The organism is Pseudoalteromonas shioyasakiensis (assembly GCF_022398475.1).
Lineage (GTDB): Bacteria > Pseudomonadota > Gammaproteobacteria > Enterobacterales > Alteromonadaceae > Pseudoalteromonas.
In genome coordinates, this window is record NZ_JAKEVM010000010.1 from 1 (window position 1) to 55423 (window position 55423).

The window sequence follows — 55423 nt, forward strand, 5'->3', positions numbered from 1 at the left end:
CGTTTTGGACCCACCTGACCCCATGCCGAACTCAGTAGTGAAACGAAACAGCGCCGATGATAGTGTAGCAGCTGCTATGTGAAAGTAGGTCATCGCCAGGATCCTATTAAAGAAAGCCCGATTCGAAAGAGTCGGGCTTTTTTGCGTCTGGGAGCTGTCAGCTTTCAGCCGTCAGACGTCATCTGAAGCACAGAGATATCAGAGGTTAGATGTCAGTTGAACTGTGTGGTTGTTTAGTACCGAGACTCCCTCAGCAACATCCCCGTAGGAGGCACTTCAGTGCCGAATTAATAAAGCAAAACATTCATGGCTAAAGCCATTCCTACAAGTACACTTTACCTAAAACCTAAAACCTAAAACCTAAAACCTAAAACCTAAAACCTAAAACCTAAAACCTAGAGCCTAGAGCCTAGAGCCTAGAGCCTAGAGCCTCCGGCAGAGGAAGACGCAGAACCAAACACCCACACCGCGCGGCTGATCGCTGACGGCTGAAAGCTGATAGCTCTGTGTTGGGTTTCGCTGCGCTCTACCCAACCTACGGCAGACCCTCAAACTTTACTCTTTCTAACTCGTATCTTTCCCCTTTCTTACTTACAACTTTACTCTCGCAAACTTGCTTCCCTAACCTTGTTATGCGATAAAGCGTTTTATATTTGTAATACAATTAAGGTGTGCTGTGTCTCGTAAGAAAACGACCAAGTCAAAAGGCTCTTCAGGTTTAAATCGTAAAAATAGTGAAGCATTTATTGCTAAGTTCTCTTCGCATCCAGATACACATCTATGCCCGTCGGGTTTAATGTATAAAGTGATTGATGATGTTGAAGGAGAACGCATATCAGAATTCGATACAGTGGTTATTAACCAACGTATTATGCTTGCTGATGGCAATGTGATTGCCGACAGTTATAAAGCCGGTATGCCCGAAGTGTTCGCTTTATCTGAAGCTATAGAAGGGTTAAGAGAAGGTTTATTATTAATGAATATCGGTTCTCGCTATGAATTTGTGATCCCTCCAGAGCTTGCTTGGGGTAAAAAAGGTAACGGTGGCAAGATTGGCGCAAATGCAGTGCTACATTTTGACGTTCGTTTAATGCGTCTAGCTTAACTCTCTTCGGATGAGTACTTTAGCATAAGTCGACAGGCTACTTAAAACGCGTTAACGTTCACTATTGGTTTACTGAGGAACATTATGGACGCATTTACTTCACGAGTTTACTTTCTTCGCCATGGTGAAATCGCTACGCCTGGAATTCTTTCTGGGCAAATCGATGTTGGTTTATCTGAGCAAGGCCTTGAACAAATGCGCCAAGCCTCTGCCGAGCTCATACATTTAAATGCCATATATAGTTCACCGCTAAAGCGTTGCTCAGTCCACGCTGATTATTTAGCAAATCAACACTCACTGCATGTACACTATTATAACGCGCTAAAAGAGTTTAATTTTGGTGATTGGGATGGCCAAGATTACCAACAGCTTTGGCAGCAAACGAGTAAGCCTCATATTGGTGATTTTTGGCAACACCCTTGGCAAGTAAAAGTGCCCAATGGTGAATCTATGGCTGATTTTTACGCTCGGGTAGAGGCATGGTGGCACACGTTTTTGCAATCATTGTGTGAATCTAAGCATGAACAGTCATTGGTAATAAGTCATGCAGGTGTGATTAAACAAATTCTCGCTATTGTATGTCAGATGCCAAAACAATCAGCCACGCATTTAAATGTTTTTCACCTTCCTTATGCGGGGCTTATTACACTCGATGTATATATAGATGAACAAGGACAAGCTTGGCCTAAAATTGTTTTTTAGCCATCTAGAGCGATATTCATTGAATTATTTACTTAGCCCGCCATAATACTCATATGCTATGGAATGGAGTGAAATTCTCCAGCTGTTCCCGCAACTGTAATCCATCTAAATAATGGTCAGCCAGATACTTAGCACTAACAATTAATCATCGAGCGGGTCAACTCACATCATTTTCTGGTACTTACCAGTGCTTTCTTGTGCGTTGCGATTACTCGCCAAGAGAGAATAAGCTTGCAACAAAATAGCCTTAGCGCTGCGCCATTAATATCAGTGTCTGATTTAAGTTGGGGTACTGCGAATAAAACGATACTTAAATCAATTAACCTTGAGTTAAAAGCAGGGCAGTTTATCGGTCTACTCGGCCCCAATGGGGCAGGTAAATCAAGCCTACTGCGTTGTCTTTATCGTTACTTGAAACCTCAGCAAGGGGTTGTGCTGCTGAGCGGTCAAGATATTTGGCAAATCAGTGCTGATGAATATGCAAAGCAGGTTGCAGTTGTTTTACAAGAGTCTCCATCGCAGTTTAATTTGTCTTTGTTCGATGTAGTGAGTTTAGGCTTAACACCTCATAAGCGGCTTTTCAGCGCCACGTCTGCCAATGATAAGCAGCGAATATATCAAGCGATAGAGCAGGTAGGTTTGTCTCATCATAGTGAGCAAGCATTTGATTCGCTCTCTGGTGGCGAAAAGCAAAGAGCTCTTATTGCACGCTCTATCGTACAACAACCTAAGTTGCTCATCATGGATGAGCCTACTAGTCACCTTGATGTTAAATACCAAATTCAAATAATGGAATTAGCAAAGTCCCTCGATGTGACAGTGCTTGCCTCTTTCCATGATTTAAATCTCGCAGCGAGTTTATGTGATGAATTATTGGTGATTGATGAAGGGCGTTTGGTTTGTCAGGGGCAACCAAAAGCGGTGCTTACTGAGCAGCTGTTGAGTGATGTATTTGGTGTCTGCGCAGCGGTATCTGCTCACCCGCAATCAAGCACTGATAAGTTTATTCCGCACATCACTTATTTTTATGGCTATCAGACACAGGAGCATCAAAATGACTGATGCAATGCGTTTAAGTATCTGTGTTGTCGTAGGGCTTATTAGTTGTTTTTTAGCATTGAGCTTTGGTGCTGCAAATACGCCACTGAGTGATGTTTTTAATGGCTTGTTTAGCCAAGGCAGCGATGAATTTGTGCAGCGTATTATTTGGCAGTTGCGTATGCCAAGAACGGTGCTGGCGTTTTTAGCAGGCTCAGGGCTTGCTCTGGCAGGACTAATTTTACAGACTGTAACCCGAAACCCGCTTGCTGACCCTTACTTGTTTGGTATTTCTTCTGGGGCTTCATTTGGTGTGGTGTGCTTTATAGCCCTAACCGGTGTGAGTTTTGGCTTTAGTATGTCAGTTGCAGCATTTGCCGGAAGCTTACTTTCAATGCTGTTACTTATTGCTATTTCAGGGCGTTGCCATGTTGGCCAAGTTGAAGCCATGTTACTCGCTGGTGTTGCTTTATCTTTCTTATTTAGCGCTATGACAAGTTTGCTGCTTTATTTTAGCGACCCTCAAGCTATAACCGCTATTTTGTTTTGGACGATGGGCAGTTTTTCTCGTGCACAGTGGGACACTCTTTGGCTACCGTTTACAGTAATTATTGCCTGTATGACGCTGATGATTGCATTTCGTCGTCAGCTTAATGCAATGCTGCTTGGTGATGAAAGTGCTGCAACCTTGGGGATTCATGTGCAACGCTTTCGGATCATGATGCTGCTGCTAAGTTCATTAATTACAGCTGTGCTTGTTGCTATGTGCGGTGGCGTTGGTTTTGTCGGCCTGATGATCCCACATATTGTGCGCTACTTTTCACCGCAAGGCAGCAGCCATAACTTAGTTATGACCTCCTTGGTCGGAGGTATTTTTATGGTGTGGGTAGATGTGTTATGCCGAACCCTATTGAATAACCAAGAACTACCTGTAGGTGTGATCACAGCCGCTATCGGTAGCGTGTTCTTTTTATTCTTACTTTATTTTCGTAAACAGAGTAGGTAGCTAATGTTTAATATCATGCCTATTAATCAGCGATTTTCAGCTGTAATTCAACAAAAAATAGACCTCAAAACAAAGCCGTTAGGAGCTTTGGGTCAGCTTGAAAGTTGTGCTAAACAATTAACGCTTATTTTTTCAAAGCAACTTGATAGTGAGCAGGCGTTAGTTGCCTTTAAACCGGTTATTTCAAATCCTTCTCTAGTTGTATTTGCAGGTGATCATGGTGTAGCAAGCCAAGGTGTGTCGATTGCTCCTAGCAGCGTTACATCTCAAATGGTGGCAAACTTTGCAGCAGGAGGCGCAGCGATTAATGTATTTTGTCGCCAGCTTGGCTGGCAGCTAGAAGTTGTTGACGCTGGAACACTCAGTACTTCACACAATAAAAGTGTGCATAACCAGCGTTTAGGTGAAATCACTGCACCACTGAATACTGAAATGGCCATGTCACTTAGCCAGGTTGAAAAAGGGTTTGCATTAGCCAAACAGCGAGTTCATTCACTCTATGAGCAAGGTTGTAATACCATCGCCTTTGGTGAGATGGGTATTGGCAATACCACAAGTGCTGCGGCATTAATGGCTGCCTTGTTGTCGTTACCTGCCAGCCAATGTGTTGGTAAAGGCACAGGTGTGAGTGATGAGGTTGTTGCTAAAAAAATCAAGGTTGTCGAGCAAGCCCTTCAATTACATAAAGCTCACTTTGATGACCCACTAATGACGCTCGCTGCATTAGGCGGTTTTGAAATTGTACAGATCACCGGTGCCATTTTAGCTGCTGCGGAGCTCGGCATGGCGGTGATCGTGGATGGCTTTATTTGTACCGCACCGGCGCTTGTTGCAACTCGCATTAATGCAAACGCTCGCGATTACATGTTATTTGCTCATGCCTCTAATGAGCAAGGGCATAAAGCAATGCTCAACGCCTTGCACGCATCACCTTTATTGCAGCTTAATTTAAGATTAGGAGAGGGCACCGGGGCTGCGCTTGCCTTACCTTTACTGCAAGCATCTTTGGCGTTTTACAATGACATGGCAAGTTTTGCCGATGCCAATGTTGAGCAAGTTGTCTGATATGAGCGCTGAACAACACACTTCTGACTCTACCCCAAGTCAGTTTCAACTATTTTTACTGGCGCTTAGTTTTTTAACGCGTATACCCGTTAAGTTAAACTTTGCAGTGTCTGATACGGCACTCAATCAGGCGAGTCGTTATTTTGCATTGGTCGGCGTGATTTTAGGTGTAGTTTTAGCGCTGAGTTTTTTACTGCTAAGTTGGTTATTCCCCGTAGCCATTTCAGTTGCCTTAGTTATGGCGTTTAGCTTGATAATCACAGGGGCATTTCATGAAGATGGCCTTGCTGATGTCTGGGATGGCTTTGGTGGTGGTTGGCACGTTGCAGATAAGCTGAGCATTATGAAAGACAGTCGCTTAGGTACCTATGGTGCTGCGGCGCTTGTGATGGCCTTATTAATTAAATACCAAACACTCGTTGCACTCAGCGAGGCAACCAGTACGCTGATTATTGCACTTGTTTTAGGGCAAAGCTTAAGTCGGGTTGTAGCAACAAGTTTAATTGCAGACATGGACTATGTAAGTCAAGACGCCACATCTAAAGTAAAGCCAATTGCGATGCATTTAAGCACGCAAAGTTATCAAATACTGCTAGCAACTGGCGGTTCGGTGTTAGCAGTAGCATGGTTGTTTTTTGGCTTCTCTCTAGGGCAATTATTAATCCTCGTCAGTGTGCTTATTGTTACTCGTTTACTATTAAAGCGCTGGTTTGAAAAACAGTTATCTGGCTATACCGGTGATTGCTTGGGAGCAGCCCAGCAAGTATCTGAGCTTGTTACCTACCTTTGCTTGGTGAGTTTATTATGAGCCAGCAACATACTTTAATTTTAGGTGGTGCTCGCAGCGGTAAAAGCCGTTTTGCTGAGCAGCTGGCAACAAATTCAAACAAGCCGCTTATCTACATTGCCACAGCCAATGCGGATGATGAAGAAATGACAGCCCGAATTAATAGGCATCAAGCTGAGCGGGCTAAGCATTGGCAACTTGTTGAAGAGCCTTTGTATTTGGCTAAAGCACTACAACAGCATAGCCAAGCTGAAAACTGTATTTTGGTGGATTGTTTAACGCTGTGGTTGAGTAATTGCCTATGCCAGCAGGGTGAAGCATTTTGGCTTGAGCAAAAAGCGGCCTTACTCGATGTGCTATTGCAATTGCCGGGTGAGGTGATTTTTGTCAGCAATGAAGTGGGTCATGGTATTGTGCCGCTGGGTGAATTAAGCCGTCAGTTTGTTGATCATTCAGGTTGGTTGCATCAAGCCTTAGCACAGCAAGTTGCACGTGTTGAGTTTGTGATTGCAGGTCTTGCACAAACCTTAAAAAGAGAACAATGATGAAAACAATAATGGTGCAAGGCACGACCTCAGATGCTGGTAAAAGTACTCTTGTAGCAGCACTTTGCCGGATCTTTGCTGAGCGAGGCATAAAGGTTGCGCCCTTTAAGCCACAAAATATGGCGTTAAATAGCGCTGTAACCGCAGATGGTGGCGAGATAGGTCGCGCACAAGCTATGCAAGCTGTAGCGGCAAAAGTCCCCGCAGAAGTCGATTTTAACCCTATCTTATTAAAACCTAACAGCGATACCGGAGCGCAGGTAATCGTTCATGGTAAAGCGCTGTCGAATATGGAAGCGGGCAGTTATCACGACTACAAAAAAGTGGCGATGGATGCAGTTCTTACTTCGCAGCAGCGCTTAAGTGAGCGTTTTGAATTACTGGTTGTTGAAGGTGCAGGGAGCCCTGCAGAAATTAACCTGCGCGAAAACGACATTGCCAATATGGGTTACGCTGAGGCGGTAGATTGCCCGGTGATCATTATTGCAGATATCGACAAAGGCGGTGTGTTTGCCCATTTAGTTGGAACGTTAGCCTTGTTGTCTGAGTCGGAGCAAGCGCGCGTTAAAGGCTTTGTGATTAATCGTTTTCGGGGCGATATTGCGTTATTGCAAGGTGGCCTTGATTGGTTAGAGCAATACACCAATAAGCCAGTGCTTGGGGTATTACCTTATTTACATGACTTAGCACTAGATGCTGAAGATGCCGTTGCTATAACTAATCAGGTCGATAAACCGCAATTACGCATAGCAGTGCTGCTACTTCCTCATATTAGTAATCACACAGACTTTGATGCACTGCGATTACAACCAGAAATCGATTTACAGTATGTACGTCATACTCAGACTATTCCAAGTGTTGATCTGATTATTATACCGGGCAGTAAAAATGTACTCAGCGATTTAGCGTTTTTAAAAAATGAAGGTTGGCATAAACAAATAACACGTCACCTGCGTTATGGCGGTAAAGTGCTTGGAGTATGCGGTGGGCTGCAGATGTTAGGTAACTACCTTGCGGATCCACATGCAGTGGAGTCTAATTTAGGCAGCGCAGTAGGGCTTGGGCTTGCTGACTTTGAAACGCAATTAGGGCAACAAAAAGTACTAAGCCAAGTCTCTGGCATACTTCATTTAAACAATAGCGATAAAGCAATATCTGGTTATGAAATTCACGCCGGAATCAGTCTAGGGCCAGCACTTGAAAAGCCATTTTTGAGCTTTAATGATCACCCAAGTGGATTCAAAGTAGATGGTTTTATTAGTGATGATAACCAAATAGCAGGTACTTACTTACATGGCTTGTTCGATACCCCTGAGGGCGTATCTGAGCTAATAACTTGGCTTGCAGCAAATAGCCAAATTAAGCCAATTGATATTAACTTAAACCGTGAACAGCAGTTAAGCCGTTTAGCTAGTGTAGTAGCAGAGAATCTCGATATTGAACAAATCATCAATATTTATGAGAACTTCAATTTAGAGAAATAAGGAACAACAATGAGCGAACAGAATCAAGATAAGCACCAACAACGCCAGCAAAAAGTAAAAGAAAAAGTCGACGAACGGATTGCTGCTGCACAAAAAGAGCAGGGTATTTTTCAGGTTATAACTGGCAACGGTAAGGGAAAATCGACTTCTGGGTTTGGTACTGTCGCACGTGCGGTGGGTCACGGAATGAAAGCAGCTGTGTGCCAGTTTATTAAAGGCACATGGGAGTGTGGTGAGCGCAACCTACTTGAAAAAGCAGGGGTTGAATTTGTTATTATGAACACCGGTTTTACTTGGGAAACACAAAATAAAGAGTCAGATACTGCTGCTGCGCAAGTGACATGGCAAGAAGCGAAAAGAATGCTGAAGGATGAGTCGATTAACCTCGTTATGCTAGACGAAATAACCTATATGATCACCTACGGCTATATTGATTTAGACGAAGTGCTAGAAGCAGTTAGCTCTCGTCCTGCTATGCAATCGGTGATTATTACAGGTCGTGGTGCGCACCGTAAACTGACCGACTTAGCTGATACAGTCAGTGAAGTCAGAAACGTAAAACACGCTTTTGATGCAGGAATAAAAGCGCAAAAAGGGTTCGATTTTTAATATGAAGGCCATCAAGTTAGCACTTTTAGGTTTTTTATTTTATTTACCTGCATTGGCTCAGGCTCATGAAATTAAAGAGCCGCAGCGTATCGTTGCCTTAGCACCGCACATCGTTGAAAACCTATTTGCGATTGGAGCAGGAGAGCGCATTGTCGGTACCGTTGACTATGCAGACTTTCCTCAGCAAGCGAATGATATCGAACGAGTAGGCGGCTATTACGGCATTAACATGGAAAAGCTGTTGTCGTTAAAACCAGACCTAGTTCTGGCTTGGAAAACGGGAAACAAAGCCGAAGATCTCGCTTACATTGAAAAATTAGGTATTCCGGTAGCGTACAGTAACCCAAATCAAGTTGATAATGTGGCTGATGAACTACGTAAACTAGGCACGCTTACGCATTTGCAAACCAAGGCAAACAAAGTAGCCAAAGAGTTTGAAACTAAACTCGATGCTATTCGTACAGCGCAAGAAGGCAAACCGAAAGTGTCGGTGTTTTATCAATTATGGCCTGAGCCAATGATGACAGTTGGCGGCAACACTTGGATCAACCAGCTATTAACTATTTGTCATGCAGATAATGTGTTTGCTAATAGCGATACCGACTACCCGCGCATTAGTATTGAAAATGTATTGGTTGCCAACCCAGAGGTAGTGATTATTCCAGATGAAAAATCGAAAAAGCCTCAGCCTAAAATTGATTGGCGACAATGGCCTGAATTGCCAGCGGTGCAACATAACCAGTTTATTAGTGTAAACGCAGACTTATTGCACCGTTTTACAACTCGTATGCTTGATGGTTTGACCGACATGTGTGGTAAAATAGACGTTTCTCGTCAGCAAATACAGGCTTCAAAATGAACGATTGGCAAACATTTCTAGATACTGAGCTTGCTAAGCCCTACATGCAAGAAACCTTGCAATATGTGGCCGATAGACGCGCAGCAGGCGTTACCGTTTATCCTAAAGACGAACAGGTATTCTCAGCTTTTGATGCCACACCTTTAAATGAAGTTAAGGTGGTTATTTTAGGGCAAGATCCTTACCACGGAGAAGGCCAAGCCCATGGTTTGTGCTTTTCGGTATTACCAGAGGTTAAAAAATTACCACCGTCTTTGAAGAATATGTACAAAGAGCTGGCAACTGATATCGATGGTTTTGAGATCCCTCATCATGGCTATTTGCAAAGCTGGGCTGAGCAAGGCGTGTTCTTACTAAACACGGTATTAACTGTTGAGCAAGGGCAAGCTCATTCTCATAAGCACCTTGGTTGGGAAAAATTTACTGATACAGTAATTGCGCTTATTAATCAGCACTGTGACGGTGTGGTGTTTGTGTTATGGGGCGCACATGCTCAGAAAAAAGGTAAACACATTGATACCTCGCGTCATCATGTGATCCAAGGCCCGCATCCATCACCGCTTTCTGCACATCGTGGCTTTTTTGGTTGCCAGCATTTTTCAAAGACAAACCAGCTACTTACTGATCAAAATAAAGCGCCAGTAAATTGGTCGTTGCCGCAAATGCAAAAGGCCCTTGCGGGCCTTTAATTAAAAGTCTAATTCATCAAGCTCAATGCTGTCTGTGAAATAGTCTAACTCCTGTAGTTCTTTGCGAAGTCTATGCTTGTCTTTCAAAGCTTCGATTTCGCGCCATTTTCTCTTTTTATTTTTTGTAGAGGTCTTTTTTGTTTTACTAGGACCTTCTAATATTTCTAAAATATCGTCTAGGCTATCCATGAACTTCTCCTATTGATTTTTTGAACCTCGGAAATACCTATACCACAGGCTGCTCAAAAATAGAATAAAAAAGTGACAATACTGTTACAGAAGTGTGATTGATAGATGAATAGATCAAAGGTTTAGTTATTTTAGAAACAAAAACGCCACCTAGCGGTGGCGTTTCAAAAAATGCTGTAATTTGAGTTACATTGCTTTAAAGCGTGCTTCTAATTCAAGCTGCGCTTGTGCAAAAGAGCGAATACCCTCAGCAAGTTTTTCTGTTGCCATAGCATCTTGGTTATGTAACCAACGGAACTGACTTTCAGTTAGAGGAGCTGGTTTTTCTTCAACAGTAAAGTCGCTCTCTAGTAGGTACTCTTGTGCATCCGTTAATTGGCCTAACTCCTCTAAAAGACCTGGGCTAATCGTTAACTTATCACAGCCAGTAAGTGCGATGATCTCGCCTGTGTTACGGAAGCTTGCGCCCATAACTACAGTTTTGTAATCATGGCGTTTGTAGAACTCGTAAATGCTACGTACTGATTGCACGCCTGGATCGTTTAGCGGATCAGTTGGTTTTTCCATACCATTAGCAACATGCCAATCCAGGATACGGCCAACGAATGGTGAAATTAAAAATACATTCGCATCGGCACATGCACGAGCTTGTGCTTCAGAGAATAACAGCGTTAAGTTACACTTAGTGCCTTCTTTTTCAAGCTGCTCAGCGGCTTTGATACCTTCCCACGTTGATGCAACTTTGATTAGGATTTTATCTTTGCTAACACCTTCTTTTTCGTAAAGGCTTAGTAAAGTGTGGGCTTTATCGATAGTCGCTTGGGTATCAAATGATAAACGTGCGTCTACTTCTGTTGAGATATAGCCCGGTACGATTTCGCTAATTTCTTTACCAATTAATACAGCAAAGTAATCACATGCTAACTCAAGTTGTTTAGCTGCATCTTGCTCGGTTTCTTTGGCATATTGCCACGCTTTATCTAAATAAGGCTTATACGCTTCAATTTCACTGGCTTTTAAAAGTAGAGATGGGTTTGTTGTTGCATCTTCTGGTTGGTGCTTTTTGATAGCTTCGATATCACCTGTATCTGCAACAATAGATGAATGCTGTTTAAGCCTTTGTAGTGCTGAAGTCATTTGCTTTCCTCATTCCAAGCAAGTTAAAAGAAAATCCATTATAGCGGCCTTTATGCTGCAACACTATGACAGTGTTTAATAGGTCAAATGTCCTTAATACAGAAAACTAGAACATTATGTATGAAAAGAACAGCGGATAAAGGCAGGACGAAACAAAACGTGCATTTTGATTCAATTAATGTTGAAATTGACATCAAACAAATTACAAGTCAATAGCTAAGTATGATCACTGTTATTTCACCTGCAAAAAATTTAGATTACGAAACACCAGCCACGACCGATAAATTCACTCAACCTGAATTACTCGAGCACAGCGAAGAGTTAATGTCAGTTTGCCGTGATTTAACACCAGCGCAAATTGGTAGCCTAATGAAAATCAGCGATAAACTAGCTGGTTTGAATGCGGCACGCTTCGCCGAGTGGTCACAGCCATTTACCCAAGACAATGCAAAACAAGCCGTGCTAGCCTTTAATGGTGATGTATACGGTGGCTTAGATGCGCAAACGCTAAACGATGCTGATCTTGATTACGCACAGTCGCACTTACGTATTTTGTCTGGCCTTTATGGTTTGCTTAAACCATTAGATTTAATGCAAGCTTACCGCCTTGAAATGGGCACTAAGTTAGAAAACCCGCGTGGTAAAAACTTATATGAGTTTTGGGGCAGTGTTATCGCCGAAAAGCTAAATACAGTGCTTGCTGAGCAAGATAGCAAATACTTGGTAAACCTTGCTTCGAATGAGTATTTTAAAGCGGTTGATAAAAAAGCATTAAACGCACAAATCATCACTCCACATTTTAAAGACTGTAAAAACGGTCAATATAAAGTGATTAGCTTTTATGCGAAAAAAGCTCGCGGCATGATGGCACGTTACATCATTGAAAATAAAATCACCCAATTAAGTGATTTAAAAGATTTCACTGTGGCAGGTTATTACTTTAGTAGCGATGCAACAACAAAAGAATTAGAGCCTGTTTTCTTACGAGAAGAGCAGAACTAATTTTTTAGTAAAATGAATTAGAAGAGCCGTGCTTAGCACGGCTTTTTTATGGTTTTAATACTCTAAATTAGAAATGGCGTTCATCTTGCTAAGTACTTTGTTGAGCAATTAATTCAACAAGGTACAAAAATGTTAAAAATTCCGACAGTAAGTGAAGCTGAAAAGCTAATAGAAGAAAAACTCGGTGGCTGGGTTGATATCATCATAAGCCATATTCCAAACTTTATTGTCGCAGTAATTATTACTATCGTGTTTTCATTGCTGGCGCGTATCGTTGGGTCAATGCTCAGAAAGCTATTACGCCGCTCGTTAGAGTCATCGCAAATAGCAGACTTAATGTCATCGATAGTAAAAGTCATCGTGTTATGCGTAGGCTTATTTGTAGCCCTTGATTTCTTGGGTCTTAGAGGCACTGTCACCTCATTACTTGCTGGTGCTGGTATCGTAGGTCTTGCAATTGGTTTTGCCTTTCAGGACATGACAGAGAACCTTATAGCGGGTATTGCCATGGGTATTCGCAAACCATTTAAAACAGGTGATGTAATCCGCACCGAAAGCGTGTTTGGTACCGTTAAGGCGATTAACCTTAGAAATACCCTCATTGAGAACTTTTATGGGCAACTTATCTTAGTGCCTAATAAGATTCTATTTAGAAATATACTCAGTAACTACAGTACCTTAGGTGTGCGTCGTATCGAAGTGCCTGTAGGTATTTCGTATGCTGACGATCCAGAACAAGCCGCTGAGGTGATTGTTAAAAAAATCAATGAGTTTGATTTTGTGATTAAACAAGAAGAAACCGCCGTTTACGCCGAAAGCTTTGGTGATAGCAGCGTTAACTTACTAGTTTGGTTTTGGATTAAATACCCCGGCGAAGCAGATTTCATGACCGTTCGCCACAAGGCTGTTGTGGCAGTTAGAAACGCTCTAAGCGAAGCTGACATGACCATCCCATTCCCAATCCGCACGTTAGATTTTGGCATCAAAGGCGGCGAGAAATTAAATGCCATGATAAGCGAAAAACAGCAAGATAAAGACGCTGAGGCACCGCAAACCGATGAGTAAAATTTACTGACTCATCGGCGTGATTTACACAGGGAAGTGTGTTTGAGGAGGGGGAGAGTTTATTTTTGACTAGATAAAGTGAATGGTTTTTGCCTCTAAAAACTTTTTGTCCAAATACAAGCTTGCTCTCACTTTTACTGTTTATTAGAAATGATTGGCGTTTTATTTGTTAGAAATTAACCCTCGCGCGAAATAAATTTCACGCCTACGGTGAGCTATTTTTGACTTAGTGCTTAAAATTTACGGTTTAAAGCTGGGTTCCCGTGTTGGGTTTCGCTACACTCAAACCAACCTACGGGCTTAAAGTTTTTGTCCTACAAAAAAGCGCAAGCAGTTTAACTGTTTGCGCTTTTTATTTATTTGTTATATCAAAGATTAGTGAAGGATACGTGCTCTGATTGTACCTTCAACAGCACTTAGTTCTTTAAGAGCTACTTCAGATTGGTCTGTATCTACATCAATTACTACGTAACCAATTGATTCGTCAGTTTGTAAGTACTGGGCTGCGATATTAATGCCGTGCTGTGCAAACGCTTGGTTAATTTGCGTTAGAACACCTGGGCGGTTGTGGTGCACGTGTAATAAGCGGCTGCGGTTTGCAAGCTCAGGCAGTGATACTTCAGGGAAGTTAACTGCTGTAATGGTTGAACCATTATCTGAGTACTTAGCAAGTTTGCCCGCAACTTCAATACCGATATTTTCTTGTGCTTCTTGTGTTGAACCACCAATATGTGGAGTCAGAATTACGTTATCGAACTCGCGCAGCGGTGATACGAACTCTTCATCATTTGATTTTGGTTCTACAGGGAACACGTCGATTGCAGCGCCGCTCAGCTTTTTATCTCGAAGTGATTCTGCTAATGCATCGATATCAACAACAGTGCCGCGAGAAGCATTGATCAAGATAGCGCCTTGCTTCATTACTTCAAGCTCAGCCATACCAATTAGGTTCTTCGTTTGCGGTGTTTCTGGTACGTGTAAGCTAATAACGTCAGCACGTTGTAGTAACTGAGTTAGGTTATGAACTTGTGTTGCATTACCCAGCGTTAGCTTGTCTTCGATATCGTAAAACTCAACGTTCATACCGATATTTTCAGCCATGATACCTAGCTGTGTACCAATGTGGCCGTAACCAATAATACCTAACGTTTTACCACGTGCTTCAAATGAGCCGTTGGCAGATTTTAACCAACCACCGCGGTGTGCTAGGGCATTACGCTCTGGAATACCACGAAGTAATAATAAGATTTCACCAAGTACTAATTCTGCTACAGAGCGTGTGTTTGAGAATGGTGCGTTAAATACCGCAATACCACGTTCACGCGCACCTTGTAGATCGACTTGGTTAGTACCGATACAGAAGCAGCCGATTGCGACTAGCTTTTCAGCTGATTCTAATACCGCTTCATTAATATGAGTGCGAGAACGAAGGCCTACAAAGTGCACATCTTTAATGCGCTCAATGAGCTCGTCTTCAGGTAAGGATGTTTTTACGTAATCAATATTGCTGTAGCCATTACGCTTAAGCGTTTCTACAGCACTTTGGTGCACGCCTTCCAGCAAGAGAATTTTAATTTTGTCTTTTGCTAACGATACCTTACTCATATCCTCATTCCTATTTACTTTATTTGCGGCCCATTTTTGGTGCCGATGATGACTTTATCTGCGCCGCGATGGGCAAATAAGCCGTTTGTTACTACACCAACAATCTGGTTGATTGTTAGTTCTAATTCTTTGGCGTTGCTGATATCTAAATTGTGCACGTCTAAAATGACGTTTCCGTTATCTGTTACAACACCTTCGCGGTAAACAGGGTCACCGCCTAGTTTTACTAGTTCACGAGCTACATAGCTGCGTGCCATTGGGATCACTTCAACCGGCAGTGGAAATGCGCCTAATGTTGTAACTTCTTTAGATTCATCAACAATACAAACAAATTGTTTTGCTACCGCTGAAACGATTTTCTCGCGTGTCAGGGCTGCACCACCGCCTTTGATCATCTCATTGTGTGGGTTGATTTCGTCTGCGCCATCAACATACACATCTAGGCTTGATACATCGTTTAGTTCGAATACTTCAATCCCCAGTGCTTTTAACTTTTCAGTTGAAGCCTCAGAGCTTGAAACCGCACCAGTAATGGTGTCTTTTACTGTATCAAGTGCATCAATAAAGTGATTCACTGTAGAGCCTGTACCTACACCAACAATGGTATTTTCGTTTACAAACTCTAGGGCTGCCCAGGCAGCGGCTTTTTTTAATTCATCTTGCGTCATAATTATGTGCTCAGTTAGCTGTCAGAGAGGGCCTATAGTATACAAACAGTTTGCTTACCATTGGTAGATTTTCTCTGGGGTTATAATGTGTTTTAACGGTACATCCCACGATTCAATTGGCAATGCTGAAACATGCTGACATTGATGGGCAAGGCCTATCAAAATCGGTTTTTGCCAGTTTTCTTGGTAATACCGAGCCAACGTTTTGTCATAAAACCCACCGCCCATTCCTAAACGGTTACCTTGATCATCAAATGCCACTAATGGCATAAGTAAAATATCAAGCTTGTCTAAAGGGCATATTTGACTGCAATTTAACTTGGGCTCCAAGATACCATAGCGGTTTGCAGTCATGGGTGAATTTTCTTCATACCTCTGAAAGTATAAAGTTGTGCCATTGAAGGGGTGGATAATAGGCAGATATAAATGCTGCTCTTGCATCCATAATTCATTAATTAACAATGAAGTGTCTAATTCGCCATCATTGCTGAAATAAATGCCAATATGGGCGTTTTTAGGTGTTTTTAGCGATTTTAAGTGTTGAGTAAAATTCACTTTTAGCGCAATTGCTGCATTTTTTTGTTGTTCAACAGTCAGTGAATTGCGCTTTTTTCGAATAGATTGTCTGATTTCTGCTCGTGTGTTGCTCATGTCAATATTAGTGTTAACTTTCTAAAAAGGAGAAAAGTTCAGGGAAAAGCTCCACTACACCCAAAATGATCAATAACACAATGACCATTGCAATAAGCGAATAGAGTAGGGTATTTGAGCGTTTTTTAACAGGCTCTGTTAATTCGTCTTCAAGTAGCAAGTCATCTTCTTGCCAGCTATCGTCGCTATCAGCAACGCTGTTATTTTCAAGCTCAGGTAAACGCTGCTCTAAGTCATCAAGTTTTTCTTCTAGCCGAATAAGACTACTGGTGATGTAATCGAGGGCATCAAAAATACGTTCTTCACGCTCTTTGGCCTGTGCAGCTGTATTGTCTGATTGGCTGCTGGTGGCTGCTTGGTTAATCGGTTGGAGCTTGGCTTTAATGCCAACACTGGCGAGTAACTTTGCTTGTTTTAGTGCTTTATCTTGCTCGCTTGGTGCAAATAATGGCTTATGCTCAAACAGGGTCGCAACTTTGTCTTTTGTTGTTTTTAGTTTTGCAGCTAGTTGTTCTGTTGCTTGTACTTGGTCGACACCGGCTTCAAGCCCTGCAAACATTACGCGAAATTTTTCTGCCATTTGCTGATTATCCAAATCCTTAAATCAATGACTTGAGTATATACCCAAAAAGATTAGTGGAAAAACAAAAGCCCGTATAAAACGGGCTTTTTCTATTATGGTTTTGCAAATACGCTGTTTAGTATTTTGCTGCTTTGCCTTCGGCTGGTAGTGATTTCAGGATGAAATCACGTAAGTCATTATTTGATGACTCTAAATCTGCATGACGTAAATACATCATGTGACCACTGCGATAGCCTTTAAAGCTTAAACGATCTTTCATTTTGCCACTTGGATCTAACTGCCACATTGTGTATTTAGCATCAAAGTAGTTTGTTGCACCGTCGTAGTAGCCAGATTGAATCATCACGTTTAAGTATGGGTTTTGTGCCATTGCTAAACGTAAGTTTTCACCTGTGTTGTTGCCTGAGCGATCCCAAGGGTGAACATTACCAAATAGGTTATATTTGATATCGGTTTTGTAGTTAAGCTCTTCACGTAGGTAATAGTTAATCGCTGGCGTGAATGAGTGTAACCATGAAGTAAGCTCAGCCCAGTAATCAGGTGACTCACCTGCATCACGTTTGTCGATACCTAGGTAACGAGAATCTAAACGGCCCACAGTTTGGCCGCGCTCGCGTAATAGCTCTTTCCAGAAGAAGTTATTTGGAATATCAAGGTTATTTTGCTCAACAAACTTTTCAGATAAACCTGCGTATTTTGCTGCTTGCTTAATGATTGCACGTTTTTCATCAGCAGGTAAGAAACCACCTTTAGCAATTGCAGGTAAGAACTTATTAACGGTGAACTGTTCAACTTCAGGTAATAACTCGTCTAAGTCTTTTGCTTGTAAGTCTGCGCTAAGGGCTTTGTGGTACCAAGCGGTTGCTGCAAAGTAAGGTAGGCGGTTAGCAGCTTCTACAGGGCCTTCACGTTTAATACCAATTTCAGTTGGTGATACTAGAATAACGCCGTTGATATACATCCATTGGCGATTTTGTAATTCGTGAGCAAGACCAGAAACACGAGTCGTACCATAGCTCTCACCAATTAAGAACTTAGGTGAACGCCAGCGCTCGTTGCGAGAAACAAAGGTGTTTAACCATTCAGCTAAGTATTTGATGTCAGCGTTAACACCAAAGAACATTTTTTGTTGGTCTGACTTACTTGGCAACTCACCTTTTTCGTTTTCAAGAACGCGCGAGTAACCGGTGTTAACTGGGTTGATATAAACAATATCAGCCACGTCTAAAATTGAGTAAGGGTTATCTTTTACGCCATAAGGTTGAACAGGGTAACCTTCGTCATCAATTTTTAATACACGTGGTCCAGTATAGGCAAGGTGCATCCATACTGACGCAGAACCTGGGCCACCATTAAACGAAAAGACTAAAGGACGTTTTGTTCTATCGTCTACTTTATCGCGGGTATAATAAGTATATTGCAGCGTTGCAACGGCATCGCCTTGCTCATTCCAAACCGGTTGTGTACCTGTGGTTGCGGTATATGAAAAACGCTCACCATTAATGCGGGCTTTGTGCTCTGTTACCACTTTGCTGTCAACGTCAATACGACGTCCGTTATCAGCAAAGCTTGGAGTACTGAAGGTCAGTGTTAGTGCTGTCACTGACAAGCCAATAAAACTAACTAGTTTCATGTTGATTCCTTATTATTCGAATTGCAGCTATTAAAAAGTAAAGCAAACTCGATGACAAACTAATGAGACTAGTGACCAATATTAGCTGTTAAACAGAAAAATAACTGAAAATGCTGAGCTGGTTACAAAAAAGTGCATTTTTTTAGCAAAGATATTTTGCTTAATTATTTAGCTAGATTAAAAAATGGCGTATATTTAGCGTTTTTATAATCTGTGTACACGTGCTTAAGAAAGAGAAGTTGCAATGCAAAGAGTATTAGTAGTTGAAGACAGTAAAGTAGTACAGCAAGTGTTACGTCACCTCGCTGCTCACTATTTAGATGTGGCTGTCGACTTTGCGTGGTCTTTAAAAGAGGGCGTCTCTTTAATTTCCGAGCACGATTACACCTTGGCTTTAGTCGATTTAACGCTACCTGATGCGATGAATGGCGAAGTAGCTAAATACACCTTATCAAAAAACATCCCGACCGTTGTTCTAACATCAAAAATTGATGAATACATTCGCCAGCAAATGTTAGAGCTTGGTGTGGTTGATTACGTGGTTAAAGATAACCGCGACTCATACCATTATGCGATCAAACTTGTTGCACAATTACTTAGAAACGATGGTAGCAAAGCGCTGGTGGCTGATGACTCAGTACTAAGTCGCACTTTGATGAAGCAAATGCTCGAAAAGCAGTTGTTTGATGTACGCGATGCTCAAGATGGTGAACAAGCACTACAAATGCTTAAAGACGATCCTGAAATCAAGCTGCTTCTTACGGACTATGCAATGCCAACAATGGATGGTTTTGAGCTCGTTAAAGCGGTGCGTAATTTCCGCGGCCGTGATGATTTAGCTATTATCGGTTTATCAGGTGCCGGTAAGCATGGTTTATCGGCGCGTTTTATTAAATACGGCGCTAACGACTTTTTAACTAAGCCGTTTATGAATGAAGAGTTTCATTGCCGTGTTATGCAAACCATGGAGCAGCTTGCTTTAATAGCCGATATAAAAGAAAGCGCATACCGCGACCATTTAACTGGCTTGTATAATCGTCGTTATTTTTATCAATACGCAGAAAAACTGCTTAAAAATGTTGAGCAAGAAAACGTATTGGCTTTGCTTGATATCGACTTTTTTAAAAATGTGAACGACCAGTTTGGTCACGAGGCGGGTGATCAGGCGCTAAAACAAGTGTCTTCATTTTTAAAGACTAAGTTTGATGACTTTACTATTGCGAGAATTGGTGGCGAAGAATTTGCCGTGGTACTGCATAATATGGACTTAGCTAAGGCCGAATCGAGACTCAATACCTTTAGAGAGCAGTTAGCAAGCCATGCCTTTTCAATTAACGGTGAGCCTTACTCATTAACCATGAGTATTGGTATGACTCAATTCCAAAAAGTATCGCTTACAGCTGCGATGCGCATTGCTGACAAGGCCTTATATCAAGCCAAACAGCAAGATCGGAACTGCTTAGTTAAACTATAGTTGTGCTAATTGCACCAGCGCTGGTTAATTGTTAAAAAAATGCACCAATAGGGTGCATTTTTTTTGTGCAAAAACCAATTTTTATTTTTAAGTTATTGAAAATAAGCAATAAAAAATAGTGGCACAAAGGTTGGATTGTATAAGCCAACAGGATAACAATAAGCGTCCGAAGGGGGCCACTATGAAAATGATTAGTGCAATAATAAAGCCATTCAAACTTGATGATGTACGTGAAGCATTGGCTGATTTAGGCATTGAGGGGATGACAGTTGTCGACGTTAAAGGCTTTGGCCGTCAACGTGGTCATACTGAGCTATATCGTGGAGCTGAATACCAAGTCGATTTTATTCCAAAAATCAAACTTGAAATTGCAACTCGTAGCGAAAATTGTCAACGCGTTGTTGAAACCATCACAAAAATTGCTTCAACAGGCAAAATTGGTGACGGCAAAATTTTTGTTTACGACTTAGACCAAATCGTTCGTATCCGTACGGGCGAACTTGATGAAGAAGCAATTTAAGGGGGAATTATGGAAAACACTATCGTAGAGTTGAAGTTCTCACTCGACACTTTTTACTTTTTAATGTCGGGTGTTTTAGTAATGTGGATGGCGGCTGGTTTCGCTATGCTTGAAGCAGGTTTAGTTCGTGCAAAAAATACAACAGAAATCCTAACTAAAAACGTTGCACTATTTTCTATTGCCTGCACTATGTTCTTATTAGTGGGTTACAACATCATGTATGTTGATAACGCAGAAGGTGGTTTCATCCCTTCATTTGGCGCATTAATCGGCACTCAAGCTGCTGATGCGGATCACTCTTTAGAGTCTGATTTCTTCTTCCAAGTTGTGTTCGTAGCAACAGCTATGTCAATCGTATCTGGTGCGGTTGCTGAGCGTATGAAGTTATGGGCATTCTTAATTTTCACTGTTGTTTTAACTGGTTTCATCTACCCAATCGAAGGTTACTGGACTTGGGGCGCAGGTTTCTTATCTGAAATGGGCTTTGTTGACTTCGCTGGTTCTGCAATCGTTCACGGTGCAGGTGCTGCGGCAGCGCTAGCTGGTGTACTTTTCCTAGGTGCTCGTAAGGGGAAATACGGTAAAAACGGTGAAATCTACCCAATTCCTGGTTCTAACTTACCGTTAGCAACTCTAGGTACATTAATCCTTTGGATGGGTTGGTTCGGCTTTAACGGTGGTTCACAGCTACTTGTTTCTGACGCTGAAAACGCAACAGCGGTTGGTAAAATCTTCTTAAACACTAACGCAGCAGCAGCGTGTGGCGCAATTGCAGCACTATTCGTATGTAAAGTGTTATGGGGTAAAGCTGATTTAACTATGGTTCTTAATGGTGCACTAGCAGGTCTAGTAACGATTACTGCAGAGCCTGCATCTCCAACGCCATTACTTGCTTGTTTACTTGGTCTATTAGGTGGTTCACTGGTTGTATTTAGCATCGTTGCTCTTGATAAAGCGAAAATCGATGACCCTGTAGGTGCTATCTCTGTACACGGTGTGTGTGGTGCACTAGGTATCATGTTAGTACCACTTTCAAATTCTGATGCAACCTTTGTTAATCAATTAATTGGCTTAGTATGTATCTTAGGATTTGTGTTCATCGCGTCATCAATCGTATGGGCAATCCTGAAAAATACCATGGGTATCCGTGTTACCGAAGAAGAAGAACTAAACGGTATGGATCAACATGATTGTGGTATTGATGCTTACCCTGAGTTTGTATCAGTTCGCAGTAACTAATCTTGGTGCGTGCAAATAGCACGCCCATAACAATATCATTGTGTGTTCAAAACAAAGCTCTACTTAGGTAGGGCTTTTTTGCGTTTAAATAAGTCTTTTCTGATAGGCGAAATCGCTATTTTTTGACTATGCTTAATGTTCATTTCTAACAAGGAAAAACGATGGATAACAAACTCTTGCTTATAATTATTTCGCTATTTTTACCGCCTGTTGCGGTATTCTTAAAAGCGGGCGCAGGTAAAGACTTAGTGATTAACATTATTCTATGCTTTATCTTCTTTATACCTGCTGTGATCCACTCACTCTGGTTGTGTACACGCTAAACGAGTTTAAGTGACTGTTAATTTTACAGGTGTTAATATTGCGCTGTTCAAGGCGTAATCCTGTAAAATTAACTGACCAATAGCGAACTCAATGGCTGATAAAAAAACTCCTGCAAAAAAATCGTCTAGTAAACCGAAGGCGACATCAAAAAAAACTACCGCTAAGCGCTCACGCGCACCTCAAGGGCCAGCTAAAGCTAGTGTATTAAGAAAACTTTGGTCAATTTTTTGGAAGCTTTCACTTGCTGTGATTGTTGCCATGGTGCTGTATCTAATTTATTTAGATGCAAAAATTACTCGCCAATTTGAAGGCAATAAATGGCAGTTACCTGCACAAGTGTATGCTCGTGCAATGAGCTTTTATCCTGGGCAGTATTTGTCTCAGCAAGAGGTTATTTGGGAGTTAAACCGTTTAAATTACTCATCTGTAAACAAGCTAAGCCGAACTGGCCAGTATGTTAAATCAGCTAACAGTATTAAAGTGTACCGCCGTGAATTTGAATTTTATGATGGCCTTGAAGATTCACAAGTGATTGAGCTGCGTTTTTCAGGGCAGAAATTAGCAACTATCAAAGATAAATTTGGCCGACGTTTAAACAACGCTCGATTAGAGCCAGTTCAAATAGCCCGCATTGGTAATGATTCAAAGCAAGACCGCGAGTTTGTGCCGCTAGATAAATTTCCGCCGATGCTAAAAGACACTTTACTAGTGGTTGAAGATCGTAATTTTTATCAACACCATGGCGTATCTGTGTGGTCAATTATGCGCGCTTTATACAGCAATATTAAAGCCGGACGTACAGTGCAAGGGGGCAGTACCTTAACCCAGCAATTAGCAAAGAATATATACCTTACCCGTGAGCGCTCACTGGTGCGTAAGTTCAATGAAGCGCTTATCGCTCTGATATTAGATTACCGCTACAGCAAAGATGACATTTTAGAAGCTTACCTCAATGAAGTGTATTTAGGTCAGTCTTACAATCAAGGCGTTCATGGTATGGGCCTTGCCGCTGAGTTTTATTTCTCAAAGCCTGTGGATGAGCTTGAATACGACCAAATTGCGCTTTTAGTGGCTATGGTGAAAGGTCCATCGTATTACAACCCACGTCGTTATAGTGAGCGCGCAATGGAGCGCCGCGATCTAGTACTGCGCTTAATGGTTGAAAATAAATTGATTGATACCCGTGAATATCGCGCGGCATTAAAGCGCCCAATTGATATTGCACCAATGAAAGACAGTCTGCAAAAGTCGTATCCGGGTTACTTAGAATTAGTTAATCGAGAATTAAAGCGCCTGCTACCTGATCAGCAAGTGTTAGATGCCGGGGTGCGTGTATTCACCTATTTTGACTTACAAAAGCAAACGGCCATGGAAGAGTCGATTGAGGCAAGTTTACCTTATCTAGAAAGACGCCCTAAAACAGAAGAGCTTGAAGCGGCGATGATCTCTGTTAATGTTGAAAAGGGTGGGGTGTCGGCGTTGGTAGCAGGTCGTGACGTACGTTATTTTGGTTTTAACCGTGTGCTTGATACCAAGCGTAATATTGGCTCACTCGTTAAGCCTGCCGTTTATTTAACGGCATTTGAAAGTGGTCAGTTTAATGTTGCTACGTTGGTGGATGACTCACCGCTGCAAGTGACTAATGAGCAGGGGAAAGTATGGCAACCAGAGAACTTCGACAAGCAGTTTCGCGGCCCTATGCCACTATACAAAGCATTTAGTAACAGTATAAATATTCCTGCGGTTAACACGGGCCTTGATGTTGGGGTTGATAAAGTAGCTGATACCTTGAAGCGTTTAGGTGTAGAAGGGCGAATTGATCAATATCCATCATTGTTATTAGGCGCTCTTGAGCTTTCAAGCTTTGAGGTAGCGCAGCTTTATACAACCCTTGCTGCTGATGGTCAGTACCGCGAATTAACGTCTATTTCAGCACTGACAGACTCAGTAGGTAAGGTGCTTTATAAACATGATGTCAGCTCACAAAAACGTTTTGATGATGCATCAATCTACATGACTAAGTATGCAATGAAGCGCGTGACTAAAGATGGCACGGCTAAACGCCTAAATGCTCATTTCCCATCAATTCAGCTTGCTGGTAAAACAGGCACCAGTAATGACTTACGCGATAGTTGGTTTGCAGGTTTTGACCAAAACACCGTGACTGTTGCATGGATTGGTCGCGACGATAACAAGAGCACAGGTTTAACAGGAAGTGTTGGCGCACTAGAAGCTTACATTCGTTACCTTAAGCCACTCAACCCTGAAGCCATAGCGGATACTCGCCCTGCTTCTATTCGTTGGGCCTTTATTAACGAAGAGACTGGTCTGCAAGCGCCTCCGGGTTGCGGCAAAGTAGTGCAGCTACCTATACGTGCCAGTGAGTTTGAGCCTAGACCAACTTGCGTTAGAGATTAATAACACCAACTCGCATTAATACTTAAATAAACGAATTGGCAAAGAATAAAAAAAGCCCCAGCATTGAAAAATGCTGGGGCTTTTTATTAACTTGCTTAACGCTTATTAAAGCTTCGCGAATGCGCGCTCTGCGGCAGCAATGGTGTCGTTGATCTCTTTTTCAGAGTGCTCAGCGCACACAAAGCCTGCTTCAAACGCCGAAGGAGCTAGGTAAACACCTTCTTCTAGCATTAAGTGGAAGAACTTCTTGAAGCGCTCTAAATCACACTCAGTCGCTTGTTGGTAGCTAGTTACTTTTTCTTTATCAGTAAAGAAGAAGCCGTACATACCACCTGCGTAGTTTGTTGTAAGTGCAATGCCTGCTTTTTTCGCAGCGGCTTCAAAGCCTTCACAAATTGCTTTGCTCTTTGCTTCAAGTTCATCGTGCAGGCCTTCAGCACTTAATAGCTCTAAAGACTTTAAGCCAGCAGCCATGGCAATTGGGTTACCTGATAATGTACCTGCTTGATAAACTGGGCCAACAGGTGCGATGTAATCCATGATTTCTTTCTTACCACCAAATGCACCCACTGGCATACCGCCACCGATCACTTTACCTAAACACGTTAGGTCTGGCTTGATGTTGTAGTAAGCTTGTGCGCCGCCTAAAGCAACACGGAAACCTGTCATTACTTCATCAAAAATAAGCACAGATTTGTATTCATCACACACCTCACGTAAACCTTCTAAGAAGCCAGGTACAGGTGGAATACAGTTCATGTTGCCAGCAACTGGTTCAACGATGATACAAGCGATTTCGTCAGCGTATTTTGCGAAAATTGCTTTTACTTCATCAAGGTTGTTAAACGACACAGTTAATGTGTGCTTAGCAAAGTCTTCAGGAATACCCGGTGAGTTTGGTACACCCATAGTCAGTGCGCCTGAGCCTGCTTTTACTAGTAGTGAGTCAGCATGACCGTGGTAACAGCCTTCAAACTTTAAGATTTTGTCACGGCCAGTGAAACCACGTGCTAAGCGAATTGCACTCATTGTTGCTTCAGTACCTGAGCTTACCATACGTACTTTTTCGATTGATGGTACTAGCTCTTTTACTTTTTCGGCCATTAAGATTTCAGTTTCGGTTGGTGCACCATAACTTAAGCCATTTTCAACGGCTTCTAATACCGCTTGCTTAATAGCTGGGTGGTTATGACCCATGATCATTGGTCCCCATGAACCAACGTAATCGATATAACGGTTACCATCAGCATCAAAGGTAAAAGGGCCTTCAGCTTTAGTGATGAATAAAGGAGTACCGCCAACGCCATTGAAGGCACGAACTGGTGAGTTAACACCGCCTGGGATTGATTCTTGCGCGCGATTAAAAAGATCTTGGCTAATTGTCATGAATAGTCCTATTGGGTTGTCACGTTAAATGAGTTGGTTTGCAAGGGCTCAAAGAGCCCAAACGAAGTAGCTTAGCTATTACGTTTACGGCTAAACCAAGGCACGTCGACTTCATATTGCTCAACTTTGTCGGCAACATCTAAGGTTAGAGCAAACAACGCCATGCGAATTAACACGCCATTTTGCACTTGGCGGAAAATCGCTAGGTTGTCGTTGCTATTTAAATCGTTATCTAGCTCGTTTGCTTCTAAACGGCTATCACGAGGAAGTGGGTGCATCAGTACTGAGTTAGGCTTACAGTGTGCGTTGTAAATTGCCTGACTGATACGGAAACCACCACGGTATTTGTTAGCTTCTTCTTGTGAAGGAAAGCGCTCTTCTTGGATACGGGTTTGATAAACAATATCGGCGGCCAAGTTGCCTTCCATTTTATCTACTACTTGAATTTTATGACCTGCGTTATCAACAGCATCTAAAATGTAGTCTGGCATTTGTAAGCCATCAGGTGCCACCATAGAGAATTTAACGTCTTTATAATGACAAAGTAATTTAGATAAAGAGTGCACAGTACGGCCGTATTTTAAATCACCTACTAGGGCAATATGCATACCGTCGATACTTTGGTTGAAACGACCTAGCTCACGTTCAATCGTTAGTAAGTCTAGTAAGGCTTGTGTTGGGTGCTCATTCGGGCCGTCACCGCCATTAATCACTGGCACGTCACACCCGGTGGCAAACTCGGCAACAGAGCCTGCGTCAGGGTGGCGCATTGCGACTGCATCTGCATACGCTGAGATCACGCGTGCGGTATCATACAAAGATTCACCTTTTGCAAGCGCTGAGCTTTGCATGCCCGTTGTTTCACGAACTAAACCACCTAGTAAGTTAAATGCAGTACCAAAACTTACGCGAGTACGCGTGCTTGGTTCAAAGAACAAGTTCGCTAAAATTGCGCCCTCTAAAACATTGGTGCGCTTTTGCTTTTTAGCATAAGGCTCCATTTTCTTAGCAACTGCAAAAATACGTTCAATACAATCTCGATCAAGCTGATTGACCGACAGGATATTTTCACCTTGGAAACTTAGCATGGGGTTTGTTCCTAATCACATTTATAGGGCGCTGGCACTCGGTATGGGAGGCCGCATAAATTTGCGCAGTACTATAGCAAATTTTTAGCGTTCACAGCAGCAAATTATAAGTTAGGTTTAATAATTGCCAGTGCCACTATAGCTAAAAGGATGAGTACCGGAACTTCATTAAAAATACGGTAAAAGCGATCGCTACGTGTATTGCGATCATGCTTAAAGTCAGCCAGTAATTTAAAGCAATAGCCGTGGTAGATATAGAGAATAATCACTAACACCAGTTTGTAGTGCAGCCACATGCTGTATCTAAACCAGTCTCGACCATATTCAAAAATGGTCAGTACGCCAAATACCAATGTTAAAACAGCAAACGGTGTCACAAAAAACAGTAAGCGGCGTTCCATTACTTTCAGCATTGAGTTACAGGCTTTTTCTTCACTCATTGCGTGGTAAACAAAAAGACGTGGCAGGTAAAAAATACCGGCAAACCAAGCAATCATAAAGAATACGTGGAAGGTTTTATAAACTAATAGCGCAGTCATTTAAGCATCCATTTTAATTGTTATAACAAACTGTTGCGAATGGTAAGGATATGTCTGATTTGGTCCCAACGCAAAAGGCCCATAATCTGTTGGTTATCAAGCAGGTTGTAAATATATACCGCACCGCTGCGTTTATCTTTTAATAAGTCAAAAGCATCGGCTAATGTTGCTTGGCTACTAAGGCCGGCAAGGCTGACATATTTGATATTACTTTCTTGGTCAGACATCAGGCTTAAATCATATTCTGCAAGACGATAGCCATTCTCTTCATCATGAACAATCAGCGGGGTTTGGCTATCAAGGGCATCGAGCGACTCTTTAATTTGTTGTTTGTCGTCACTGTAAAGCAGCTTGAATTGCTCATCCATTTCATCCATCACACCTACTTTTTGTAATGCTTCGGTAGCTGGTGATATTTGATATTCAAGCCCTTGGAAATCAAGTTGTTGCATGAAAATAGAGCGGTTACCAAAAAACTGCAACGCCGTGACATAAGCCGTTGAGATCACCAACATGGCTGGCACAATGATCTCGGGGCTTGAGGTCAATTCCATAACCGTAGTGAGAGCTGCCAGTGGTGCGTGTAATGTTGCTGCCAATAACCCTGCCATGCCAAGCATGCTATAGGTACCTGTGATATCAACACCCGGACTAATAAACTGCGCGAAAAAGGCCATTAAGGTGCCCATTAATACCCCAAGTCCAATAACAGGGCCGATGATCCCACCTGGAATACCTAAACCAATGGCAAATAAGGTGGCGAGTAATTTAGCAATCAAGATGGTAGTTAAAAACTGCACATCATCTGGTGATTCAATAGCAATAGTGATAGCACTCATACCAGAGCCCATTGCATGAGGAACCATATAAGCAATTAAACCAGCTATTAATCCTGCTAGTAATAGACGAGGGAACATACTTAGTGGTTTGAAGGTACGGATTATAAGCATCAAGTTTTGGTTAAATGCATAAGCAACAGCGCCAAGTGCCATACCAAAAATGATTAAAAATGGGTAATGCCAACCACTCAATGGGTTCATGGTGATAAGTGCAAGCTCTGAAGCGTCACCAAAGACAAATTGAGTGGCTAATGCGCCGGTAACCGCTGCGAGCATAATGGGCACGAAAATATGCACCTTATACTCCCTCAGTACCACCTCCATGACAAAGATAACGGCTGCAAGTGGGGTGTTAAATGAAGCAGCAATACCAGCTGCAACACCACAACCGGTGAGGGTACGCATTGCATTGTGCGGAAGGTGTAGTTTATCGGCCAGTAAACTGGCACCCGTTGCACCCATATGTACTGAGGGGCCTTCTCGACCGACCGAAAAGCCACTAATAAGGGCTAATGCACCGCCGACAAATTGGTTTACCGTGTTGTAAAGCGGCATATGGCCATAATGTTTTTTAATACGGTGAATTACAAATGGAATGCCAAGACGATAATGCTTAAAGCCTGTTAGGGCGGCGAATAAGGCAATTAGTAAGGCTGCACCAACTGGCAGTATCATCCGCTCATAGGTTGGTAAAGTGGTGAAGTCATCAGGCTTATCTAAAAATAAGCTTTGAAAAAACATGATTGTGAGGCGAAAAAGTATGATCAACACTGCCGCAATTAACCCTGCACTTACACCAAGTAAGCACAATTGCACAGATGTTTTAGGCTTTGCTAGGCGACGTCTTAGTCTCTCAAGCCACATGCATATTTCCTCACAGCACTTTTGAGCCGCAGTTTAGCAAATCAAATTAACTAAGTCGTTGGGATTTTATAATTTTATCTGCATTTTGGGTAAATCTAGCTAATCTTTGCTGTCGTTATTAATTCGCTGCGTTAATTCAGGTAAGCGAGCTGTAATGGCTTTTGATATTTCATCTACCAACGGGGCATGTTTTTTATGAATAACCGTGTTGATAGCCATTTGCCTTAGTACAATTACAGAAAAATCTTTTTTAAAGGTAGTTATATCGTTATTGAGCGCAGGATAAAGTGCATAATCGACACGACCTTTTTTTAGCATAGTAAGCGTATGGCTCAAGTCTTCGTTATGAATGATCTCGGCTTTAATATCAAACTCATTAAGAATTTCGATATCACCAATCGAGCTCATAATTCGGTTGTTTGGGTTGTATAAATTATCTCTATCGCATGGCAGCGCTTTTCGACATAGAAGCACTAAGTTAATAACGCCAAGGCTAGGTTCTACGACAATAATATTCTCGAATTTACGCATATTACTTTGTGAGCGCACAATATCGCCGTCAACGATGCCTGCATTTAATAACAATACGCCTCTTCGAGATGGTGTTGCTTGCATCTGGACTTTGATATTTAAATCATTATAAACATCACTCATTAACGCTTTAAATGGTGCTACACGCGGAATATCTATATAGGTTAACAACAGCTTTTTTGGCCGAGAGTAATTTGTTGCAGAGGGCTTTGCGTCAGTAAATAAATCATTGAGTAAGGCTATTTTAGCTTTGTTTTCAGCGTCATTGCGTATGCCAATCACTAATGGGGAGTCGGTAAACTGAGTTACTATTTTTGGCTCAGATAGGTTTTGTTGCTCAGCAAAATAGTTAAGCACTTTTGGTGCAGTAATCGCAAAATTAATCTGCTTAGTTTGCAATAAGTGAAATAGTTCTTCATCGTTTGCTGTTTGCACTATGCTGTCAGCATAGGATTGAATTACTTTTTCGACCACACCCGGGTAAATATAAGGCTCAACAACGCCAACTTTGTGCTCATTAAAAAGCTGTTCAAGGTTTTCAAAATCTTGTGGATTAGACTGAGTGGTAATGACAGCTAGTTGAGAATTTAAAATAGTGGCTGAAGCAACAAAGCCGGGCATCATTTCAGATGGCCAAGCAGGGTAATAACCCAGGTAGCCGGTTAACTGGGCTTTTTTTATTGCATTTTGCCAAGGTAAATATTCAACTTCTAGGTTTATCGATTTTTTGGCAAGCGTGTCTCTTAATAGTGCAATAGCATCACCGCCATTTTCCATTTTACTACTTGCATACGGCGGGGCTTCTAAAGAGGTGATTTCCCATGTTTCTTGGTACGTGCTATCAGCAGCTGCAAGCGAGCTAAAAACAAGTACCATAAAATAATAAAAGCGAGAAAGCATGGAAAAAGAATCATTATTAATTGTTCAATAAGTATACGTCTAAATTAGACTTTTTAGCATTATTAATTTGCTTATTTGCAGTTCATAACATTACAACTAAAGCAGTGATGTTTTTGGTCATACATACGCTTATCGGCCATGCTAAGTAATTCGTCAAATGATTGCGCATCGTCAGGATATAATGCAAAGCCAACACTCGCCTCAACGAGCAAGTCACCATACTCTGATTTTATCGGCGCCTTAATCGCACAGATCAATCGTGATAGTGCACGGTTTATTTGTACTTGGTTTTCTATGTCGGTAACAATAACTACAAACTCATCACCACCAATGCGTGCAGCACAATCGGTTTTGCGAGCAGTATCTTGTAAGCGTTTAGCAACTTCTACCAGTACTTTATCTCCCACTGCATGGCCATGGGTGTCGTTAATCGGCTTAAACTTATCAAGATCAAAATACAGACAACCTACCTTAGAGCCTGTGCGCTCAACACGGGCAAATTCTTGCTTGATGAATCGCTCAAGCGCACTACGATTTGCTAAACCAGTAAGGTAGTCTGTTTGTGCTAATTGCCTAATTTTCTTCTCTGCCATGACGCGTTTCGTGATATCGAAGTTAACGCCAATCATGCGGTTGCCGTATATTCTTCCATCTGCATTGATATAGCGTGTTTTGCCAGAGGGTAGAACAATCTGAAACTCTGCGTGAAACTCTTCGCCATTTAAAATTGCGAGTTTTAGCTTGTTAGTCACGTCTTCATATTCATCTGGATGCAAGCTATTTGCCCATGCTGAATAGTCTCCTTTGAATTCTGATTTTGGAATTTCAAATAAGGTATGCATCCAGTCATCCCAAATCAGTTCATTAGTGTCAAAATTCCACTCCCATATACCAATATGAGCAGCATCTGCAGCCATAGACATGCGTTGGTGTAAGCTTTCAAGCTCGGTTTTTGCTTGTTTTAATTCAGTAACATCTTCAGAAACGTCCAATAAATATTGCGCTTTACCATTACTGTCTTTAATTGTGAGTTTCCGTGTTCTTAAATAATGAGTATTGTCATCAATAGTAACCGGCTTTTCCTCTATAGTTAGAGTGTCATCACTTTTCAATACATCCCGATCGGTTTGCACGAAACTGACTGCTTGTTCATTACTGAAAATATCAAAGTCATTTAAACCGATTAGTTGGTCTTTATTTTTACCAAGTAGTTGCTCACCCGCTTTATTTACATGGCTAAATGTAAGATGCTCAGCTTCTTTTACAAACAACATGATGGGTAAATTATCGAAAATAGTTTGTGTAAAGGCTTCTTGGTTTCGAATATCAGAGAGATCTTTTATTGTCGCCACATAAGGACCTGACTCTTTTTTACCAATTGAGCTGATTGTTAATGTAATGGGAAATCGTTTTTTATTGGCTCGTTGTCCTTTTAAGAGCCGACTGCTACTTTTACCCGCCGTTTTTTTACTGAGCTGTGAATCTCTGAGGATTTCATCAAGTTCTAACGATCTTTCGGGGATCAGGGTACGAATATGTTTGCCTATTAAATCATGCGGCTGATAGCCAAAAACTTGGTTAACAGCCGGGTTTGCAAATTCAATTTTTCCTTCATTATTAAAGCTAATTACCACATCTTGTACGGTATTAAGTACTGCTTTTAGTTTTGCTGATAATAAGCTCCTTGCTCTGAGCTCAACAGCACCCAATACAAACAGACTTAATGCCACCAGAATAAAAATAATAAGTTGTGCTAACGTCGAGTAGTCGTGGGTTGTAACATAGGTGGTGTATTCAGTTTCAAAAACAGACATCGAAATCATGCCGATGTAATGCATTCCCGAAATTGCACTGCCCATTATCAAAGCCACCACCAAGTTCATCCGTGTTTGATGAACCCCTTTAGCAAGTCGAAAATCATTAATTTTTAATGCGATACCTGACAGTACAATAGCGACGATAATAGATAAAGAGAACAACCAAGGCTCATAAGCCATTTTTGCAGGCATCACCATCGCCATCATGCCAACAAAATGCATCGAGCCAATCCCAGCACCCATTAGCACACTTCTAAATAGTAGCCCTTTGTCGGTTTGTAGTGCTGGTGATAGTACGATGTAACTGGCAAACACACTTGGCAAAATTGATATCAAGGTAATGCTAATGTTGTATTCAATAGGGATGGGCAAGTTGTAGGCAAGCATACCCACAAAGTGCATACCCCAAATACCTATACCTAAAAAACACGAAGCCATGATGGTCCATATCTGACTTTCATTCTTTAGATAAGAGTGTTTGATACGAGCTGATAATAAAAAAGAGATATACGAAGCAAATACGGCTGTGAGGATTGAAGCAAAAGCAAGGAGTAAATCGTATTCAGCTGGAATGACTTGCGCACTGCTTAAATTATCAGTTATAAAATGCAGCTTGAAATGCTCTATCACAATTATCTTCCCTCAGTGCAAACTCATGCCAGCCCAAATGTAGTACAAATTAACTTTAGTCCAAGTCGAATGGCTTAGCCAGTTGCCCTCACCATAATTGAGATGCTCTTCTGGTGATACTTGATTAAAACACTCGGGTATTAGATAATTGCGGCCAATATAGGTTTTGAGGGTTTTGGTATGTCAGATGAGTTGCCAATCAAGTTCAGCGATGCAGCAGCTGTTCGTGTTAAACAGTTAATCGAAGAAGAAGAGAATCCAGATCTTAAACTACGTGTTTATGTAACAGGTGGTGGTTGCTCAGGTTTCCAATATGGTTTTACTTTTGATGAAAAAGCTAACCCTGGCGATTTAGAAATTGTTAAAAATGGTGTAACGCTTGTTATCGACCCTATGAGTATTCAGTATTTGGTCGATGGTACCGTTGACTATACTGAAGGGCTTGAAGGCGCACGCTTTTTTGTTAATAACCCGAATGCAACAACAACCTGTGGTTGCGGAGCCAGCTTCAGCGTTTAACGAATTATTTAAAAAAGCCACTTTATGTGGCTTTTTTATTGCTTTAATTTCTCATAATATCTTGCCTCTGCTAAATTTTACGCATTATTAGAAGGAATTTTGCGTTGCCAAATATAACTACAACAATAGAAAAGAAACCCTATATTTTAGCTATCGCCATTGTTTTGGTGATTGTACTGTGGATGCTGTCTGGGGATAGCAAAGCAGATCAAAAAGCACAGCAAAGTGATGAGCAAGTTCAAGAGCGCTTGCCTAAAGTGCAAGTGATGCCGTTGGTCGCTAAGAATATTAATAAAAACCTAACTTTTTATGGAAAGTCAGAGCCTGACAAAATCGCGAACATTAGCGCTAGGCAAGCAGGGCAAGTACTCGAAATTTTGGTTGAAGAAGGTCAGTTTGTAAAACAAGATCAGGTTATTTTACGTCTCGATAAATCTGATTTAGCCGCCCAAATCACATCAGCAGAAGCCTTAGTTGCCCAGTATCAAACTGAATACGAAGGCGCGCTTAAACTTAATCAGCAAGGTTTACAAAACAAAGTATTGACCATGCAAGCACAAGCTATGTTGCAACAAGCAAAAGCAACTTTGGTAAGCCTTGAATTAAAGCTAGAGCGCACTGAAGTACGTGCTGCTTTTGATGGCGTTATCAACAAACGTTTAGTCGAAATTGGTGATTATGTTGGCATAGGCGACCCTATTTTGCAGCTCGCTGATTTAGACCCGTTAATTGTCAGAGCCGATGCGACTCAAAAAGAAGTGCAAGGCTTAGAAGTTGGGCAAACTACCTTTGCTCATGTGTTAAATGACAAAACCTATCCGGGTCGAATTCGTTATATTGCCTCTGTTGCTGATGACAGCACTAATACATTTCGCATCGAAGCGGCGTTTGAAAACCCAGGTATGAAATATAAAGCAGGTTTTTCGACTCAGCTTAATATTGAGTTGCCAACTGAGCCTGCCATGTTATTAAGCCCGGCTTTTATGGCCCTAGATGAACAAGGTAATATCGGCGTAAAAGTCGTGAATGACGACAATATTGTAGAGTTTAAGTCAGTAAATCTAGCTAAAAGCACCGAGCAGGGCGTTTGGCTTTGGGGTTTAGGTGAGCAAGCGAATGTTATTACCCTTGGTCAAGGTTTTGTGCGTGCCGGTGACAAAGTTGAGCCTGTGTTTACTGAAGCAACGAGCAACTAAGTATGAAAAACTTAATTGAAGCGTCGTTGACTCACACGCGTACGGTTTTATCTATTTTCATCTTGTTGCTGATCTCGGGGTGGGTGACATATCAAACCATCCCTAAAGAAGCGAATCCTGATGTCACTATTCCTTTTATTTATGTGTCGATTATTCATGACGGTATTTCCCCTGAAGATGCTGAGCGGCTATTAGTTAGGCCAATGGAGATTGAGCTACGCTCGATTGAAGGCGTAAAAGAAATGTCAGCGGTGGCAAGTGAAGGACATGCCTCTGTGACCCTTGAGTTTATTGCGGGTATGGATCCCAAAGAAGCCTTAGCTGATGTACGAGATAAAGTTAGTTTAGCTAAGGCAAAACTGCCTTCTGAATCAGAAGAACCAGAAGTTCATGAAATCTTGATGGAAGATCAGCAGCCAACCATTACATTAACCTTGTCAGGCGATGCGCCAGAGCGAGGTTTACTAACCCTGGCCCGTAATCTAAAAGATGAACTAGAAAGCATTTCTAGTGTATTAGAAGTTGATGTAGGTGGTGACCGCGAGGATATGGTCGAAATTGAGGTCGATCCATTGGCGATGATTTCTTATGGCCTTGAACCGAATGACATTATTCAACTGCTATCAAATAACAACCGCTTAGTTGCTGCTGGCACCCTTGATACTGGTAAAGGCCGCTTTGCTGTAAAAATCCCATCGGTATTTGAGACGATTCAGGATGTGATGGAGCAACCTGTGAAAGTTGTTGGCGATAGGGTGGTGCGTTTTATGGACGTAGCAAAAATTCGCCGAGCATATAAAGATCCAACCTCAATCGCACGTATTAATGGCCGCCACGCGGTTTCGCTGGAAGTAAAAAAACGTGCTGGCGAAAATATTATTGATACGGTCGATCAAGTTAAAAAAGTGGTGAATGAGGCCAAGGAAATTTGGCCTGAGCATATACGAGTGGATTACACCGGCGACATGTCAAAAGACGTGAAAATGATGCTCTCTGATCTGCAAAATAATGTGCTGTCTGCTGTATTGTTGGTAGTTATTGTGATTGTGGCGGTACTTGGCGCGCGCACCGCCTTCTTAGTAGGTATTGCCATTCCTGGTTCATTCTTAACCGGGATTTTAGTGATCTCTGTATTTGGTTTAACGGTGAATATCGTGGTGCTTTTTGCACTCATCATGGCTGTCGGTATGCTGGTGGACGGTGCTATCGTTGTCAGTGAGTTTGCTGACAGAGCGATGAGTGAAGGCAAACCACGCAAGGCTGCTTATAAACTAGCTGCTGAGCGAATGGCGTGGCCAATCATCGCTTCTACGGCAACGACATTAGCTGCCTTTGCACCGCTAATATTTTGGCCGGGAATGATGGGCGAGTTTATGAAATACTTGCCGATTACGCTTATTGCCACCTTGACTGCGTCATTACTTATGGCATTGGTTTTTGTGCCAACCATCGGTGGATTAATAGGAAAATCAAGGCCGCTTTCTGAGCAGCAAAAACATGATTTAGAGTTAGCTGAGTCTGGTGACTTAACACAAATTAAAGGGATGCTTGGGCGTTATATTCGAGTGCTTGATTATGCAACAGAGCGTCCTTGGTGGAGCCTTGCTGCTGCAATCGTGTTTTCTATTTTGGTGTTCTTTGCATTTGCTGTTTCTAAGTTAGGGGTTGAGTTCTTTCCTGATGTTGAGCCAAATGGCGTCAATATCAAAGTACGCTCTTACAGTGACTTATCTATTTTTGAAAAAGACGTGATCATGAAAGACATTGAGTCACGCATTTTAAAAGTGGAAGGTATTAAAACCTTGTATGCCCGTACTGGCGGTAAAGATCAGGTAGGCACGTTTAGAATGAATCTAAAAGACTGGGATGAGCGCCCACCTGCAGAAGATATAATCAGTCAAGTTAACGAAATCACGGCAAGTTATGCTGGTGTCGAAATTGAACTTCGTAAAGATGAAAACGGCCCCGGTGGTGGCAAAGCGCTGAGTATTGAACTCAGCTCTCGATTTGTTGATGTGCTTAACAGTGAAGCAAAACGAGTAAGACAAGCTATCGAAAATGATGGCGCGTTTCGAAATGTTGATGACAGTGCTTCAAAACCGGGCATTGAGTGGCAACTTAAATTGAATCGTTCGGATGCGGCTCGTTTTGGTGCGGATGCCAGTATGCTAGGGGCGAATGTTCAGCTTATTACTAATGGTTTAAAACTAGGGGAATACCGCCCCGATGATGTTGATGACGAGATTGATATTCGCGTACGCTTTCCTCATGACAAGCGAGATTTAGGACGTCTTGAAACGTTGCGTGTAAAAACTATGCACGGGCAAGTGCCAATTAGTCACTTTGTTGAGCGCCAAGCAGCCCCTAAGGTCGATACAATTCGCCGTGTTGATTCTCAGCGCGTTGTTACCGTTAATGCAGACATGAAACCGGGTGAACAACTTGCTAAAGCGTTGCCACGCTTACAAGCGCAACTAGAGGAGCAAGGGTTAGATCCGCGCGTGAAAATTAAAGTGCGTGGTGAAACCGAAGATCAAGATGAATCAGAAGCCTTCCTTGAGCAGGCTTTTGTGGTTGCCCTGTTTGTGATGGGGATCATTCTGGTAACGCAATTTAATAGCTTTTATCAGGCATTTTTGATTTTAAGTGCTGTACTGTTTTCAACTGTGGGTGTGTTCTTAGGTTTAACCGTATTACAGCAACCGTTTGGTATCGTGATGTCAGGCATCGGGGTTATCTCGCTTGCAGGTATTGTAGTTAATAACAATATTGTATTGATTGATACCTATAATGTTTTACGTAGCCAAGGTCTTGCTGCAAAAGATGCGATTTTACGAACCGGTGCTCAGCGTTTAAGGCCAGTACTGTTAACGACTGTGACCACCATTTTGGGATTAATGCCGATGGTACTGCAAGTGAATATTGACTTATTTAACCGCCATATTGATTTTGGTGCGCCATCTACTCAGTGGTGGGTGCAATTGGCCACGGCTGTTGCGGGTGGTTTAACATTTGCCACAGTATTGACACTGGTACTTACGCCTTGCTTGTTAATGCTACGAGATCGTCGTCGGTAATCGGTAAATTCGTTACTGATTAATTAAAAATGAGTGACCCTAGTGTTGGGTCACTTTAATCATCAGTAAAAAGAAGCCTAAAACTAACGCAGAGGCGATTGAAATATACACAAACCCTTTTTTACCTTGCTTAATTGGTACACGATTGTGTTTTAAAAACAGGTACCATGCGACACACAGTACAATTGGCAACAAAAATAATATACGAAACATTTCCTAGCCTTTTTCAGTATTTACATACACTTTAAGCATAAATATGCAGAATTTAAAGTGATACTTTCATCTTGTTACACTTCCAATTGATCAATTTTTTGGTACAGTAAACCAGTTAACTATAGAGCACATGCTTTAATTTTAGCTACACTTAGTCTTGTATACTAAAAAGGTCCATTCCTAAAAGGTGGACATTTGTATAATTAATCATTCAAAGTGAAAATTATTAGTATATAATGTGTCCAAGAGTGAGACGGGCAAATTTCACTCTTAAATTATTAACTTGAATCATCTAGTAGGAGATGTATTTTATGATGGGTAAAACAGTTTCTTCTGAAGAAAACTCGAAACTAACAAAATGGCTTAAAACTAAACGCCACGAGAAAGGTCACACAATGCGTAGCCTTGCACAGGTTTTAGGTACGCCACACTCTTTCATTGGTAAAATTGAAAACCAAGAACGTCGTTTAGATGTTATTGAATTCATGCGTTATTGCGACGCTTTAGAAGTTGACCCATACGAAGGTCTTAATCTGCTAAAAGACGCTTAATTATTCATTACTAAAAGCGAAACGCCGCTTTTAAAGTAATATAAATAGTGCAAGGAAGCGCTATTTAAAGTCTCTCCCTTGCATCATCCTCTCTTTAATCACATACGTATCAGATTTGTTAATTGTTTTGGTGATAGTTGTTTTCTAACGCATAAAGCTTATGACGAATTAAGAATAAAAATACCAGTGATGGGATCACCATCAATGCAGTTAGCACAAAGAACATCGCCCAGTTTCCACCTAACCAGTCATCAATAACCACGCCGCTGTAGCTCGACAGTAAAGTTCTGCCTAAATTACCCAATGAAGCAAGTAGTGCATAGTGGGTCGCACTAAATGCTCTGTCGCATAACATTGATATAAACGCCACCATGGCTACCAGTGACCAAGCTTGGGTAAAACCATCAATAATAATAGCAAATGCATACAGACTCAGTTTGGGGCCTGCAATAGCGATCCAGGCAAAAGCTAAGTTTGAAGCTGCCATCGCAATACCGCTAATAAACAAGCCTTTTACAATGCCATAGCGTTGATTGAATAAGCTTCCTAAAAAAGTAAAAGCGATGGTGAGCACTGCAGTGCCCACTTTTGAGAAGGTCGCTATGTCACTATTTGAAAAGCCGACTTCTTTATAAAACACGATAGACATTCGCCCTAAAAAGGCTTCACCGATTTTAAATAAGAAAATAAAGGCCAATAATGCCAATGCTGTTTTTACGCCATTACGGGCAAAGAAGGTTCTGAAAGGATCAAAAACGGTTACAGCAAGCCATGCAATCACTTTAGCAAAGCGAGTCTGCGTACTACCAGCTAGCTTTTGTTGATAGGTTTGTTCAAGCTCAGCTTGAACAGCATCACGGTTTGATTCGGGTTCTTTTGCCCACAATACGCTGCTCATTAATAGCAGCATTACCACAGATAAGAAAAAGTAAACTTGTGGCCAATCAATTGAAGGGATGTCGGCCATATAAAATGGCAGGGCGCCTAATAGGGCGTAACCGCTCCACCAACCTGAAGTGGCCATTGCAGCTGCTGCGGTGGCTTTGTGGCTTTCGTTTTCGGCTAAAGTGTCGATACGAAATGCATCAATAGCAATATCTTGAGTCGCAGAAGCGATAGCAATAACTAAACACAGCGCGGCAGCAAACCAGAGGTTGGCCTTGATATCGAGCCCAGCAAGTGAAAAGGTGCCAATAAAAATCACTGACTGGCAAAGTAAAATCCAGCTACGGCGCTGGCCTAGCCAGTTAAATAAAACAGGTAACTTTACACGGTCAACGAGCGGTGACCATAAAAAGTTAATGCTATACGCACCAAACACTATGCCAAATAACCCGATCATACTGCGGCTTAAGCCTTCGTCTTTTAGCCAAGCCGACATGACAGAGCCAATCAATACCCAAGGAAAGCCACTGCTGATACCAAAGATGAATATATTGATTAAACGTTTATCTTTGAAGTACGAGAAATACTCTGAAATAGAAAGGGGTTTTGTCATAGTGTTGCCAGTTTAAGGGGCGTGCGCCCCTATTTATTATTGATTAGCGTCAAGCACTTTTACGTTTAAGATAACAACAGGATCTTTGGGTACAAAGCTGTAACCGATTTTTTCGTTAAAAGCGGTTTCGACACGCATGATTTTGTCTAGTGTGTCATAGCCATCCATGACCATACCGAATACGGCAAAGCCCCAGTCGCGACCAGGATTAAGATGATCGTTATCGTCCATATTAAAGAAAAACTGACGAGTACCTGAGTGAGGTTTACGGTCTTGATATGCCATTGCGATGCTATACATATCGTTTTTTAACCCGTTGCCACTTTCATTAAAAATAGGGTCACCTTCGTACAGACCATCATAGTCTTTATCGTAACCACCGCCTTGAATAACAAAATCACGTTCGTTGTCTTCATCACGTTCTACACGGTGAAACACACTACCTTGATAGCTACCGTCGGCAACGTAAGTTAGAAAGTTATTTACGGTTATTGGTGCGCGTGAACGATCCATTTCGACCACAATACTGCCAAGCGTAGTGACAATTTCTACGCGTGGAAACATATTATCTTTTTGAATAAATTTACCCTCAGTCGCTGCGAATGAACTGTGAGCAAAAAACAATATAAAACTAAGTAATAAAATACGCTTCATAGTTAACCTTCTAAATAGGCGATTAATTCTGGGTCAGATACAATGCGGGTAATTATTTGCTCAGTCAACTTATTAAGCTGACCTTCTACTTTTGCACGGTCATGGCTGAGTGGCCCTTCTAGGTTTGCATTACCACGGTATATCTTGCTGAAAGTGCTTGAGTTTCTGATTACTCTTAAGCCTAATTCAATAGTTGCGTCACTTGTGTGAGTCATCATCTTTTCAGTAACAACTGCTTGTAGCTTATGAATATCTAATTCAAAGCGTGTTGTTGCCAAGTTTGAGATACTCGCCCCATTACGGCTTAACGCACTGTCTAGAGCGCTTTTCACTGAATCAGTAATACCTGGGCTGGCAAGGGTTTTAGTTTTATCTGATTCAATAATTTTTAGGGTCACGTTGTCGCCGCGTAAATCAATTACGCTAGTACTAACGCTAGTACTAAGGTTTGAAATTTTGCCGCCTTGATAAACGGGGTTTAAAATTAATTGATTGGGTTGGTTGCTACATGCCGCAAGCGCAAGCACCGCACATAAAGGAAGTATTTTTTTCATTTAGTTAGCTCCATTAATTATTCTTTGTTGCACTTAGTACGACAAACTTTTTGTTAGACCCTAACAACTTACAATTGCCGAACATGCGTTTTAACTTTTCATGATAGTCTAGATGACGATTACCAATAATTCTTAATTCACCACCGTGCTTTAATGTGTGTTTTGCCTGTTTGAACATTTGCCAAGCAATATGATCAGTAACCGCTTGCGCTTGGTGGAATGGCGGATTACATAAAACGAGGTCAACACTGTTAGGTTGAAAATCGGTTAAGCAATCGTTTTGGACAAACTCACACTGCTCTAATTGCTCGGGTAGATTGTGAGCGACGTTTAATTTAGCTGATTCAACGGCCATAAACGACTCATCAACGAAGGTCACATGGGCTTTAGGGCAACGCTTTAAGGTCATTAAGCCAACAACACCATTACCACAGCCTAAATCAATGATGCTGCGAGCTTTACTTGTTTGTGGCAAATAGTTAAAGAAAAAGCGCGCGCCAATGTCTAATGAGTCTCGAGAAAATACATTGGCATGATTTTGAATTTCAAACTCACTTCCTTCAAGTGGCCAGTTAACAGGGAAGGGGGCAACTTTATTAAGACCACTGGTTTTACTGATAATTAAGCGGGACTTTTTAACCGCTAAGCTGGTTGATGTTTCACCGATATACTGACTAAAAGCCTTTATAGTTGAGTTGTGAATGTCTTTCGTTTTTCCAGCTGCAATAACATCAATGTCGGCAGGTAAAGCTGCACTGATTGCGGCAAGTTGATGCTGAAGATAGCCTAAATTGCGTGGCACTTTTAATATCACTAAATCAACCTGATTAGGTAATGCTGCTAATGAGTCCAGTTGCGTTAAAGAATCTGTTGATAACTCATTAGCTTGTAAATTATAGCGGGTAGCTTGATGACCAATATACGAGTCGTTAACTGAATAAACTGTTAACGTATTAAAGGCACAGGCTAAAGCGCCAAAACTGTCATTGAGTATCAGGATTGAATTTGCATCTGGATAGTGCTCTTGTACATAATTGACAAGGTACTCATCGCCTGAGTCCCACGCTTGAAGACTGCGATTCTTTTGATCTAACGGAAAGCGTTCTAGGGTATAGGTGTTATCACCGAGCTGTGCTTGGGTGGTCATCATGATTTTACGAATGTATTAATGTATAGGTAAATTCTAACATGCAACAGCCAAACGCCAACCCTAATCATTTACCTGATGGGTTTTCTTACCAAGCTAATGCATTGAGTGCACAAAAAAGCCTCGAATTATTTTACTTTCTTCAGCAGCAGCTAAATTGGCAACAACCAACTATAAAAGTGTACGGAAAAAGCCATGTGATCCCACGTTTGCAATGCTTTATTGCTGATCAGAATGTAAGTTATGGCTACTCGGGTTCACAGTTAATCGTTGAGCCATGGCCGGAGGTGCTTGATGCTATGCGTGTACGCTTAACAAGAACTTTGCAGATACCATTCAATGCGCTTTTAGTTAATTTGTATCGAGATGGTCATGATTGTATGGGTTGGCATAGTGACGATGAGAAAGAACTTGGGGAGCAACCGACAATCGCTTCTGTATCACTAGGGGCCGAACGGATATTTAAAATAAAGCACAAACATAATAATGAACAACATAGCATTGTGCTGCAAAGTGGTAGCTGTTTAATCATGAATGGTTTTAGCCAGCGCGATTACCAGCATAGCTTGCCAAAACAGCAAAGACTCAAACACCCTCGAATTAACCTTACCTTTCGTTCAATCATATAAAATCATTGGCAAAATGACTCATGCCCTTGATATAGTAGCTGCCAATTATTTTCTTATTAAAGGTCTATGACACATGTCAATGCAACAACAAATAGAGCAAAAGCTTGCTGCGGGTATCGAATGTAAACACCTGAATGTTGTCAATGAAAGCCATATGCATAGCCGTGGAACTGAATCGCATTTCAAAGTGGTGGTTGTGAGTGAAGAATTTGCGGGTAAACGTTTACTTGCCCGTCACCGTCAAATTAATGAGCTATTAAAAGATGAATTAGCAAACCATATTCATGCATTAGCAATTCACACATTTACTCCAGAAGAGTTCAGTGAACAACATGGACAGGCACCTGAATCACCAAAATGCTTAGGTGGCTCAAAGTTCGACTAAATTAGCAGGACAGCCACCTAAAGTTAGAAGGACAGTCACTCAAAGTTAGAAGGACAGTCATTCTAAGTTAGAAGGACAGTCACTCTAAACTGCTTGTCAATTGGGGTTTTAAGCTCGAAAGATTTAAGTGGGTCTGAAAAGTTTTACTGATCAGACCTGTATTTTAACTATTAGCCTTTAAACTAGCGCTAATTTTTATTGTGATAGATATAGGATGATCAATGGTCATTAAGCCGAAAATTCGTGGATTTATCTGCACTAACGCGCATCCAGTAGGGTGTGCTGAGCACGTACAAGAACAAATTAATTATGTGAAAGCGCAAGGACCACTGAGCAATGCACCTAAGAATGTATTAGTGATTGGTGCGTCTACAGGTTACGGCCTAGCATCACGTATCACAGCTGCATTTGGTGGCGGTGCCAAAACGTTAGGTATTTTCTTTGAAAAAGAAGGTAGCGAACGCAAAACGGGTTCTGCAGGTTGGTACAACACAGCAGCATTCCAAACAGCTGCTGAAGAAGCAGGTTTATGGTCTAAAAATATCAATGGCGATGCGTTTTCTAACGAAATCAAGCAAAAAGCAATTGATACTATCAAAGCTGATCTAGGTAAAATTGATTTAGTTATCTATAGCCTTGCGTCACCTCGTCGTACTGATCCAAATACGGGTGAGACTTACTCATCAACACTTAAGCCTATTGGCTCAGATATCACTACGAAGAACCTAAACACTTCAAAGCGTGTGATTGATGAAGTAACCGTTGAAGCAGCAAGCCAAGAAGACATCGACAATACAATTAAAGTAATGGGCGGTGAAGATTGGGAAATGTGGATTGACGCATTAAAAGAAGCGGATGTGCTAGCAGATAACTTCAAAACAACCGCTTACACATATATCGGTAAAGAATTAACGTGGCCAATTTACGGTCATGCGACAATTGGTAAAGCGAAAGAAGATCTTGACCGTGCAACACAAGCAATCAAAGAGTCTACAAAAGGCTTAAATGGCGAAGCGTATGTTTCCTCATTAAATGCGGTTGTGACACAAGCAAGCTCGGCAATTCCAATTATGCCTTTATATATCTCTGCTTTATTCAAAGTAATGAAAGCAGACGGTACTTACGAAGGTACCATTGAGCAAATTCATTCACTATTTACTGAAAACCTTTACGGTGAAACACCACGTTTTGACGAAGGTGGTCATTTATTCCAAAACTACAAAGAGTTAGAAGATGATGTTCAAGCTCGTGTACAACATGTTTGGGATACAGTGGATACAGATACAATTGACGAATTAACGGACTACGTGGGTTACCACAATGAATTTTTACGTTTATTCGGCTTTGGTATCGACAGCGTAGATTACGAGCAAGATGTGAATCCTGATGTTGCGATTTCACAATTAATCGATTAATTGCTAAACAAACTTGATTTTGTAAAGTCGCTTTTTTAAGCGACTTTTTTGTTTCTGGATGAAAATAAAACATCATCAATAGCACTTTGGTCTATATTGAATTTTATTCAAAAGGTTTTTGTAGTCTAAATAACCGTATCTGTCGTATAAATTTCATATTTGCTCTCGCATAGTCACCCTGATTGATGTTAAAATTCGGGCAATATATGTGAGGAGTTTACTGCGTTGCTTGTTTGGGGTGTTAAACAGGCTATTCTTTGATACTTAGAGTTTAACTTGAGCATATCAAATGGCGACGTGGTTGGTACGATTTTTCAGTTTCTTTCCGTTAATGTAATGCAAGTGCGTATGATCAACATAAAAAAAGGTCTGGATTTACCGATAGAGGGCGCACCTCAGCAAGTTATTCACGATGGTTCTGCCGTCAAACGTGTAGCTGTGCTAGGTGAAGAATATATTGGTATGCGTCCAACCATGCATGTTCGCGTGGATGACCAAGTCAAAAAAGGCCAGGTACTTTTTGAAGACAAAAAGAACCCAGGCGTCTTATTTACTGCACCAGCTTCTGGGGTAGTTAAAGAAATCAATCGTGGTGCTAAACGTGTGCTGCAATCTGTTGTTATTGAAGTTAATGGCAGTGAGCAAATCACCTTTGACTCTTTCAAGGCCGACGAGCTTTCGGGCTTAGACCGTGAAAAAGTTAAAGAAGTACTAGTTCAGTCAGGTCAATGGACAGCACTACGTGCTCGCCCATTCAGCAGAGTAGCTGCTTTGGATGCAAATCCTAGCTCTATCTTTGTAACGGCTATCGACACTAACCCGCTAGCTGCAGATCCTGCAGTAATCATTGCTGAGAACACTCAAGCATTTGAAGCTGGTTTAGCTGTGGTATCTCGTTTAACTGACGGCAAAGTATTTGTTTGTAAACAAGCTGGTAGCCAAGTGCCTAGTTCATCAATCCCTCAAGTAGAAGTACATGAGTTTGGTGGCAAGCATCCGGCAGGTCTTGTTGGTACACACATTCATAACTTAGACCCAGTTTCTGCAAGCAAGCAGGTTTGGCACTTAGGTTACCAAGACGTAATCGCGTTTGGTAATTTATTCCTAACAGGTGAAATCTTCACAGACCGTGTTGTTTCTCTTGCTGGTCCACGTGTTAAAAACCCACGCTTAGTGAAAACTCAGCTAGGTGCATCTTTAGATGATTTAGTTGCTGGTGAATTAGAAGACGGTGATAACCGTGTAATTTCTGGTTCTGTATTATCAGGCGCTATCTCTCAAGGTCCACACGCGTTCTTAGGTCGTTACCATGTTCAAGTATCTGTATTACTTGAAGGTCGCGAAAAAGAGCTATTCGGTTGGATCGCACCAGGTGCTAACAAGTTCTCAGTAACACGTACCTTCTTATCTCACCTTGCTCCTAGCCGTCTATTTAACATGACGACTTCAACAGGTGGTTCGAAGCGTGCCATGGTTCCAATTGGTAGCTATGAGCGTGTTATGCCTTTAGACATCCTACCTACACTATTATTACGTGATTTAATCGCACGTGATCTTGATGGTGCTATTTCGTTAGGTGCGCTAGAGCTTGATGAAGAAGATTTAGCATTATGTACCTTCGTTTGTCCAGGTAAATACGAGTACGGTTCAATCCTACGCGATTGCTTGACTACGATCGAGAAGGAAGGCTAGAGAGATGGGTTTAAAGAAATTTCTAGAAGATATTGAGCCGCATTTTGAACCGGGTGGTAAACACGAAAAATGGTATGCGCTTTACGAAGCTGCAGCGACTATTTTCTACACGCCAGGTTATGTAAATAAAGGCAAAACACACGTTCGCGATAACATCGACCTAAAACGTATGATGATTTTAGTGTGGATGGCGACGTTCCCTGCAATGTTCTTTGGTATGTTCAACATCGGTCATCAGGCCGCTGGTGCTTTAGCGCAAGGTTTTGAACTAGCAAACACATGGCAAGTTGGTCTGTTCCAATTATTCGGTGGTGAATTAACTGCTGACTCTGGTTGGGGCGCGAAAATGTTTTACGGTGCCTGCTTCTTCCTACCAATATACGCAGTAACGTTTGCTGTGGGTGGTTTCTGGGAAGTACTATTTGCTTCAGTGCGTAAGCACGAAGTAAATGAAGGTTTCTTCGTAACATCTGTATTATTCGCACTAATCCTGCCTGCGACGATTCCTTTATGGCAAGTTGCACTAGGTATTACGTTTGGTGTTGTAATCGCTAAAGAAATCTTTGGTGGTACAGGTCGTAACTTCCTTAACCCTGCTCTTGCCGGTCGTGCGTTCTTATTCTTCGCATACCCAGCGCAAATTTCAGGTGACACAGTATGGACAGCAGTAGATTCATTCTCTGGTGCAACTATGCTTGGCCAAGCTGTTGTTGGTTCACTTGATTACAGCAACATGGAGCTATGGTGGAATGCGTTCTACGGTTTCATTCAAGGTTCTATGGGTGAGACGTCAACACTAGCACTATTAATCGGTGGTTTATTCCTAATTTACGTGCGTATCGCTTCATGGCGTATCGTACTAGGTGTATTCCTAGGTATGGTTGCAACGGCATTCTTACTAAATACAATTGGTTCAGAAACCAACGCTGTATTTGCTATGCCTTGGCACTGGCACTTAGTTCTTGGTGGTTTTGCATTTGGTATGTTCTTCATGGCAACAGACCCAGTATCTGCATCATTCACAGACAAAGGTAAGTTCGCTTACGGTGCGTTAATCGGCTTTATGGTTGTAATGATCCGTGTTGTTAACCCGGCATTCCCAGAAGGTATGATGCTAGCAATCTTATTTGCTAACTTATTTGCACCATTATTCGATCACTTTGTAGTGCAAGCTAATATCAAGCGGAGGTTGGCACGTAATGTCTAGTAATAACGAATCAATCGGCAAAACGCTAACCGTTGTTGTTGCACTATGTTTAGTGTGTGCAATCATCGTATCGTTTGCTTCAGTTCAGCTTCGTCCTTTACAGCAAGCTAACAAAACACAAGATATTCAACGCAATATCTTAGCGGCTGCAGGCATTGAAGTATCAGGTACTGTGTCAGATACCTTTAACTCAAAAATTGAAGCACGTGTTGTAGACATGAACACAGGTGAGTTTGTTGAAGGTGCTGATCCTAACTCATTTGACTTCGAGAAAACAAAATTCGACCAAGCTCGTAGCTTTGCGTTGAAAGCAGAAGGAATTAAAGACATCGCTGGTATTCAGCGTATGACAAAAAATTCACCTGTATATATTTCGAAGAAACCTGATGGTTCTACAGACGCAATCATTCTACCAATCCAAGGTTATGGCCTTTGGGGTGTAATGTACGGCTTCTTAGCGCTTGAAAGCGATGGTGAAACAGTTAAAAACATCAACTTCTTCAAGCACAACGAAACGCCAGGTCTAGGTGGTGAAATCCAAAATCCACAATGGACTGCTAAATGGCAAGGTAAAGAGTTACCAATCAATATCATGAAGAGCGGTGCGAAGAACGAACATCAAATCGATGGTCTTTCTGGTGCAACATTAACTTCAAACGGTGTTGATCACACAGTTGACTTCTGGACTGGCGAGCATGGCTTTGGTCCATTCCTTGCGAAAGTACGTGAAGGAGCGTTGAAATAATGGCTGATACTAAAGAAATGAAGTCGGTCCTATTTGGCCCGGTATTCGCAAATAACCCGATCGCATTACAAGTACTAGGTATTTGTTCTGCGCTAGCGGTAACATCAAGCTTAAAAAATGCACTAATCATGTCAATCGCATTGACACTAGTAACTGCGTTTTCTAGCTTGTTTATTTCGTCAATTCGTAACCACATCCCATCATCTGTGCGTATCATCGTGCAAATGACGATCATCGCATCACTTGTAATCGTTGTTGACCAAGTACTGCAAGCATTCTCTTATGCAACTGCTAAAGAGCTTTCAGTATTCGTTGGTCTAATCATTACAAACTGTATCGTAATGGGTCGTGCTGAAGCATACGCAATGAAGTCACCACCGTTAATGTCTTTCTTAGATGGTATCGGTAACGGTTTAGGTTACTCAGTAGTACTACTAACTGTTGGTTTCATCCGTGAGTTATTCGGTAAAGGTTCACTATTCGGTGTTGATATTATTCCATTAGTTCAAAATGGTGGCTGGTATCAACCAATGGGTCTATTGATTTTACCACCGAGTGCATTCTTCATTATTGGTTTATTCATCTGGGTACTTCGTACCTTCAAGAAAGACCAAGTAGAAGCAAAAGCGTAAGGGGCGAGCAGTGGAACATTATATTAGTTTATTTGTAAAAGCGGTTTTCATTGAAAACTTAGCTTTAGCCTTCTTCCTAGGTATGTGTACTTTCCTTGCTGTATCAAAGAAAGTAACAACGTCAATCGGCCTAGGTGTGGCAGTTATCGTGGTACTAGGTATCTCAGTACCTGTAAATAACTTGGTTTATCACGCTGTTCTTGCACCTGGTGCATTAGAGTGGCTTGGCTACCCAGAAGCAGACCTTAGCTTCTTACGTTTCTTGACTTTCATCGGTGTTATTGCAGCACTTGTACAAATTCTTGAAATGGCATTAGATAAGTTCTTCCCTGCACTTTACAACGCGTTAGGTATCTTCTTACCACTGATCACAGTTAACTGTGCGATCTTCGGTGCGGTATCTTTCATGGTTGAGCGTAACTATAACTTCGGCGAGTCTGTTGTTTATGGTATCGGTTCAGGTGTGGGCTGGGCACTAGCAATTACTTTACTTGCTGGTATCCGTGAAAAAATGAAGTACTCAGACGTTCCTGATGGCTTACGTGGTTTAGGTATTACTTTCATCACTGTTGGTCTTATGGGTCTTGGCTTTATGTCATTCTCTGGTATTTCACTTTAATAGGTAGCGAGGATAAATCATGAGTGAGATTTTCTTAGGCGTTGGTGTTTTCATCGCTATCGTTGTTATTTTAGTTTTAGTTATCATTGGTGCTAAATCTAAATTAGTAGCAAGCGGCGATATCATCATCGGAATTAATGGCGACCCAGAAAAAGCTATTAAAACATCTGCAGGTAGCAAGCTATTAGGCGCGCTAGCTGATTCAGGTATCTTCGTTTCATCTGCATGTGGTGGCGGTGGCTCTTGTGGTCAGTGTCGTGTACACATCAAAGAAGGTGGCGGCGATATCTTACCAACAGAACTTGATCACATCTCTAAAGGTGAAGCTCGTGAAGGCTGCCGTTTAGCGTGTCAGGTAAATGTTAAGAACGACATGGAAATTGAACTTGAAGAGTCAATTTTCGGTGTTAAGAAGTGGGACTGTACCGTTATCTCTAACGATAACAAGGCAACGTTCATCAAGGAACTTAAGTTACAAATTCCTGATGGCGAGTCAGTACCTTTCCGTGCCGGTGGTTATATTCAAATTGAAGCACCAGCTCACCACGTTAAGTACGCTGATTTCGATATTCCAGAAGAGTATCGTGGCGACTGGAACCACTTCGGTTTCTTCGATCTGGAGTCTAAAGTAGACGACGAAACAATTCGTGCATACTCAATGGCTAACTACCCAGAAGAAGAAGGCATCATCATGCTTAACGTGCGTATCGCTACGCCGCCGCCAAGAGACCTAAGCCTTCCATGTGGTAAAATGTCTTCGTACATTTGGTCATTAAAAGAAGGTGATAAAGTGACTATTTCTGGCCCATTCGGTGAGTTCTTCGCGAAAGACACTGATGCAGAAATGGTATTCGTAGGTGGTGGTGCAGGTATGGCACCAATGCGTTCACATATCTTTGACCAACTTAAGCGTTTAAAATCTAAGCGTAAGATGAGTTTCTGGTATGGTGCGCGTTCTAAGCGTGAAATGTTCTACGTAGAAGATTTCGACGGCTTAGCAGCAGAAAACGATAACTTTGTATGGCACACAGCACTGTCTGATCCACAACCAGAAGATAACTGGGAAGGTTACACAGGCTTCATCCATAACGTACTTTATGAAAACTACTTGAAAGATCATGAAGCGCCAGAAGATTGTGAGTTCTACATGTGTGGTCCTCCAATGATGAACGCGGCTGTTATCAACATGCTTAAAGATCTTGGTGTAGAAGACGAAAACATCTTATTAGATGACTTCGGTGGCTAACACCATACACAAAACAATAAGTTTTGGTTAGAATACAGGCCTCGTAACACTCAGTGTTACGAGGCTTTTTTATTTCTATACCTAACCCTGTGGTATCTAAAAGGTGAATGCTATGAATAGAGTGTTTTATCGCCAAGGCTTGATGGCCTTTTTTCTATTAACTATGACTTTACTCATGGCTGGCTGCAGCCAAGCTGATAAGGCTGAAGAGCTTTATTTTGAAGGTAAGACAATGGGCACCACTTATCATATTAAGGTGTTTGCAGAGTCTTCAAAGGTTGCAGGTGTTGATTTACATCCTGAAATTAAGCAAGTGCTTAAAGGTGTAAATCAATCTATGTCAACTTACATTCCCGATTCAGAAATTAACCAGTTCAACCAGTTACCAGCAGGGCAGGTAATGCCAATAAGCGCTGATTTTAGAAACGTGGTCGCTGAATCAATTCGCCTTGGCGAATCAACAAAAACGTTAGATGTGACTATGGGGCCACTTATTGACTTGTGGGGCTTTGGTCCAGATAAAAAGCCGACTAAACGCCCAAGCGATGAAGCTTTGGCTGCAATGGTTGCCAAAATTGGTGTTGATAAGCTTGAACTTACAGATGCTGGCCTGATGAAAACAATTGATGGTTTAGAGCTGTCGTTTTCTGCTACAGCAAAAGGCTATGGTATTGATAAAGTCGCAGAAGTGATTGAAAGCCATGGTTTCACTAATTATATGGTTGAGATTGGTGGTGAGCTTCGTGTGTCGGGTATTAAGCCAAATAATATTACTTGGAAAATAGCTATTGAACAGCCTGATGCTGAACCAGGCGTGCGTAAAGTACATAAAGTAATTGAGCCGGGTACTAATGGTATTGCGACATCGGGCGATTACCGAATTTTTTACGAAATGGATGGTGTAACCTATAGCCACTTAATTGACCCTGTAACAGGCATGCCGAGCCGTCATGATTTGGTATCAGTTACTGTTTTACACCCATCAGCGATGACTGCAGATGGCTTAGCGACGGCAATCACTGTGATGGGCATGGAAAAGGCGCAGAAATACGCCGAAGAGCACGATTTGCCAGTGTATTTAATTGGTAAGTCAGACAATGGCTTAGTAACTTATTCAAGCCCTGCATTTAAACCATATTTGTAGCAGGGCAAGAAGCAGTGCATACCCAAGCCATCTCAAGATGCAGAATTCAGCGTTTCACAGGTGTTTAATATCAAGGCGTTACTTTGCAACAATGGCAGTCCCTTTTAAGAAGTAACAACGATGAGACTAAGCGCCTGTGAAGCGCCCAAAGGGTTGGTTTAAAAGCGATTTATACTGCGTTATTGATTTTAACAATAGAACCACTATTGCTTGCAATCAATGCCTTGCCTAAATCGCTTTTAATTCCAACTGAAACTCGCACCTTGAGGTGGTTTGGGTATATAATACATGCAGCCTAATTAGTTGGGCTCGATTTAATTGCTGACGATAGGGGCAAAGCAATGTCACTTTTTCTTCTTACATTTGGTCTACTTATTTTAATTGTGGCAGCGATGGCTGTCGGCATGATTGTGCAAAAGAAATCTATGGCCAGTAGTTGTGGTGGCTTAGGCGCAGTTGGTATCGACAAAGCCTGCGACTGTGACGACCCATGTGACAAGCGTAAAAAGCGCATGGCAAAAGAACAAGCTTGGAAAGAGAATCAAATTCTTTAACCACAGAAAAAGCGCCCAAAGGCGCTTTTTTAATACTTAAATTTTACAAGGACAGTCACTGTATTTTTATATAGACAGTCACTTTTATCTGTTAACTTACTCTTGCAGCAAAGAAGATTTTGTCTAAACTTTAGTTACAGCTAATGCATTTCAAATTATCAGTTCAAGGAGTGAACGATGGCTTTAGCAAGGAAGCGGCAAATCTGTTTGTCGAACACTAAGTATTATCACTGCGTATCCCGTTGCGTTAGACGCGCTTACCTTTGTGGAGAAGACGCACTCACTGGTAAATCATATGAACACCGCCGAGGATGGGTTGAAGAGCGCCTGCTTTTTCTTGCAAAGGTATTTTGTATTGATGTGTGTGCTTACGCAGTGATGAGCAATCATACGCATCTTGTTCTTCATGTTGATGATAAAAAAGCAAATAGGTTATCGGATAAAGCCATTCTTTTACGCTGGTTTAAGCTCAGTAAAATGACGCCTTTAGGTCAAAAGTTCCTTCATGGTCAGCCTTTGAGTGACGGCCAACAAGTCTTCTTAAAGAAAGAGGTTGCAGAATACAGAGCGCGTCTTTCGAGCATTAGTTGGTTTATGCGAATGCTTAATGAATATATAGCTAGACGTGCAAATAAAGAAGACGAGTGTACAGGTCACTTTTGGGAAGGGCGATTTAAGAGCCAAGCATTGCTTGATGAGTCAGCACTTTTAGCATGTATGGCCTATGTTGATTTAAACCCTGTTCGTGCTAAAGCTGAGAGCACGCCGGAGCAATCGGACTATACCAGCTTTAAAAAGCGATGCCAGAGCGCGAAGGAGTCAAAGCAACCTAAATTACTAGCTCGTTTTATTGGTGGCATGAGTAAGTATAAATCAAAGGGTATACCTTTTGAGTTAAAGTCATACTTGTTACTGGTAGAGAAAACTGGGCGTTGTATCAGCGCGGATAAGCCTGGATATATAGAGCATCATTTACCTCCTATTCTTGAAAGGCTGAATTTCGAACCGGAAAAATGGTTAACACTAACAACTCAATTTGAAAACTTATTTCGTGGAGCTGCAGGTCGAGTGGGGGCTATCGAAAGTTATTGCAGTAAAACTGCTCGTAAGCGACGAAGTAACCTAACAAGTTGTAAGTTATTACTTTCTAGTTAACCTTAAATTTCTCTAGACTTTTATTTTTTGCAAACTCTTGCAGCTAACTTGCGCTTTCAATTCTCATAAAGCTAAATCTTTACCTTGGTTTTTATTATTAGATTAAGCTAATAGGCTAGCTCGACTACACAACTATTATTTTAGGTTACAAATTTAAGGTATTTGGAGATTTAACAGGCACTTTTAAGAGTGCCTGTCCTTTTAAATCGTGTTTAATCTAAATTAATTAGCTCAGCTCCTAAAACTGCGTACTTATTTTTGCCATTTGCTTGTAAGAAAAAGGCGGCAGGTGCATTAAGTGAAGGTATTGATGTAAATACACTTTTGCATGCGTAAACTGGCCAATTTGTGGCGTTTTCTAGCATATTAATATCGCCAGAAAAGCAACTATACCCTTGTATTAAAAGCTCTTTATATTTATTTTCGGTAAGCGTTAACGGCTCATTTAATACAAAGCTGTTGCCTACCTTAAAGTTCAGGCTGCTTGCATCTAAACTGGTGTAACCTTGGCGGATACTGCTTATATCACCCAATTCTTTAATTATGGGTGACTGTCCTTTGTTGTTTATAGCAATATCTATCTGGTAATCACCAAGTTCACTCTTTACTGTTACATCGTCTATTAGTAAGTCTACCCAATTGTCTTTAGCATTAAATGGAATAGCGTGGTACTGGGCCATTTTAGCGCTTTTCCATTTCTGTGAAGTTATTGAATCAATAGCCTTTTTATATAAAACACGGTTAACTTTACGTGCTATTTGGCGATTTGGGTCGTTTGGGTAAGCGCCTGATTCAATTAATATAGTTCGGATACCTTTTTCGGAAAAAGTATCTCCAAAACTGCGATACGAGTAACTGTCGTTGTACTTGCCTAAGTGCCCTGGGATCATTGATTCAACCGTTTTGGCTAAGTGGGCAATAAACTGCATAGCCTCACCACGACTTTTATTTACTTCTCTTGCTTCATTATAGGCGGGTGCTAGCACTGAAATAGTGGCTTGTTTTCCCATTTTACCTGCACCGTAATATGCATTCTGATCATGTAAATTAAAACCAAAGTCAGGTTTGAATTCATCTGCTGCAGCCATGAGTATTTGCCCTTCTTTTGTGCGAAGGGCTTTAGCATCACGATTTAAATCAATACCTTGTGCATTATGACGGGTCTGAGCTGCGGCGCCGTCTGGGTTCACCATAGGGATAATGAGAAGAGTTATTTTCTTTTGCCAGCTTTCTAGCCATTGTGCGTTTTCATATGTGGTTATAAAGCTTAAAAAATCCATTAATGCGGCAGTAGCCGTGTTTTCATCGCCGTGCATTTGGCTCCACATCATCACTTTGATTGGGCCGGTACCAATTTTGATAGAATTAAGTGCCTGTCCTTGGAATGAGGTGCCGATTTGTTTTAATGTGACGCTGGGGTGTTTTGCTGCGCTTTTTAAGTGGGGTTCTATATCGGCGTAGTAAATCGCAGGTTTATCTAAGCCAGCTACAGCGGTGTCTTCAATCGTATTTGCAAGTGTACTGGTACTTAGTGCTAAAAAGGCTGTGGCGAGTGCATATTGGCGCATAACTATCTCTTTTATTCTTTATTTTAGTATTG

The 55423-nt window shown here is 41.6% G+C and carries 53 protein-coding genes, 1 rRNA gene and 1 riboswitch; of the genes, 35 read left to right on the forward strand and 19 right to left on the reverse strand.

Annotation, left to right across the window (positions count from 1 at the left end):
• The 12 genes from rrf to ung all read left to right on the forward strand — a co-directional run.
• A 5S ribosomal RNA gene (gene rrf / locus L1D51_RS03580) occupies window positions 1-101 on the forward strand; the annotation flags it as partial.
• 575 nt (window positions 102-676) lie between these two features.
• A complete protein-coding gene (locus tag L1D51_RS03585) occupies window positions 677-1105 on the forward strand; it encodes an FKBP-type peptidyl-prolyl cis-trans isomerase (RefSeq protein ID WP_054562340.1) in 429 nt (142 codons plus the stop codon).
• Window positions 1106-1189: 84 nt separating this feature from the next.
• Window positions 1190-1807 carry a histidine phosphatase family protein gene (locus L1D51_RS03590; RefSeq protein ID WP_054562339.1) on the forward strand — a complete coding sequence of 206 codons (618 nt, stop codon included), beginning with the start codon at window positions 1190-1192 and terminating at the stop codon, window positions 1805-1807.
• Window positions 1808-1867: 60 nt separating this feature from the next.
• Window positions 1868-1935: riboswitch (cobalamin riboswitch) on the forward strand.
• A 103-nt stretch (window positions 1936-2038) separates the two neighbouring features.
• On the forward strand, window positions 2039-2869 hold the full coding sequence (locus L1D51_RS03595; RefSeq protein ID WP_239962699.1) for an ABC transporter ATP-binding protein: 831 nt from the start codon (window positions 2039-2041) through the stop codon (window positions 2867-2869).
• On the forward strand, window positions 2862-3851 hold the full coding sequence (locus L1D51_RS03600; RefSeq protein ID WP_239962701.1) for a FecCD family ABC transporter permease: 990 nt from the start codon (window positions 2862-2864) through the stop codon (window positions 3849-3851). Before L1D51_RS03595 ends, L1D51_RS03600 begins: the two co-directional genes overlap by 8 nt.
• Window positions 3852-3854: 3 nt before the next feature.
• A complete protein-coding gene (cobT, locus tag L1D51_RS03605; RefSeq protein ID WP_239962703.1) occupies window positions 3855-4916 on the forward strand; it encodes a nicotinate-nucleotide--dimethylbenzimidazole phosphoribosyltransferase in 1062 nt (353 codons plus the stop codon).
• Between the two features lies 1 nt (window position 4917).
• On the forward strand, window positions 4918-5724 hold the full coding sequence (locus L1D51_RS03610) for an adenosylcobinamide-GDP ribazoletransferase (protein ID WP_239962705.1): 807 nt from the start codon (window positions 4918-4920) through the stop codon (window positions 5722-5724).
• A complete protein-coding gene (gene cobU / locus L1D51_RS03615; RefSeq protein WP_239962707.1) occupies window positions 5721-6248 on the forward strand; it encodes a bifunctional adenosylcobinamide kinase/adenosylcobinamide-phosphate guanylyltransferase in 528 nt (175 codons plus the stop codon). The genes L1D51_RS03610 and cobU overlap by 4 nt, the downstream gene beginning before the upstream one ends.
• Window positions 6248-7732, forward strand: coding sequence for a cobyric acid synthase (locus L1D51_RS03620; RefSeq protein ID WP_239962721.1), 1485 nt, complete (start codon window positions 6248-6250; stop codon window positions 7730-7732). The genes cobU and L1D51_RS03620 overlap by 1 nt, the downstream gene beginning before the upstream one ends.
• Before the next feature lie 9 nt (window positions 7733-7741).
• Window positions 7742-8341: a cob(I)yrinic acid a,c-diamide adenosyltransferase gene (gene cobO / locus L1D51_RS03625; protein ID WP_054562333.1), complete on the forward strand. Its 600-nt coding sequence runs from the start codon at window positions 7742-7744 to the stop codon at window positions 8339-8341.
• A 1-nt stretch (window position 8342) separates the two neighbouring features.
• Window positions 8343-9200 carry a cobalamin-binding protein gene (locus L1D51_RS03630; protein ID WP_055197852.1) on the forward strand — a complete coding sequence of 286 codons (858 nt, stop codon included), beginning with the start codon at window positions 8343-8345 and terminating at the stop codon, window positions 9198-9200.
• Window positions 9197-9889 carry a uracil-DNA glycosylase gene (ung, locus tag L1D51_RS03635; RefSeq protein WP_055197854.1) on the forward strand — a complete coding sequence of 231 codons (693 nt, stop codon included), beginning with the start codon at window positions 9197-9199 and terminating at the stop codon, window positions 9887-9889. Before L1D51_RS03630 ends, ung begins: the two co-directional genes overlap by 4 nt.
• Here ung and L1D51_RS03640 read toward each other — a convergent pair whose 3' ends face one another.
• Entirely contained in the window at window positions 9890-10078 is a 189-nt protein-coding gene (locus tag L1D51_RS03640; RefSeq protein ID WP_054562330.1) for a DUF3545 family protein, read from the reverse strand. It abuts the gene before it with no gap.
• 186 nt (window positions 10079-10264) lie between these two features.
• Window positions 10265-11215 (reverse strand): transaldolase, encoded by a 951-nt coding sequence (gene tal / locus L1D51_RS03645; protein WP_054562329.1) that lies wholly within the window; start codon window positions 11213-11215, stop codon window positions 10265-10267.
• 222 nt (window positions 11216-11437) lie between these two features.
• Here tal and yaaA point away from each other — a divergent pair, with 222 nt between their 5' ends.
• Together yaaA and L1D51_RS03655 are read left to right on the forward strand one after the other, a co-directional pair.
• Entirely contained in the window at window positions 11438-12217 is a 780-nt protein-coding gene (gene yaaA / locus L1D51_RS03650) for a peroxide stress protein YaaA (protein WP_239962708.1), read from the forward strand.
• 129 nt (window positions 12218-12346) lie between these two features.
• Window positions 12347-13282 (forward strand): mechanosensitive ion channel family protein, encoded by a 936-nt coding sequence (locus L1D51_RS03655; protein WP_054562327.1) that lies wholly within the window; start codon window positions 12347-12349, stop codon window positions 13280-13282.
• 375 nt (window positions 13283-13657) lie between these two features.
• On the opposite strand, the gene serA is transcribed toward L1D51_RS03655, so the two are convergent.
• The 5 genes from serA to L1D51_RS03680 all read right to left on the reverse strand — a co-directional run bounded on the left by serA (window position 13658) and on the right by L1D51_RS03680 (window position 18422).
• On the reverse strand, window positions 13658-14887 hold the full coding sequence (gene serA / locus L1D51_RS03660; protein ID WP_055020642.1) for a phosphoglycerate dehydrogenase: 1230 nt from the start codon (window positions 14885-14887) through the stop codon (window positions 13658-13660).
• 14 nt (window positions 14888-14901) lie between these two features.
• Window positions 14902-15555: a ribose-5-phosphate isomerase RpiA gene (gene rpiA / locus L1D51_RS03665; protein ID WP_054554255.1), complete on the reverse strand. Its 654-nt coding sequence runs from the start codon at window positions 15553-15555 to the stop codon at window positions 14902-14904.
• Window positions 15556-15609: 54 nt separating this feature from the next.
• On the reverse strand, window positions 15610-16206 hold the full coding sequence (locus L1D51_RS03670; RefSeq protein WP_239962709.1) for a 5-formyltetrahydrofolate cyclo-ligase: 597 nt from the start codon (window positions 16204-16206) through the stop codon (window positions 15610-15612).
• Between the two features lie 13 nt (window positions 16207-16219).
• Complete coding sequence (locus tag L1D51_RS03675; protein ID WP_239962711.1) at window positions 16220-16786, reverse strand: hypothetical protein; 567 nt, start codon at window positions 16784-16786, stop codon at window positions 16220-16222.
• A 118-nt stretch (window positions 16787-16904) separates the two neighbouring features.
• On the reverse strand, window positions 16905-18422 hold the full coding sequence (locus L1D51_RS03680) for a S10 family peptidase (protein WP_054562323.1): 1518 nt from the start codon (window positions 18420-18422) through the stop codon (window positions 16905-16907).
• Between the two features lie 244 nt (window positions 18423-18666).
• Between L1D51_RS03680 and L1D51_RS03685 the strand changes: the two genes are divergently transcribed.
• The 5 genes from L1D51_RS03685 to mrcB all read left to right on the forward strand — a co-directional run bounded on the left by L1D51_RS03685 (window position 18667) and on the right by mrcB (window position 24397).
• Complete coding sequence (locus L1D51_RS03685; RefSeq protein ID WP_054562322.1) at window positions 18667-19896, forward strand: diguanylate cyclase; 1230 nt, start codon at window positions 18667-18669, stop codon at window positions 19894-19896.
• 181 nt (window positions 19897-20077) lie between these two features.
• Complete coding sequence (locus L1D51_RS03690) at window positions 20078-20416, forward strand: P-II family nitrogen regulator (protein WP_054554260.1); 339 nt, start codon at window positions 20078-20080, stop codon at window positions 20414-20416.
• A 9-nt stretch (window positions 20417-20425) separates the two neighbouring features.
• Window positions 20426-21655, forward strand: coding sequence for an ammonium transporter (locus tag L1D51_RS03695; protein WP_054562321.1), 1230 nt, complete (start codon window positions 20426-20428; stop codon window positions 21653-21655).
• A gap of 161 nt (window positions 21656-21816) precedes the next feature.
• Window positions 21817-21978, forward strand: a complete 162-nt coding sequence (locus L1D51_RS03700) for a YqaE/Pmp3 family membrane protein (RefSeq protein ID WP_082401591.1) — start codon at window positions 21817-21819, stop codon at window positions 21976-21978.
• Between the two features lie 91 nt (window positions 21979-22069).
• Window positions 22070-24397 carry a penicillin-binding protein 1B gene (gene mrcB / locus L1D51_RS03705; protein WP_054562320.1) on the forward strand — a complete coding sequence of 776 codons (2328 nt, stop codon included), beginning with the start codon at window positions 22070-22072 and terminating at the stop codon, window positions 24395-24397.
• Between the two features lie 105 nt (window positions 24398-24502).
• On the opposite strand, the gene hemL is transcribed toward mrcB, so the two are convergent.
• From hemL to L1D51_RS03735, 6 genes are all read right to left on the reverse strand, one after another.
• Window positions 24503-25783, reverse strand: a complete 1281-nt coding sequence (gene hemL, locus L1D51_RS03710; RefSeq protein WP_054562319.1) for a glutamate-1-semialdehyde 2,1-aminomutase — start codon at window positions 25781-25783, stop codon at window positions 24503-24505.
• Between the two features lie 71 nt (window positions 25784-25854).
• Window positions 25855-26871, reverse strand: coding sequence for an aspartate carbamoyltransferase (locus L1D51_RS03715; RefSeq protein WP_054554265.1), 1017 nt, complete (start codon window positions 26869-26871; stop codon window positions 25855-25857).
• 104 nt (window positions 26872-26975) lie between these two features.
• Window positions 26976-27410, reverse strand: a complete 435-nt coding sequence (locus L1D51_RS03720; RefSeq protein ID WP_054562318.1) for a CopD family protein — start codon at window positions 27408-27410, stop codon at window positions 26976-26978.
• A gap of 20 nt (window positions 27411-27430) precedes the next feature.
• Entirely contained in the window at window positions 27431-29113 is a 1683-nt protein-coding gene (locus tag L1D51_RS03725; RefSeq protein WP_054562317.1) for a chloride channel protein, read from the reverse strand.
• 99 nt (window positions 29114-29212) lie between these two features.
• A complete protein-coding gene (locus L1D51_RS03730; protein WP_239962713.1) occupies window positions 29213-30544 on the reverse strand; it encodes a type 2 periplasmic-binding domain-containing protein in 1332 nt (443 codons plus the stop codon).
• 71 nt (window positions 30545-30615) lie between these two features.
• Window positions 30616-32991 (reverse strand): diguanylate cyclase domain-containing protein, encoded by a 2376-nt coding sequence (locus L1D51_RS03735; RefSeq protein ID WP_054562314.1) that lies wholly within the window; start codon window positions 32989-32991, stop codon window positions 30616-30618.
• A 180-nt stretch (window positions 32992-33171) separates the two neighbouring features.
• Between L1D51_RS03735 and erpA the strand changes: the two genes are divergently transcribed.
• The 3 genes from erpA (at window position 33172) to L1D51_RS03750 (ending at window position 37783) form a co-directional block, all read left to right on the forward strand.
• Window positions 33172-33510 (forward strand): iron-sulfur cluster insertion protein ErpA, encoded by a 339-nt coding sequence (gene erpA, locus L1D51_RS03740; protein WP_054562313.1) that lies wholly within the window; start codon window positions 33172-33174, stop codon window positions 33508-33510.
• Between the two features lie 104 nt (window positions 33511-33614).
• Window positions 33615-34706, forward strand: coding sequence for an efflux RND transporter periplasmic adaptor subunit (locus L1D51_RS03745; RefSeq protein WP_055020646.1), 1092 nt, complete (start codon window positions 33615-33617; stop codon window positions 34704-34706).
• A gap of 2 nt (window positions 34707-34708) precedes the next feature.
• Window positions 34709-37783: an efflux RND transporter permease subunit gene (locus L1D51_RS03750; RefSeq protein WP_054562311.1), complete on the forward strand. Its 3075-nt coding sequence runs from the start codon at window positions 34709-34711 to the stop codon at window positions 37781-37783.
• Window positions 37784-37822: 39 nt separating this feature from the next.
• On the opposite strand, the gene L1D51_RS03755 is transcribed toward L1D51_RS03750, so the two are convergent.
• Window positions 37823-37996: a hypothetical protein gene (locus L1D51_RS03755; RefSeq protein ID WP_200907862.1), complete on the reverse strand. Its 174-nt coding sequence runs from the start codon at window positions 37994-37996 to the stop codon at window positions 37823-37825.
• Window positions 37997-38307: 311 nt separating this feature from the next.
• On the opposite strand from L1D51_RS03755, the gene L1D51_RS03760 reads away from it, so the two are divergent.
• The gene (locus tag L1D51_RS03760) at window positions 38308-38547 is read left to right on the forward strand and encodes a helix-turn-helix domain-containing protein (protein ID WP_054562310.1); all 240 of its coding nucleotides are present in this window, start codon (window positions 38308-38310) and stop codon (window positions 38545-38547) included.
• A 118-nt stretch (window positions 38548-38665) separates the two neighbouring features.
• Here the strand turns inward: L1D51_RS03760 and L1D51_RS03765 are convergent, their stop codons facing one another.
• Genes L1D51_RS03765 through L1D51_RS03780 form a run of 4 tightly spaced genes read right to left on the reverse strand, consistent with a single transcriptional unit; the run spans window position 38666 to window position 42400 of the window.
• A complete protein-coding gene (locus L1D51_RS03765) occupies window positions 38666-40045 on the reverse strand; it encodes an AmpG family muropeptide MFS transporter (RefSeq protein WP_054562309.1) in 1380 nt (459 codons plus the stop codon).
• Between the two features lie 36 nt (window positions 40046-40081).
• The gene (locus L1D51_RS03770) at window positions 40082-40699 is read right to left on the reverse strand and encodes a peptidylprolyl isomerase (RefSeq protein ID WP_054562308.1); all 618 of its coding nucleotides are present in this window, start codon (window positions 40697-40699) and stop codon (window positions 40082-40084) included.
• A gap of 2 nt (window positions 40700-40701) precedes the next feature.
• On the reverse strand, window positions 40702-41253 hold the full coding sequence (locus L1D51_RS03775; RefSeq protein ID WP_054562307.1) for a YajG family lipoprotein: 552 nt from the start codon (window positions 41251-41253) through the stop codon (window positions 40702-40704).
• Between the two features lie 13 nt (window positions 41254-41266).
• Entirely contained in the window at window positions 41267-42400 is a 1134-nt protein-coding gene (locus L1D51_RS03780; protein ID WP_054562349.1) for a methyltransferase, read from the reverse strand.
• Window positions 42401-42441: 41 nt separating this feature from the next.
• Between L1D51_RS03780 and L1D51_RS03785 the strand changes: the two genes are divergently transcribed.
• The 12 genes from L1D51_RS03785 to L1D51_RS03840 all read left to right on the forward strand — a co-directional run bounded on the left by L1D51_RS03785 (window position 42442) and on the right by L1D51_RS03840 (window position 53823).
• On the forward strand, window positions 42442-43029 hold the full coding sequence (locus L1D51_RS03785) for an alpha-ketoglutarate-dependent dioxygenase AlkB family protein (RefSeq protein ID WP_054562306.1): 588 nt from the start codon (window positions 42442-42444) through the stop codon (window positions 43027-43029).
• Window positions 43030-43102: 73 nt separating this feature from the next.
• On the forward strand, window positions 43103-43414 hold the full coding sequence (locus L1D51_RS03790; protein WP_054554277.1) for a BolA family protein: 312 nt from the start codon (window positions 43103-43105) through the stop codon (window positions 43412-43414).
• A gap of 221 nt (window positions 43415-43635) precedes the next feature.
• Entirely contained in the window at window positions 43636-44829 is a 1194-nt protein-coding gene (gene fabV, locus L1D51_RS03795; protein ID WP_054562305.1) for an enoyl-ACP reductase FabV, read from the forward strand.
• A 348-nt stretch (window positions 44830-45177) separates the two neighbouring features.
• Window positions 45178-46521 (forward strand): Na(+)-translocating NADH-quinone reductase subunit A, encoded by a 1344-nt coding sequence (locus L1D51_RS03800; RefSeq protein WP_054562348.1) that lies wholly within the window; start codon window positions 45178-45180, stop codon window positions 46519-46521.
• Window positions 46522-46525: 4 nt separating this feature from the next.
• Window positions 46526-47728: an NADH:ubiquinone reductase (Na(+)-transporting) subunit B gene (locus L1D51_RS03805; protein WP_054554279.1), complete on the forward strand. Its 1203-nt coding sequence runs from the start codon at window positions 46526-46528 to the stop codon at window positions 47726-47728.
• Window positions 47721-48473, forward strand: a complete 753-nt coding sequence (locus L1D51_RS03810) for a Na(+)-translocating NADH-quinone reductase subunit C (RefSeq protein ID WP_054562304.1) — start codon at window positions 47721-47723, stop codon at window positions 48471-48473. The genes L1D51_RS03805 and L1D51_RS03810 overlap by 8 nt, the downstream gene beginning before the upstream one ends.
• On the forward strand, window positions 48473-49105 hold the full coding sequence (locus tag L1D51_RS03815) for an NADH:ubiquinone reductase (Na(+)-transporting) subunit D (protein ID WP_054554281.1): 633 nt from the start codon (window positions 48473-48475) through the stop codon (window positions 49103-49105). Before L1D51_RS03810 ends, L1D51_RS03815 begins: the two co-directional genes overlap by 1 nt.
• 10 nt (window positions 49106-49115) lie before the next feature.
• Entirely contained in the window at window positions 49116-49724 is a 609-nt protein-coding gene (gene nqrE, locus L1D51_RS03820; RefSeq protein WP_016708692.1) for an NADH:ubiquinone reductase (Na(+)-transporting) subunit E, read from the forward strand.
• A gap of 19 nt (window positions 49725-49743) precedes the next feature.
• Window positions 49744-50970 (forward strand): NADH:ubiquinone reductase (Na(+)-transporting) subunit F, encoded by a 1227-nt coding sequence (gene nqrF, locus L1D51_RS03825; RefSeq protein ID WP_239962715.1) that lies wholly within the window; start codon window positions 49744-49746, stop codon window positions 50968-50970.
• Window positions 50971-51082: 112 nt separating this feature from the next.
• Window positions 51083-52114 carry an FAD:protein FMN transferase gene (locus L1D51_RS03830; protein ID WP_055020648.1) on the forward strand — a complete coding sequence of 344 codons (1032 nt, stop codon included), beginning with the start codon at window positions 51083-51085 and terminating at the stop codon, window positions 52112-52114.
• A 341-nt stretch (window positions 52115-52455) separates the two neighbouring features.
• Window positions 52456-52668, forward strand: a complete 213-nt coding sequence (nqrM, locus tag L1D51_RS03835) for a (Na+)-NQR maturation NqrM (RefSeq protein WP_036966498.1) — start codon at window positions 52456-52458, stop codon at window positions 52666-52668.
• A gap of 177 nt (window positions 52669-52845) precedes the next feature.
• The gene (locus L1D51_RS03840) at window positions 52846-53823 is read left to right on the forward strand and encodes a transposase (protein WP_239962717.1); all 978 of its coding nucleotides are present in this window, start codon (window positions 52846-52848) and stop codon (window positions 53821-53823) included.
• Between the two features lie 212 nt (window positions 53824-54035).
• Here L1D51_RS03840 and L1D51_RS03845 read toward each other — a convergent pair whose 3' ends face one another.
• Window positions 54036-55391 (reverse strand): M14 family metallopeptidase, encoded by a 1356-nt coding sequence (locus L1D51_RS03845; protein ID WP_239962719.1) that lies wholly within the window; start codon window positions 55389-55391, stop codon window positions 54036-54038.
• Window positions 55392-55423: the final 32 nt, after the last annotated feature.

Bases quoted from the DNA above. Each gene is read 5' to 3' on its own strand.
- L1D51_RS03590 (WP_054562339.1), top strand. From the start codon at position 1,190: ATGGACGCATTTACTTCACGAGTTTACTTTCTTCGCCATGGTGAAATC.
- L1D51_RS03600 (WP_239962701.1), top strand. From the start codon at position 2,862: ATGACTGATGCAATGCGTTTAAGTATCTGTGTTGTCGTAGGGCTTATT.
- cobT (WP_239962703.1), top strand. From the start codon at position 3,855: ATGTTTAATATCATGCCTATTAATCAGCGATTTTCAGCTGTAATTCAA.
- L1D51_RS03610 (WP_239962705.1), top strand. From the start codon at position 4,918: ATGAGCGCTGAACAACACACTTCTGACTCTACCCCAAGTCAGTTTCAA.
- cobU (WP_239962707.1), top strand. From the start codon at position 5,721: ATGAGCCAGCAACATACTTTAATTTTAGGTGGTGCTCGCAGCGGTAAA.
- L1D51_RS03620 (WP_239962721.1), top strand. From the start codon at position 6,248: ATGAAAACAATAATGGTGCAAGGCACGACCTCAGATGCTGGTAAAAGT.
- cobO (WP_054562333.1), top strand. From the start codon at position 7,742: ATGAGCGAACAGAATCAAGATAAGCACCAACAACGCCAGCAAAAAGTA.
- L1D51_RS03630 (WP_055197852.1), top strand. From the start codon at position 8,343: ATGAAGGCCATCAAGTTAGCACTTTTAGGTTTTTTATTTTATTTACCT.
- ung (WP_055197854.1), top strand. From the start codon at position 9,197: ATGAACGATTGGCAAACATTTCTAGATACTGAGCTTGCTAAGCCCTAC.
- L1D51_RS03640 (WP_054562330.1), bottom strand. From the start codon at position 10,078: ATGGATAGCCTAGACGATATTTTAGAAATATTAGAAGGTCCTAGTAAA.
- tal (WP_054562329.1), bottom strand. From the start codon at position 11,215: ATGACTTCAGCACTACAAAGGCTTAAACAGCATTCATCTATTGTTGCA.
- yaaA (WP_239962708.1), top strand. From the start codon at position 11,438: ATGATCACTGTTATTTCACCTGCAAAAAATTTAGATTACGAAACACCA.
- L1D51_RS03655 (WP_054562327.1), top strand. From the start codon at position 12,347: ATGTTAAAAATTCCGACAGTAAGTGAAGCTGAAAAGCTAATAGAAGAA.
- serA (WP_055020642.1), bottom strand. From the start codon at position 14,887: ATGAGTAAGGTATCGTTAGCAAAAGACAAAATTAAAATTCTCTTGCTG.
- rpiA (WP_054554255.1), bottom strand. From the start codon at position 15,555: ATGACGCAAGATGAATTAAAAAAAGCCGCTGCCTGGGCAGCCCTAGAG.
- L1D51_RS03670 (WP_239962709.1), bottom strand. From the start codon at position 16,206: ATGAGCAACACACGAGCAGAAATCAGACAATCTATTCGAAAAAAGCGC.
- L1D51_RS03675 (WP_239962711.1), bottom strand. From the start codon at position 16,786: ATGGCAGAAAAATTTCGCGTAATGTTTGCAGGGCTTGAAGCCGGTGTC.
- L1D51_RS03680 (WP_054562323.1), bottom strand. From the start codon at position 18,422: ATGAAACTAGTTAGTTTTATTGGCTTGTCAGTGACAGCACTAACACTG.
- L1D51_RS03685 (WP_054562322.1), top strand. From the start codon at position 18,667: ATGCAAAGAGTATTAGTAGTTGAAGACAGTAAAGTAGTACAGCAAGTG.
- L1D51_RS03690 (WP_054554260.1), top strand. From the start codon at position 20,078: ATGAAAATGATTAGTGCAATAATAAAGCCATTCAAACTTGATGATGTA.
- L1D51_RS03695 (WP_054562321.1), top strand. From the start codon at position 20,426: ATGGAAAACACTATCGTAGAGTTGAAGTTCTCACTCGACACTTTTTAC.
- L1D51_RS03700 (WP_082401591.1), top strand. From the start codon at position 21,817: ATGGATAACAAACTCTTGCTTATAATTATTTCGCTATTTTTACCGCCT.
- mrcB (WP_054562320.1), top strand. From the start codon at position 22,070: ATGGCTGATAAAAAAACTCCTGCAAAAAAATCGTCTAGTAAACCGAAG.
- hemL (WP_054562319.1), bottom strand. From the start codon at position 25,783: ATGACAATTAGCCAAGATCTTTTTAATCGCGCGCAAGAATCAATCCCA.
- L1D51_RS03715 (WP_054554265.1), bottom strand. From the start codon at position 26,871: ATGCTAAGTTTCCAAGGTGAAAATATCCTGTCGGTCAATCAGCTTGAT.
- L1D51_RS03720 (WP_054562318.1), bottom strand. From the start codon at position 27,410: ATGACTGCGCTATTAGTTTATAAAACCTTCCACGTATTCTTTATGATT.
- L1D51_RS03725 (WP_054562317.1), bottom strand. From the start codon at position 29,113: ATGTGGCTTGAGAGACTAAGACGTCGCCTAGCAAAGCCTAAAACATCT.
- L1D51_RS03730 (WP_239962713.1), bottom strand. From the start codon at position 30,544: ATGCTTTCTCGCTTTTATTATTTTATGGTACTTGTTTTTAGCTCGCTT.
- erpA (WP_054562313.1), top strand. From the start codon at position 33,172: ATGTCAGATGAGTTGCCAATCAAGTTCAGCGATGCAGCAGCTGTTCGT.
- L1D51_RS03750 (WP_054562311.1), top strand. From the start codon at position 34,709: ATGAAAAACTTAATTGAAGCGTCGTTGACTCACACGCGTACGGTTTTA.
- L1D51_RS03755 (WP_200907862.1), bottom strand. From the start codon at position 37,996: ATGTTTCGTATATTATTTTTGTTGCCAATTGTACTGTGTGTCGCATGG.
- L1D51_RS03760 (WP_054562310.1), top strand. From the start codon at position 38,308: ATGATGGGTAAAACAGTTTCTTCTGAAGAAAACTCGAAACTAACAAAA.
- L1D51_RS03765 (WP_054562309.1), bottom strand. From the start codon at position 40,045: ATGACAAAACCCCTTTCTATTTCAGAGTATTTCTCGTACTTCAAAGAT.
- L1D51_RS03770 (WP_054562308.1), bottom strand. From the start codon at position 40,699: ATGAAGCGTATTTTATTACTTAGTTTTATATTGTTTTTTGCTCACAGT.
- L1D51_RS03775 (WP_054562307.1), bottom strand. From the start codon at position 41,253: ATGAAAAAAATACTTCCTTTATGTGCGGTGCTTGCGCTTGCGGCATGT.
- L1D51_RS03780 (WP_054562349.1), bottom strand. From the start codon at position 42,400: ATGACCACCCAAGCACAGCTCGGTGATAACACCTATACCCTAGAACGC.
- L1D51_RS03785 (WP_054562306.1), top strand. From the start codon at position 42,442: ATGCAACAGCCAAACGCCAACCCTAATCATTTACCTGATGGGTTTTCT.
- L1D51_RS03790 (WP_054554277.1), top strand. From the start codon at position 43,103: ATGTCAATGCAACAACAAATAGAGCAAAAGCTTGCTGCGGGTATCGAA.
- fabV (WP_054562305.1), top strand. From the start codon at position 43,636: ATGGTCATTAAGCCGAAAATTCGTGGATTTATCTGCACTAACGCGCAT.
- L1D51_RS03800 (WP_054562348.1), top strand. From the start codon at position 45,178: ATGATCAACATAAAAAAAGGTCTGGATTTACCGATAGAGGGCGCACCT.
- L1D51_RS03805 (WP_054554279.1), top strand. From the start codon at position 46,526: ATGGGTTTAAAGAAATTTCTAGAAGATATTGAGCCGCATTTTGAACCG.
- L1D51_RS03810 (WP_054562304.1), top strand. From the start codon at position 47,721: ATGTCTAGTAATAACGAATCAATCGGCAAAACGCTAACCGTTGTTGTT.
- L1D51_RS03815 (WP_054554281.1), top strand. From the start codon at position 48,473: ATGGCTGATACTAAAGAAATGAAGTCGGTCCTATTTGGCCCGGTATTC.
- nqrF (WP_239962715.1), top strand. From the start codon at position 49,744: ATGAGTGAGATTTTCTTAGGCGTTGGTGTTTTCATCGCTATCGTTGTT.
- L1D51_RS03830 (WP_055020648.1), top strand. From the start codon at position 51,083: ATGAATAGAGTGTTTTATCGCCAAGGCTTGATGGCCTTTTTTCTATTA.
- nqrM (WP_036966498.1), top strand. From the start codon at position 52,456: ATGTCACTTTTTCTTCTTACATTTGGTCTACTTATTTTAATTGTGGCA.
- L1D51_RS03840 (WP_239962717.1), top strand. From the start codon at position 52,846: ATGGCTTTAGCAAGGAAGCGGCAAATCTGTTTGTCGAACACTAAGTAT.
- L1D51_RS03845 (WP_239962719.1), bottom strand. From the start codon at position 55,391: ATGCGCCAATATGCACTCGCCACAGCCTTTTTAGCACTAAGTACCAGT.